The sequence below is a fragment of the Streptosporangiales bacterium genome (assembly GCA_009379825.1).
Classification (GTDB): domain Bacteria; phylum Actinomycetota; class Actinomycetes; order Streptosporangiales; family WHST01; genus WHST01.
In genome coordinates, this window is record WHTA01000015.1 from 1 (window position 1) to 57,671 (window position 57,671).

At 69.7% G+C, this 57,671-nt stretch carries 52 protein-coding genes and 3 pseudogenes (1 of these 55 running past the window's edge); 21 read left to right on the forward strand and 34 right to left on the reverse strand.

Annotated features, from left to right (window positions below; all coding sequences use genetic code 11):
* A partial coding sequence (locus GEV07_10150; GenBank protein ID MQA03060.1) for an IS982 family transposase occupies positions 1-118 on the forward strand: 118 nt, incomplete at its 5' end.
* A gap of 41 nt (positions 119-159) precedes the next feature.
* On the opposite strand, the gene GEV07_10155 is transcribed toward GEV07_10150, so the two are convergent.
* Together GEV07_10155 and GEV07_10160 are read right to left on the reverse strand one after the other, a co-directional pair.
* Complete coding sequence (locus GEV07_10155) at positions 160-597, reverse strand: hypothetical protein (GenBank protein MQA03061.1); 438 nt, start codon at positions 595-597, stop codon at positions 160-162.
* Positions 567-1,631, reverse strand: a complete 1,065-nt coding sequence (locus GEV07_10160; protein ID MQA03062.1) for an MFS transporter — start codon at positions 1,629-1,631, stop codon at positions 567-569. The genes GEV07_10155 and GEV07_10160 overlap by 31 nt, the downstream gene beginning before the upstream one ends.
* 24 nt (positions 1,632-1,655) lie before the next feature.
* Here GEV07_10160 and rpsA point away from each other — a divergent pair, with 24 nt between their 5' ends.
* Positions 1,656-3,197, forward strand: a complete 1,542-nt coding sequence (gene rpsA / locus GEV07_10165) for a 30S ribosomal protein S1 (GenBank protein MQA03063.1) — start codon at positions 1,656-1,658, stop codon at positions 3,195-3,197.
* 66 nt (positions 3,198-3,263) lie between these two features.
* Here the strand turns inward: rpsA and GEV07_10170 are convergent, their stop codons facing one another.
* The 9 genes from GEV07_10170 to GEV07_10210 form a co-directional block, all read right to left on the reverse strand.
* The gene (locus GEV07_10170; GenBank protein MQA03064.1) at positions 3,264-4,034 is read right to left on the reverse strand and encodes a DUF899 domain-containing protein; all 771 of its coding nucleotides are present in this window, start codon (positions 4,032-4,034) and stop codon (positions 3,264-3,266) included.
* Between the two features lie 81 nt (positions 4,035-4,115).
* Positions 4,116-5,336, reverse strand: a complete 1,221-nt coding sequence (locus GEV07_10175; protein ID MQA03065.1) for a sigma-70 family RNA polymerase sigma factor — start codon at positions 5,334-5,336, stop codon at positions 4,116-4,118.
* Positions 5,333-5,668: a transcription initiation protein gene (locus GEV07_10180; protein ID MQA03066.1), complete on the reverse strand. Its 336-nt coding sequence runs from the start codon at positions 5,666-5,668 to the stop codon at positions 5,333-5,335. The genes GEV07_10175 and GEV07_10180 overlap by 4 nt, the downstream gene beginning before the upstream one ends.
* 29 nt (positions 5,669-5,697) lie before the next feature.
* The gene (locus GEV07_10185) at positions 5,698-6,609 is read right to left on the reverse strand and encodes a dihydrodipicolinate synthase family protein (GenBank protein MQA03067.1); all 912 of its coding nucleotides are present in this window, start codon (positions 6,607-6,609) and stop codon (positions 5,698-5,700) included.
* Positions 6,606-7,379 carry an enoyl-CoA hydratase gene (locus tag GEV07_10190; GenBank protein ID MQA03068.1) on the reverse strand — a complete coding sequence of 258 codons (774 nt, stop codon included), beginning with the start codon at positions 7,377-7,379 and terminating at the stop codon, positions 6,606-6,608. The genes GEV07_10185 and GEV07_10190 overlap by 4 nt, the downstream gene beginning before the upstream one ends.
* A gap of 21 nt (positions 7,380-7,400) precedes the next feature.
* A complete protein-coding gene (locus tag GEV07_10195; GenBank protein MQA03069.1) occupies positions 7,401-8,936 on the reverse strand; it encodes a tripartite tricarboxylate transporter permease in 1,536 nt (511 codons plus the stop codon).
* A 1-nt stretch (position 8,937) separates the two neighbouring features.
* Complete coding sequence (locus tag GEV07_10200) at positions 8,938-9,477, reverse strand: hypothetical protein (protein MQA03070.1); 540 nt, start codon at positions 9,475-9,477, stop codon at positions 8,938-8,940.
* A 12-nt stretch (positions 9,478-9,489) separates the two neighbouring features.
* Entirely contained in the window at positions 9,490-10,488 is a 999-nt protein-coding gene (locus GEV07_10205; protein ID MQA03071.1) for a tripartite tricarboxylate transporter substrate binding protein, read from the reverse strand.
* Positions 10,489-10,614: 126 nt separating this feature from the next.
* A complete protein-coding gene (locus GEV07_10210; GenBank protein ID MQA03072.1) occupies positions 10,615-11,871 on the reverse strand; it encodes a CoA transferase in 1,257 nt (418 codons plus the stop codon).
* On the opposite strand from GEV07_10210, the gene GEV07_10215 reads away from it, so the two are divergent.
* Positions 11,870-12,712: a GntR family transcriptional regulator gene (locus GEV07_10215; protein MQA03073.1), complete on the forward strand. Its 843-nt coding sequence runs from the start codon at positions 11,870-11,872 to the stop codon at positions 12,710-12,712. The genes GEV07_10210 and GEV07_10215 overlap by 2 nt on opposite strands.
* Positions 12,713-12,717: 5 nt before the next feature.
* On the opposite strand, the gene GEV07_10220 is transcribed toward GEV07_10215, so the two are convergent.
* From GEV07_10220 to GEV07_10230, 3 genes are all read right to left on the reverse strand, one after another.
* A complete protein-coding gene (locus GEV07_10220) occupies positions 12,718-13,638 on the reverse strand; it encodes a TSUP family transporter (protein MQA03074.1) in 921 nt (306 codons plus the stop codon).
* A gap of 727 nt (positions 13,639-14,365) precedes the next feature.
* Positions 14,366-15,262, reverse strand: a complete 897-nt coding sequence (locus GEV07_10225) for an NUDIX domain-containing protein (protein MQA03075.1) — start codon at positions 15,260-15,262, stop codon at positions 14,366-14,368.
* 3 nt (positions 15,263-15,265) lie between these two features.
* Positions 15,266-16,189 (reverse strand): LysR family transcriptional regulator, encoded by a 924-nt coding sequence (locus GEV07_10230; protein MQA03076.1) that lies wholly within the window; start codon positions 16,187-16,189, stop codon positions 15,266-15,268.
* A 96-nt stretch (positions 16,190-16,285) separates the two neighbouring features.
* Here GEV07_10230 and GEV07_10235 point away from each other — a divergent pair, with 96 nt between their 5' ends.
* The 4 genes from GEV07_10235 (at position 16,286) to GEV07_10250 (ending at position 20,083) form a co-directional block, all read left to right on the forward strand.
* Complete coding sequence (locus GEV07_10235; GenBank protein MQA03077.1) at positions 16,286-17,410, forward strand: Re/Si-specific NAD(P)(+) transhydrogenase subunit alpha; 1,125 nt, start codon at positions 16,286-16,288, stop codon at positions 17,408-17,410.
* Positions 17,410-17,712: an NAD(P) transhydrogenase subunit alpha gene (locus tag GEV07_10240; protein ID MQA03078.1), complete on the forward strand. Its 303-nt coding sequence runs from the start codon at positions 17,410-17,412 to the stop codon at positions 17,710-17,712. The genes GEV07_10235 and GEV07_10240 overlap by 1 nt, the downstream gene beginning before the upstream one ends.
* On the forward strand, positions 17,709-19,082 hold the full coding sequence (locus GEV07_10245) for an NAD(P)(+) transhydrogenase (Re/Si-specific) subunit beta (GenBank protein MQA03079.1): 1,374 nt from the start codon (positions 17,709-17,711) through the stop codon (positions 19,080-19,082). Before GEV07_10240 ends, GEV07_10245 begins: the two co-directional genes overlap by 4 nt.
* 80 nt (positions 19,083-19,162) lie before the next feature.
* Positions 19,163-20,083: an EamA family transporter gene (locus GEV07_10250; protein MQA03080.1), complete on the forward strand. Its 921-nt coding sequence runs from the start codon at positions 19,163-19,165 to the stop codon at positions 20,081-20,083.
* A 4-nt stretch (positions 20,084-20,087) separates the two neighbouring features.
* Here the strand turns inward: GEV07_10250 and GEV07_10255 are convergent, their stop codons facing one another.
* From GEV07_10255 to GEV07_10305, 11 genes and pseudogenes are all read right to left on the reverse strand, one after another.
* Positions 20,088-21,578, reverse strand: coding sequence for a sugar kinase (locus GEV07_10255; GenBank protein MQA03081.1), 1,491 nt, complete (start codon positions 21,576-21,578; stop codon positions 20,088-20,090).
* Between the two features lie 117 nt (positions 21,579-21,695).
* Entirely contained in the window at positions 21,696-22,805 is a 1,110-nt protein-coding gene (locus tag GEV07_10260) for a substrate-binding domain-containing protein (protein ID MQA03082.1), read from the reverse strand.
* 27 nt (positions 22,806-22,832) lie between these two features.
* On the reverse strand, positions 22,833-23,963 hold the full coding sequence (locus tag GEV07_10265; protein ID MQA03083.1) for an ABC transporter permease: 1,131 nt from the start codon (positions 23,961-23,963) through the stop codon (positions 22,833-22,835).
* Positions 23,960-25,565, reverse strand: a pseudogene (locus GEV07_10270) (ATP-binding cassette domain-containing protein). Before GEV07_10270 ends, GEV07_10265 begins: the two are co-directional and overlap by 4 nt.
* Positions 25,566-25,871: a DUF2961 domain-containing protein gene (locus tag GEV07_10275; GenBank protein ID MQA03084.1), complete on the reverse strand. Its 306-nt coding sequence runs from the start codon at positions 25,869-25,871 to the stop codon at positions 25,566-25,568.
* Positions 25,872-26,525, reverse strand: coding sequence for a DUF2961 domain-containing protein (locus tag GEV07_10280; GenBank protein MQA03085.1), 654 nt, complete (start codon positions 26,523-26,525; stop codon positions 25,872-25,874).
* A 1,928-nt stretch (positions 26,526-28,453) separates the two neighbouring features.
* Entirely contained in the window at positions 28,454-29,341 is an 888-nt protein-coding gene (locus GEV07_10285) for a twin-arginine translocation signal domain-containing protein (GenBank protein ID MQA03086.1), read from the reverse strand.
* Complete coding sequence (locus GEV07_10290) at positions 29,338-30,435, reverse strand: DUF2961 domain-containing protein (protein ID MQA03087.1); 1,098 nt, start codon at positions 30,433-30,435, stop codon at positions 29,338-29,340. The genes GEV07_10285 and GEV07_10290 overlap by 4 nt, the downstream gene beginning before the upstream one ends.
* Positions 30,436-30,447: 12 nt before the next feature.
* Positions 30,448-31,179 (reverse strand): ABC transporter permease subunit, encoded by a 732-nt coding sequence (locus GEV07_10295; GenBank protein ID MQA03088.1) that lies wholly within the window; start codon positions 31,177-31,179, stop codon positions 30,448-30,450.
* A 106-nt stretch (positions 31,180-31,285) separates the two neighbouring features.
* Positions 31,286-31,657, reverse strand: a complete 372-nt coding sequence (locus GEV07_10300) for an ABC transporter permease subunit (protein MQA03089.1) — start codon at positions 31,655-31,657, stop codon at positions 31,286-31,288.
* A pseudogene (locus tag GEV07_10305) lies at positions 31,548-32,386 on the reverse strand (hypothetical protein). The gene GEV07_10300 and the pseudogene GEV07_10305 overlap by 110 nt, the downstream one beginning before the upstream one ends.
* A gap of 186 nt (positions 32,387-32,572) precedes the next feature.
* Between GEV07_10305 and GEV07_10310 the strand changes: the two are divergent.
* The 5 genes and pseudogenes from GEV07_10310 to GEV07_10330 all read left to right on the forward strand — a co-directional run bounded on the left by GEV07_10310 (position 32,573) and on the right by GEV07_10330 (position 38,682).
* A complete protein-coding gene (locus tag GEV07_10310; protein MQA03090.1) occupies positions 32,573-33,559 on the forward strand; it encodes a substrate-binding domain-containing protein in 987 nt (328 codons plus the stop codon).
* Positions 33,560-33,591: 32 nt separating this feature from the next.
* Positions 33,592-34,182, forward strand: coding sequence for a dephospho-CoA kinase (locus GEV07_10315; protein MQA03091.1), 591 nt, complete (start codon positions 33,592-33,594; stop codon positions 34,180-34,182).
* Positions 34,183-34,265: 83 nt separating this feature from the next.
* A complete protein-coding gene (gene uvrB / locus GEV07_10320; GenBank protein ID MQA03092.1) occupies positions 34,266-36,377 on the forward strand; it encodes an excinuclease ABC subunit UvrB in 2,112 nt (703 codons plus the stop codon).
* Positions 36,378-36,586: 209 nt separating this feature from the next.
* Positions 36,587-37,531, forward strand: a pseudogene (locus tag GEV07_10325) (TerC/Alx family metal homeostasis membrane protein).
* Between the two features lie 596 nt (positions 37,532-38,127).
* The gene (locus tag GEV07_10330) at positions 38,128-38,682 is read left to right on the forward strand and encodes a ferritin (protein ID MQA03093.1); all 555 of its coding nucleotides are present in this window, start codon (positions 38,128-38,130) and stop codon (positions 38,680-38,682) included.
* A 9-nt stretch (positions 38,683-38,691) separates the two neighbouring features.
* On the opposite strand, the gene GEV07_10335 is transcribed toward GEV07_10330, so the two are convergent.
* Entirely contained in the window at positions 38,692-39,141 is a 450-nt protein-coding gene (locus tag GEV07_10335) for a GNAT family N-acetyltransferase (GenBank protein MQA03094.1), read from the reverse strand.
* A gap of 113 nt (positions 39,142-39,254) precedes the next feature.
* Between GEV07_10335 and GEV07_10340 the strand changes: the two genes are divergently transcribed.
* Positions 39,255-40,562, forward strand: coding sequence for an acyltransferase family protein (locus GEV07_10340; GenBank protein MQA03095.1), 1,308 nt, complete (start codon positions 39,255-39,257; stop codon positions 40,560-40,562).
* 12 nt (positions 40,563-40,574) lie between these two features.
* Here GEV07_10340 and GEV07_10345 read toward each other — a convergent pair whose 3' ends face one another.
* The 6 genes from GEV07_10345 to GEV07_10370 form a co-directional block, all read right to left on the reverse strand.
* A complete protein-coding gene (locus GEV07_10345) occupies positions 40,575-41,756 on the reverse strand; it encodes an acyl-CoA dehydrogenase (GenBank protein MQA03096.1) in 1,182 nt (393 codons plus the stop codon).
* Between the two features lie 133 nt (positions 41,757-41,889).
* Complete coding sequence (locus GEV07_10350; GenBank protein ID MQA03097.1) at positions 41,890-42,675, reverse strand: ATP-binding cassette domain-containing protein; 786 nt, start codon at positions 42,673-42,675, stop codon at positions 41,890-41,892.
* Positions 42,672-43,496, reverse strand: coding sequence for an ABC transporter permease subunit (locus tag GEV07_10355; GenBank protein ID MQA03098.1), 825 nt, complete (start codon positions 43,494-43,496; stop codon positions 42,672-42,674). Before GEV07_10355 ends, GEV07_10350 begins: the two co-directional genes overlap by 4 nt.
* Before the next feature lie 17 nt (positions 43,497-43,513).
* A complete protein-coding gene (locus tag GEV07_10360; protein ID MQA03099.1) occupies positions 43,514-44,305 on the reverse strand; it encodes a transporter substrate-binding domain-containing protein in 792 nt (263 codons plus the stop codon).
* A gap of 226 nt (positions 44,306-44,531) precedes the next feature.
* Positions 44,532-45,197 carry an MBL fold metallo-hydrolase gene (locus GEV07_10365; GenBank protein MQA03100.1) on the reverse strand — a complete coding sequence of 222 codons (666 nt, stop codon included), beginning with the start codon at positions 45,195-45,197 and terminating at the stop codon, positions 44,532-44,534.
* 22 nt (positions 45,198-45,219) lie between these two features.
* Positions 45,220-45,924, reverse strand: coding sequence for a maleylpyruvate isomerase family mycothiol-dependent enzyme (locus GEV07_10370; GenBank protein MQA03101.1), 705 nt, complete (start codon positions 45,922-45,924; stop codon positions 45,220-45,222).
* Between the two features lie 49 nt (positions 45,925-45,973).
* On the opposite strand from GEV07_10370, the gene argS reads away from it, so the two are divergent.
* The 4 genes from argS to GEV07_10390 all read left to right on the forward strand — a co-directional run bounded on the left by argS (position 45,974) and on the right by GEV07_10390 (position 51,436).
* Positions 45,974-47,701, forward strand: coding sequence for an arginine--tRNA ligase (gene argS / locus GEV07_10375; protein ID MQA03102.1), 1,728 nt, complete (start codon positions 45,974-45,976; stop codon positions 47,699-47,701).
* 407 nt (positions 47,702-48,108) lie between these two features.
* The gene (gene ngcE / locus GEV07_10380) at positions 48,109-49,527 is read left to right on the forward strand and encodes a carbohydrate ABC transporter, N-acetylglucosamine/diacetylchitobiose-binding protein (protein MQA03103.1); all 1,419 of its coding nucleotides are present in this window, start codon (positions 48,109-48,111) and stop codon (positions 49,525-49,527) included.
* Positions 49,524-50,522: an ABC transporter permease subunit gene (locus GEV07_10385; protein ID MQA03104.1), complete on the forward strand. Its 999-nt coding sequence runs from the start codon at positions 49,524-49,526 to the stop codon at positions 50,520-50,522. The genes ngcE and GEV07_10385 overlap by 4 nt, the downstream gene beginning before the upstream one ends.
* Positions 50,519-51,436 carry an ABC transporter permease subunit gene (locus tag GEV07_10390; GenBank protein MQA03105.1) on the forward strand — a complete coding sequence of 306 codons (918 nt, stop codon included), beginning with the start codon at positions 50,519-50,521 and terminating at the stop codon, positions 51,434-51,436. Before GEV07_10385 ends, GEV07_10390 begins: the two co-directional genes overlap by 4 nt.
* 11 nt (positions 51,437-51,447) lie before the next feature.
* On the opposite strand, the gene ggt is transcribed toward GEV07_10390, so the two are convergent.
* Positions 51,448-53,046: a gamma-glutamyltransferase gene (ggt, locus tag GEV07_10395; GenBank protein MQA03106.1), complete on the reverse strand. Its 1,599-nt coding sequence runs from the start codon at positions 53,044-53,046 to the stop codon at positions 51,448-51,450.
* 100 nt (positions 53,047-53,146) lie between these two features.
* Positions 53,147-54,109 carry a hypothetical protein gene (locus GEV07_10400; GenBank protein MQA03107.1) on the reverse strand — a complete coding sequence of 321 codons (963 nt, stop codon included), beginning with the start codon at positions 54,107-54,109 and terminating at the stop codon, positions 53,147-53,149.
* Positions 54,110-54,142: 33 nt separating this feature from the next.
* Between GEV07_10400 and GEV07_10405 the strand changes: the two genes are divergently transcribed.
* The 4 genes in view from GEV07_10405 to GEV07_10420 are tightly spaced (each overlapping or abutting the next) and all read left to right on the forward strand, a layout consistent with a single transcriptional unit that may run on beyond the window.
* Entirely contained in the window at positions 54,143-54,829 is a 687-nt protein-coding gene (locus GEV07_10405) for an FCD domain-containing protein (protein ID MQA03108.1), read from the forward strand.
* Positions 54,762-55,709 carry a xanthine dehydrogenase family protein subunit M gene (locus GEV07_10410; GenBank protein ID MQA03109.1) on the forward strand — a complete coding sequence of 316 codons (948 nt, stop codon included), beginning with the start codon at positions 54,762-54,764 and terminating at the stop codon, positions 55,707-55,709. The genes GEV07_10405 and GEV07_10410 overlap by 68 nt, the downstream gene beginning before the upstream one ends.
* Positions 55,706-56,191 (forward strand): 2Fe-2S iron-sulfur cluster binding domain-containing protein, encoded by a 486-nt coding sequence (locus GEV07_10415; GenBank protein MQA03110.1) that lies wholly within the window; start codon positions 55,706-55,708, stop codon positions 56,189-56,191. Before GEV07_10410 ends, GEV07_10415 begins: the two co-directional genes overlap by 4 nt.
* A protein-coding gene (locus GEV07_10420; GenBank protein MQA03111.1) for a molybdopterin-dependent oxidoreductase crosses the window boundary here: on the forward strand, positions 56,188-57,671 show its 5' portion. It continues 925 nt past the right edge of the window; 1,484 of the gene's 2,409 nt are visible here — the first part of the coding sequence; it begins with the start codon at positions 56,188-56,190; its stop codon lies beyond the right edge, outside the window. Before GEV07_10415 ends, GEV07_10420 begins: the two co-directional genes overlap by 4 nt.

Below are 57,671 nucleotides of genomic sequence, written 5' to 3' on the forward strand. Positions count from 1 at the left end.
ACCCACCGGAGTCTTCACCCGCATCGCCCAGCGACTCCTCGCCCTCACCTCCGGCATCTGGACCAACTGGACCACCGGCGTCACCAGCAAACGATCACTAACCGCCTACGACCACTGACCAAGGAATCAACCATCTAGGCGAACAGGAACGGGCCGGGCTTACTTCCCGGCGACCTCGTCCTCCACGTAGCGGACTCGGCTGATTCCGATACCGAAAAGCAACAGAGCGACCGTGGAGGCGAGCAGCAGGGCCAGCGGCGGGTTCCAGCTACCGGTGCTCTCCCGCAGCACGCCGACGAGGAACGGGCCGCCGGCCGCGGCGAAGTAGCCCACGCCCTGCACGAACCCGGACAGCGCGCTGCTGCCCTGACCGGTGCGGCTGCGCAGGCCGATCATGATCAGCGCGATGGGGAACGCGCCACCGCCGGTACCGAGCAGCAGCGCCCACAGCCACGGCACGACCGCCGGCGTAAGTAACAATCCGATGTACCCGAGCATGTAGCAGGCACAGACGGTGAGGATGACCGGCAACAGCGTGTGCACGCGCGCGGTGATGGCGGCGAGCGTCACGGACACCACCATGCCCACGGCCGGCACCAGCGAGAGGTGAGGCCGGCGGTCGTCTCGTCCACGCCGGCGTCGCGCAGGATGGTCGGCAGCCAGCCCAGCTGGGCGTACCCGTTCGCCGACTGCACGGCGAAGAACCCGGTGAGCAGCCAGGCGGTCTTGTTCCTGACCAGCCGGCGGGCGGTCACCGCGCGGCCGGCCTGCCGCGACGGCGTGGTGTCGCCGAGCAGGCCGAGCCAGGGCAGGGCCGCGACCAGGCTCACCAGCGCCCACATGCCGAGGGCGGACTGCCAGCCGCCGTCGGTCTTCGCCAGCGGCGCCGATACCGCCGCCGCGACGGCGGTGGCCAGCTGCAGCAGCGTCGTGTAGACGCCGGTGACCAGCCCGATCTGCTGCGGGAAGTACACCTTCACCAGCGCAGGGATGAGCACGTTCGCGACACCGGCGCCGGCGAGTGCGATGCCGCTGGCCAGCACGAAGACCGTGGCACTCGGCACGAGCGCCCGGACGCCCAGCCCCGCGGTGATGACGAACATGCAGATCATGCACAGCCGCCTGATGCCCACCCGCGCGGCCAGCGGCGGCGCGGCCACACCGCACAGCCCGAAGCACAGCACCGGCAGGGTGGTGATCAGCCCGGCGAGCGCGCCGGAGAGGCCCAGGTCGTTCCGTACCTCGGTGAGTACGGGTCCGAGGCTGCTGGCCAGCGGGCGGAGGTTCAAGGCGACGAGCGCGATGCCCAGCCAGACCAACAGGCGCTGCCGACGTGACGGACCGTCTACGCCATACCGTGAGCCTGGAATGGGTACAGTGTAGTGGTAGGGGACAGGCACGGTCTGTGCTGCGTTTTGTGGTCCCGCGAGGTGGTTGGGGGACCCCTCGTTGACCCTTGATCGTGGCGGACCGTATTCTGACCTGTGCGCTTTGGGCCTGCGCGACCTCGGACGGAGCAGGCTGCGCTCGCTCACGTCGATCACCCGGGTACCGCGAACACCGGTTTTCCCGTTCACCTCGGCAGGAGAAGGGCCCGGGGCGCTGACAACAGGACACGCACGATCATCCAGTCCACACCGGAGTCAACCGAACACATGACGAGCAGCACTGACGCCGCCCCGTCGGCGCCGCAACAGGTAGCGGTCAACGACGTAGGGTCTGCAGAAGACTTTCTGGCGGCGGTCGACCAGACAATCAAGTACTTCAACGACGGCGACATCGTCGATGGCACCGTCGTCAAGGTCGACCGGGACGAGGTCCTGCTCGACATCGGATACAAGACCGAGGGTGTGATTCCGAGCCGAGAGCTCTCCATCAAGCACGACGTCGATCCGGCGGAGGTCGTGACCGTTGGTGACGGCGTCGAGGCACTCGTTCTCCAGAAGGAGGACAAGGAGGGTCGGCTGATCCTGTCCAAGAAGCGCGCGCAGTACGAGCGCGCCTGGGGCACGATCGAGAAGATCAAGGACGACGACGGCATCGTCACCGGCACGGTCATCGAGGTGGTCAAGGGTGGCCTGATCCTCGATATCGGGTTGCGTGGCTTCTTGCCCGCATCGCTGGTGGAGATGCGGCGGGTCCGTGACCTGCAGCCGTACGTCGGCAAGGAGCTCGAGGCCAAGATCATCGAGCTCGACAAGAACCGCAACAACGTAGTGCTGTCGCGCCGTGCGTGGCTGGAGCAGACGCAGTCCGAGGTCAGGCAGAACTTCCTGAACCAGCTGCAGAAGGGCCAGATCCGCAAGGGCGTCGTGTCCTCGATCGTCAACTTCGGTGCGTTCGTCGATCTCGGCGGCGTCGACGGTCTGGTGCACGTCTCCGAACTGTCCTGGAAGCACATCGACCATCCGAGTGAGGTGGTCGAGGTGGGCCAGGAGGTCACGGTCGAGGTGCTCGAGGTCGACCTCGACAGGGAGCGGGTCTCGCTGTCGCTCAAGGCGACGCAGGAAGACCCGTGGCAGCAGTTCGCCCGTACGCACCAGATCAGCCAGGTCGTGCCAGGCAAGGTCACGAAGCTGGTGCCGTTCGGCGCGTTCGTGCGGGTCGAGGAGGGCATCGAGGGCCTGGTGCACATCTCCGAGCTGGCCGAGCGCCACGTGGAGATCCCGGAGCAGGTCGTCCAGGTCGGCAAGCAGATCTTCGTGAAGATCATCGACATCGACCTCGAACGGCGCCGGATCAGCCTGTCGCTGAAGCAGGCCTCCGAGAGCGTGTTGGCGTCCGAGGAGTTCGACCCGACCCTCTACGGCATGGCCGCGGAGTACGACGAGCAGGGCAACTACAAGTACCCCGAGGGCTTCGAACCGGACAGCGGCGAGTGGCTCGAGGGCTTCGACAAGCAGCGCGAGGAGTGGGAGCGGCAGTACGCCGAGGCGCACTCCACCTGGGAGGCACACCGCAAGCAGGTCGAGGAGCTGCGCGCCGAGGAGGGTGCTCAGGCCGACGAGGCCGGCGCACCGAGCGGTGGCGGCGGTTCCTCGAGCAGCAGCAGTAGTAGTAGTAGCAGCAGCAGCAGCGGTGGCGGCGGCGGTGCCAGCCAGTACTCGTCCAACCAGGACGAGGCGGCGGGCGCGCTCGCTTCCGACGAGGCGCTGCAGGCTCTGCGGGACAAGCTCACCGGCGGCAGCCCGAGCTGACCCGCACCGCAACAGTCACCAGACGGCAGGGGCCGCGTCTTCGGACGCGGCCCCTCTGCCGTGCCGTCAGCAGCATGACGCCCTGGTCTCTCCGGTGCCGTGCGTGCTGCCGAGGTCGTCGGAGTGGCCGGCCTCGAGCCGCGGCCACTGGGCGATGGGACGCCCGGCGATGCGGAACGGCCCGCCGTCGGCGTCCCACTCCTGCGGCCAGCCGTCCGGCGAGTCCTCCCACGCCTCGCGCCGCCCGTACGCGGTCAGGTCAAGCAGCCCGTAGCTGGGTGCCATCGCCTCGACGCCGCGGCCCGTGGTCCAGTAGGTCTCGAACACGCGGTCGCCTTGCCGCAGGTAGCAGACGAGGTGGAACATGCCGACCGTGCGCCCGGTGAGCAGTGCGTCCGCGGACTCCTGCACCGAGTACCAGGGCATGTCCAGGCCGAGGAAGTCGCGGTAGCGGACGCTCTCCTCGTACGGGCCCTGGCAGAGGGTGGCGTAGGTGACGTCGCGGGAGTGCAGGTGCGACAGCTCGTGGACCTGCCCGTTGAAGAACGTGCAGCCCTCGCACTGGTCGGCGGCGGGCCGGCCGGTGTACCACATGTGGAAGTAGGCGACGAGCTGCTGGCGGCCCTCGAAGACGTCGAGCAGCCGGACGCGGCCGTCCTTGCCGACCAGCGGGACGGTGGCGTCCACCTCGACCATCGGCAGGCGGCGGCGGGCGGCCGCGATCGCGTCACCTTCGCGGGTGTGCGCCTTCTCCCTGGCGCGCAGCGCGTTCAGCTCGGCCTGAAAGCTGGCACGGTCGACGACGGCAGGTGCCGATGATGTCGCTTCTGTGTTCATCGGACTGTCCCCTTCATTCTCGTGGTGGTTCGACCCACCGACGAAGGACGCGCCCCGGGATCGACACCGGGCGCGGATTTTCTAGAGCTCTTCGAGCCGGCCGGCGAGATAACGGCGCTCGGCCTCGGTGGGCGCCAGTCGGATGGCTTCCTCGTACGCGGTCCTCGCCTCGGCGGCACGGCCGTCGCGGCGCAGCAGATCGGCCCGGGTCGCGGGCAGCAGGTGGTAGTCGCCGAGCCGGCCGGACGCCGCGATCTCGTCGACGAGGGCGAGGCCGGCCGGGATGCCGTCCGCCATGGCGACCGCCACCGCGCGGTTGAGGTCCACCACCGGGGACGGCGCCAGCCTGGTCAGTTCGGTGTACAGGATCGCGATCTGCGCCCAGTCCGTGCTCGCCGCGTCCGGCGCGGTGGCGTGGCAGGCGGCGATGGCCGCCTGCACCTGGTACGGCCCGGCACGCTTCATGGCGAGCGCCGCGTCCAGCGTCGCCACGCCCTCGGCGATGAGCGGCCGGTCCCACCGGGAGCGGTCCTGGTGCTCGAGCGTGACCAGTACCCCCTGGGCGTCGGTGCGCGTCGCGCGTCGTGCCCCGTGCAGCAGCATCAGCGCGAGCAGCCCGCGCGGCTCGGGTTCGTGCGGCAGCAACCGCACCAGCACGCGGCCGAGCCTGACGGCCTCGCCGGACAGGTCGCGGTGGCCGTCCTCGTCGTCGTAGCCCTGGTTGAAGATCAGGTAGAGCACCGCGAGCACGGCCGCCAGCCAGTCCGGCAGCAGCTCGGCGGGCGGCACCCGGTACGGGATGCCGGCCTCGGCGATCTTGCGCTTCGCCCGCACCAGCCGTTGCGCCATGGTGGCCTCGGCGGTCAGCAGGGCCCGCGCGATCTCCGCCGTGGTCAGGCCGGCCAGGGTGCGCAGGGTGAGCGCCACCCGGGCCTGGAACGGCAGCGCCGGGTGGCAGCAGGTGAAGATCAGCCGCAGCCGCTCGTCCGGGATGTCCTCCGCCTGTGGTTCTTCCCGGTCGCGGCTCAGCACGGCGAGCTGACGGAGCTTGGCGGCACCGGCCGCGTCCCTGCGCAGCCGATCGGTGGCGCGGTTGCGTGCGGTGGTGGTCAGCCAGGCGCCGGGGCGGCGCGGTACGCCGTCGCGCGGCCAGGTCGCCAGGGCGGCGGCGAACGCATCCTGCGCGCAGTCCTCGGCCAGGTCCCAGTCCGCGGTGAGCCCGATCAGCGTCGCGATCACCTGGCCCCACTCGTCCCGGTACGCCGCGTCGACCGCCGCCCGTACCGGGTCGTGTCCGGTCATTCCCAGACCGGGCGGATCTCGATGCCGCCCCAGCGCGCGTAGGGGTGGCCGGCGGCGATCGCGATCGCCTCGTCGAGGTTCGCGCAATCCACGACCACGAAGCCGCCGACGAAGTCCTTGGTCTCCGCGAACGGCCCGTCCGAGATCAGCGTCTCGCCGTCCCTGACCCGCACCGTGGTCGCGTCCACCACCGGGCGCAGCCGCATGCCGGTGAGCCTGGCGCCGCGCCGCTCCAGGTCCGCCAGCCACGCCTGGTGGGTGGGGTCCGCCCCGAGCTCCTCGTTCGTCGGCGAGGCGGTCTCGTCGTCACAGATCAGCAGCACGTACTTCATGCTCCGAATTGTGTCCCATCGGCGTGCGCTCAGGACCAGCGCAGCACCAGCGGGTCGTGCCTGCGGGCCAGCTCGACCAGGCCGGCGCGGGTGGCGGCGGGCAGCGGGCCGAACGGTGCGCGCGTCGCCTCGCTGGCGATGATGCCGCCTTCCTTCATCAGTACCTTGGTGGCGCGCAGGCCGCACTGCCTGTTCTCGTAGTGGATGAGCGGCAGGTGCTCCTCCCAGCGCGCGACGGCGGCGGCCACGTCACCGGCGAGGTAACCGCGCACTACGTCGCCGAGTACGTCGGGCACCATGCTGCTCGGCATGGTGCCGCGCGCGCCCGCCTGCAGGTCGGGGACGAGCGTGATCGACTCCTCGCCGTCGAACGGGCCGGGGAGCGCGTCGCCGGCGAGCTGGACGAGCTCCCGCAGCTTCGCCGCGGTGCCGGGCGACTCGACCTTCACATACTGGATCTGCGGCACCTCGACCGCGAGCCCGGCCAGCTCCGCGGCGGTGAGCTCGGTGCCGCTCATCGGCGCGTCCTGCACCATGATGGGGATGTCGACGGCTTCGGCTACGGTGGCGAAGTAGTCGGCCTGCTTCGCCGCCGGCACCCGCAGCGTGGCGCCGTGGTACGGCGGCATCAGCATGACCATCGCCGCGCCGTGCTCCTCGGCCTGTCGGCTGCGCATGGCCGCCACCCGCGCGCTGTAGTGGCTGGTGGTCACGATGACGGGAACCCTGCCGCCGACCCAGTGAAGCATCTTCGCGAGCAGCGTGTCGCGCTCGGCGTCGGTGAGCGAGAACTGCTCCGAGTAGTTCGCCAGCACGCAGATGCCGTCGACGCCGGCGTCGACGAGGAACTCCACGACGTTGCGCTGGCTGTCCAGGTCGAGCGTCTCGTCGTCGTGGAAGGTCGTCGGGGCGATGGGGAAGACCCCGCTGAGCGGGCTCACCTGCCGGTCCACTGTGGCTTCTGCTTGTCGAGGAACGACTTGACGCCGTGCGCGAAGTCGGCGCTGCCGAACACCAGCCGGACGATGTCGTCGCCGTCGGGGAGCGCGGCGACCCGCAACCGGTGCACGGCCTCCTTCGCCGCCCACATGGTCAACGGTGCGTGCTTCGCCAGCCGGTCGGTCACCTCGGCCGCGCACGCGTCCAGGCCGTCGTCGGTGCACACCTCCGCGACGAAGCCGGCAGCGTGTGCTTCCTCCGCGCTGAACAGGCGCGCGCGCAGCAACATGTCGAGCGTCCGCGCCGGGCCGAGATGGTTGACGAGGAGGGAGTAGGTGTTCATCGACAGGCAGTTGCCGACGGTACGGGCGATCGGCACGCCGAAGCGTGCGTTCGTGGTGGCCACCCGGATGTCGCACACCGACGCGAGCGCGAGCCCGCCGCCGACGCAGTAGCCACTCACCGCCGCGACGGTCGGCACCCGTACCCGTTCGAGTGCGCCGACCACCTCGCTGATCCGTGCCTCGTACGCGATGCCGTCGTTGCCGTCCTGGAACTCGGTGAAGTGCGAGATGTCGGTGCCGGCGATGAAGGCGTCGTCGCCTACGCCGCGCAGCACCATGGCCTTCACGGTGTCGTCGTCGTTGGCCTCGGCGCACGCGGCCGCGAGTCCGTCGTACATCTCCCAGGTCATCGCGTTGCGTTGCGCGGGCCGGTTGAAGAACACTCGCAGCACCGCGCCATCGCGTTCGGTCAACAGTTCCTCAGCCACCGTCGCCTCCCTCTCGCCGCATCATTTCCGGTCGCCTTCCATGGTCTCTTCGCTGGCCTCGGGCGCGGCGGGGCGCCGGACGAGTCCGCGTACGCCGCGCGCGAGCGGCCGGCCGAACACCACCGCGAGTGCGAGCACGAAGAGTACGAGTGCGATCGGCCGCTGGAAGAAGATGGTCAGGTCGCCGCCGCCCATGTCCGAGGTCTGCACCAGTGACTTCTCCATCAGGCCACCCAGGATGAGCCCGAGGATGACCGGCGCGGCGGGGTAGTCGTACTTCCGCATCAGGTAGCCGATCACGCCGAACGCGAGCGTCAGCCAGACGCCCCACATCCGGTTCTCGATGGCGTAGGCGCCGATGAACGACAGCAGCAGGATCAACGGGTAGAGCAGGCTGTAGCGCAGCCGCAGGATGGACGCGAAGAACGGCGCGAGCGGCAGGTTGAGCAGGATGAGGAACAGGTTGCCGATGTAGAACGACGCCATCAGGCCCCACGCCAGCTCCGGTTGCTCGCTGAGCAGCAGCGGGCCAGGCTGCACGCCGAAGATGAGGAACGCCCCGAGCAGCACGGCAGTGGTGCCAGAGCCGGGGATGCCGAGCGTCAGCGTGGGCACGAACGAGGCGTTGGTCGCCGCGTTGTTCGCCGCCTCGGGACCGGCCACGCCCTGCAGCATGCCCTTGCCGAACCGCTTCGACTGCTTGGAGACGCGGCGTTCCAGGTCGTACGAGAAGAACGACGCCAGCGTGGCACCGGCGCCCGGCAGGATCCCCACCAGGAAGCCGATGACGCCGCCGCGGCCGATCGACGGAGCGATCTGACGCAGCTCGCCGCGCGAGATGATCATCTCGCGCAGCCTGGCGCGGATCGGGTCGGCGCCGCCCTTGCCGACCTGGCCCATCACCTCGGAGATCGCGAACAGGCCGATGACGACGCCGAGGAAGCTGATCCCGCCGCTGAGCACGATCTGGTCGAAGGTGTACCGCGCGACCCCGGTCTGGGCGTCGATGCCGACGGTCGACAACACGATGCCGAACGCGGCCATCGCCAGGCCCTTCGCCTGCGACGTGCCACCGAAGCCGACGATGCTGGCCATGCCGACGAGCATCAGTGCGAACATCTCAGGTGGCCCGAAGTCCAGTGCGATGTTCGCGAACACCGGCGCCAGTGTCATGAGCGGGATGATGGTCAGCGTGCCGGACACGAACGACGCGATCGCGGCCGTGGCCAGTGCCTGACCCGCCTTGCCCTTCCTGGCGAGCGGGTAGCCGTCCAGCGTCACGACGGCGCTCGCGGAGTCGCCCGGGGTGGCGATGAGGATGGAGCTGATCGACGCGCCGTACTGGCAGCCGTAGTAGATCCCCGCGAGCATGATGAGTGCGGTGACCGGTTCGAGGGACAGTGTCAACGGCAGCAGCAGGGCGACACCGGTCGCCGAGCCGAGCCCGGGCAGCATGCCGATGACCGTGCCGAGGATGACGCCCGCCAGGCAGTAGACCAGGTTCTGTGCCGTGAACGCGGTGGTGAAGCCCAGCGCGATCTGCTCGAGGAGATCCATCTCATACCCTCCCGAGCAGGCCGATCATGCCGTCCGGCAGCGGGATCTGCAGCAGCTGCACGAACACCAGCCAGGCGGTGAGCACCGAGGTGACGCTGATCAGGATCGCCAGCCACGGCTTCTCCCGTTCCACGAACCACAGCAGCGCGAGGATGAGCACGCCGAACGAGGCGAGGAACCCGATGACCACACTGAGCAGGATCGCGCCCAGCATCATCGCGAACACCAGGGCAGCGCGCCGCTCGGTCGGCGCCGCACTGCCGGACGCGGGTGCCGCAGTGGCACCCTCGGCCACGTCGTCCGGCTGCGTCGGCGACGGCTGGCTGTCGGCAGCCGGCGTGCGCCTGATCTTCACCACCGTCTCGACGAGCGCCCAGGCGGCGAACCCGGCCAGTGCGACGCCCGCGAGCAGGGGAGTGAAGCCAGGTGCGATCCGGCCACCGGCACCGAAGATCCGGTAGCCGCCCGCGCTCACCGCCATGGCCACCCCCAAGGCGGTGAGCGCGGCCGCGAAGATCAGCTCTCCCGTGTGCTTGCGCATCGGAGCCGACCGTCAGCCCTTCTCCACGATCGGCTCGAGCTCCTTCTGGTACGCCCTCAGGAACTTCTCGAACTCCTTGCCCTTGCGCTGCTGTGGATCCAAGTGGTTGGACTCGACGTACTTCTCGTAGTGCGCCGACTTCGTCCACTTGACGATCGTGCTCTCCCAGTACGCGCGCTGCTCCTCGGTGATGTCACCGGTGGCGAAGACACCGCGATACTGCGTGAAGGCGGCGTCCACGCCTTGCTCCTTGGCGGTGGGGATCTCGTCGAGCGGTGCCCTCTCGTACCGCTCGTCCGCGAACGCCGCGAGCGCGCGCACCTTGCCGGCCTTCAGCTGTCCGATGATCTCACTCGGGTTGAGGATGCCGATGTCGATGTCGCCGCCGAGCAGACTTGCGGACATCTCGCCGCCCGAGTCGAAGACCACCCGGTTGAACTTCACGTCCTGGTCACGTTCGATCAGGCTGGTGTTGACGCCGTCCGGGCTCGTGGTGCCGGCGATCCCGACCCGCAGCTTCTCCTTCTTCGCGGCGGCGATGGCCGAGTCCAGGTCCTTGTACGGCGAGTCCTTCGGCACGAAGAGCAGGCTGACGTCCTGCGCGATCTGCATGATGGGAGTGAAGTCGGTCCACTTCCACGGGGTCTTCGTGACCAGCGGCAGAGCGACGCCTGTGGTCTCCGACGGGAGCAGGTAGTGCGGGTCACCGCGCTTGGAGAGGAAGTACGAGTAGCCGACGGCGCCGCTGCCGCCGTCCCTGTTCTCCACCTGCACGTTGACGTCGGGCTCGACCTTCTCGATGCCGCCCTGCACTGCCCGCCCGAAGATGTCGCTGCCGCCGCCGGGGGCGAACGGCACGACCATGGTGACGTCCTGGGTGGGTGCCCAGTCGCCGCCACCGCCACCGTCGCCGGAGCCGCCGCTGCATCCGCTGAGCGTGGTGACGGCGACCGCCGCCGCGAGCGCGCCCACCCGGCGCGCGAAGAATCGTCTGCTGTTGTCTTGGCGCATTGCTGTTCCTCCAGGGTTCGTCGGAACTGCTGAACAACGCTGTTCGGTGTGCGCCCCCGTTCGTCCAACAGCCCGCTACGGGCGGTCAACGGAGTGGTCGGGCAACTTCTGGCATGCGCGGCCTCCCTAGTCCGGGTCGGGTAGTACGGCCTCAGCTGCCGGTGGTGCGCTCTCCCGCACGCCGACGACGCCGGCGCGGGCGAGCTCGTCGATCTCACCGGGTGGCAGGCCGAACTCGGTCAGCACGGCGACGGTGTCGCCGCCGAGCACCGGCCCGGCCGCCCGGCGCACCGGGGGCGTGTCGGACAGCCGCAGCGGCGAGCCGAGCTGCCTGACCGGGTCGAGCTGTGGGTGTGGCGCATCCCAGAAGTAGTCCCGCGCCGTGAGGTGGTCGTCGGTGAACACCTGGTCGGTGGTCGCGATCGGAGCGCACGGTACGCCGACCTCGTCGAGGATGCGTACCAGCTCGGTGGCCGTCCGCGTCGTGGTGACGGCCTCGATCGCCGGGATGAGCGTGTCGCGGTTCGCCTGCCGGTCGAAGGCGTTGGCGTACCTGGCGTCGTCCTGCAGGTCGTCCAGCTGCAGTGCGCCGCAGAACGCGGCCCAGGTCTTGTCGGTGACCGCGCCGACCGTGATCCAGCCGTCGCTGGTTCGCACCGCCTGGTAAGGGGCCGTGGACTGGTGCGCCGAGCCGAGCCGGGCGCCAGGCTCGCCGGTCGCGAAGTACTTGCCGGCCTCCCAGATGGCGAACGACACGCCGGCCTCGAACAGCGAGACGTCGACGTGCTGGCCCTCGTCGGTCCGCGCCCGCGCCTGCAGCGCGGAGATGGCGCCGAGCGCGCCGTAGAGGCCGCACACCAGGTCGCAGATCGGCACGCCTACCTTGACCGGCCCGCCGTCTGGCTCGCCGGTGACGCTCATCAGGCCGGACCGCGCCTGCGCCATGATGTCCAGGCCGGGCAGCTGGGCGAGCGGGCCGTCCTGCCCCCAGCCGGAGACGGAGACGTAGACGAGGCGCGGGTTCAGCTCGCGGACGGCGTCGTAGCCGAAACCCAGCCTGGCCAGCGTGCCCGGCCGGAGGTTCTGGATCAGCACGTCGGTCTCGCGGAGCAGGGTCCGCAGGACGTCCTTGCCGGCGTCGGCCTTGAGGTCGAGCGCCATCGAGCGCTTGTTCCTGTTGAGCCGGACGAACGGGGAGCTGTGCCCGTCGAGGAACGGCCCGGTGGCGCGGACCGGGTCACCGCCTTCGACGTTCTCGATCTTTATGACGTCGGCACCTAGGTCGGCGAGCTGCATCGCGGCGAACGGTGCGGCCATGAAGGCGCCGATCTCGACGACGCGGACGCCGTCGAGTGCCGGCACCGCGGTTGACGACTCTGTCATGCGCGCTCCTGCGTCGACTGTTAGCCTATTGTCTACAGCAGACAAGCGTTACGGACAAGACCTCGTCGCGGAGAGGACTCCAGCTGTGAGCGACTCCGGGGTTTCTGGGGCAAGTGCCCGGGCGCCGCGGATCACCAACCCGCCGAGCCTCGTCGAGCTCGCGCTCGAGACGCTGCGCCGGATGATCCTGCGCGGCGACCTGGCGCCGGGTGCCCGGGTGGTGGAGAACCAGCTCACCCACGAGCTCGGCATCAGCCGGCCGCCGCTGCGGGAGGCGCTACGCCTGCTGGAGCAGGAGGGCCTGATCGTCTCGCAGCCCCGGCGCGGTGCGATCGTCATGCCGCTGACGCTGCACGACGTCTACGAGATCTTCACCATGCGCAGGGAGCTGGAGCGGCTCGCCGTCCGGCTCGGCATCCCCGTACGCGACCCGGCCCGGCTGGAGCGCAGCCGTGCGGCCCTCGCGGCGATGGTCGAGGCCGCGGAGGCGGACGACGCGGCAATGCTCGCCGAGCGTGCCTTCGAGTTCCACGTCTCCGTGATCGGCCTCGCCGGGCACCGCAGGCTCGAGGACGCGTACCGGCGGATGCAGATGCAGATGTTGCTGTGCATCGCGCTGAACCGGCGTGCGCGGCACGACATGGAGAACCTGTTCGAGGACGTCGCGCGGCACCGCCGGCTGCTGAAGAAGATCGAGGCCGGCGACCCTGCCGTCGTGCTCGAGGAGCTGCGCAACCACGGGGACCGTACGTTCCTCGTGGGCATCGAGGAACGCCTCGACGGGCACAGCGACGTCGCGCTCGAGTGGCTCGCCGCCGTGCGCGCCGGCCGCGACGTCTGAGCCGGCTACACGTGCTCGTCGGCGTGCGCCGTGGCGAGCTCGACCTCGGCGATGAGCTCCCGCTTCTCCCTGCGGTACGCGTCGATCGACCATGCGATGGCGATCGCCCAGAGCAGCAGGATGACGAGGTACGCGCCGGTGCGGATGCCGACCGGCGCGGCGATGTAGCTCGAGTTCAGGATCGTGTGGGTGTTGGTCAGGATGATCATGCCGCCGACGAGTGAGCCGAGCACCCGGCCGGGGATGTGCCGGACGAGCCAGGCGGCGATCGGTGCGGCCACCAGGCCACCGAGGAACAGCGCGAGTACGGGGATCACGGAGATCCCCTCGTGGCCCAAGCCGATCAGGAACCCAGCGCTCGCCGCCAGGGCGACGATGAACTCGCTGGTGTCGACCGACCCGATGACCTTCCGCGGCTCCATCCGCCCGGTGGCGAGCAGTGCGGGTGTGGAGACGGGCCCCCAGCCGCCACCGCCGGTAGAGTCGACGAACCCGCCGAACAGCCCGAGCGGGGCGAGGAACCAGGCACGCACCGGCTTGCCCAGCTGGCCCTTGCGGGTGCCCCAGGCGGTGAACCGGACCAGGATGTAGATCCCGAGCACGAGCAGGATGGCCGACATGACCGGCTCGGCTGTCGCGGTGTCCAGGCTGCTGAGGAACGTCGCGCCGGCGAACGCCCCGATCGCACCTGGCAGCGCGATCTTCGCGACGACCTTCCAGTCCACGTTGCCGAACTTCCAGTGCGAGGCGCCGGAGACCAGCGTGGTACCGATCTCAGCGAGATGCACAGTCGCCGACGCAGCTGCCGGCGCGACGCCGCTGGCAAGCAACAGCGTCGTGGATGTAACCCCGTAGGCCATACCGAGACTGCCGTCGACGAGCTGGGCACCGAGCCCCACGAGCGCAAGGAGCAAGAGCTTCCGCACTTCTCTATTCCTCCGACATTACCGACTGATCCGATTGGAAAAACCTACAGAAGAGACCCCAGTGTTGTCACCCAGGCCCGACGCCAAGGCCGGCGAGCGCAGTCACAGCGCGTGTTCCCAGCCGCCCCGGAGCGCCGCGCGCGGCGGCAGGCGGCCGGGCCACGGTCGGCGCGCGCCGCCATAGTTCGGCCGGCAGTCTGTCGCTCGGACGACCGCGGTGACATGTGCGCATCGCCGTGGTTCCGGGGTCGGGCACGTTCTTGCCCGGGCGATCGCGGCCACGGGCCCCGTACTGGTCGGGGGCCGGGCACGTTGTCGCCCACACGATTACGGCGACAGGCACGCGCCGCCGTGGTTTGGGGCCAGGCATTTCTGCCGCCTGGGCGATCGCGGCAACAGGCGTGCGCCGTGGTGGTCAGGGGCCGGGCAGGTTGCGCTTGGGCGATCGCGGCGCCGGGCGGGGTGTCGTGGTTGGGGCAGGGCGCGCTGCCGCCTGGGCGATCGCGGCAACAGGCGTGCGCCGTGGTGGTCAGGGGCCGGGCAGGTTGCGCTTGGGCGATCGCGGCGCCGGGCGGGGCGTCGTGGTTGGGGCAGGGCGCGCTGTCGCCTCGGGCGACCGCGGTGGCAGGCGTGCGTCGGCACGGGGCGGGCCAGGCATGCTGTCGCCCCTGGCGATCGCGGCGGCAGGTGCGCGCCGGCGCCAGCGCCCGGTCCTGGCGTGCCGGGGTTACAGGGTGTCGAGGATGCCGTGTAGCCAGCTGGGGCCGACGAGGACGGCGTGGGTGTCCGCGTTTGCGCACCTGGTGCGGAGCGCCCGGTCGGCCGTGACGACGACCGTGGGGCGGTCGGGGAGGCGGGCGTGTTCGGCGACTAGCGTGACGATCTGGTCGTCGCCGGAGCGGGGGGCGGCGACGGTGCGTACGCCTGGTAGCGGTTCGTTCGCGAGTGGGGTGGCGGCGCCCTCGACGACCATGTCGACGTCGGCGAACCAGTTGCCCGGGTGGCCGGGGGACAGGCCGGCGGACGCGAGCTGGTCCGCGGACAGGCCGCGTGCCGCGAGCTGGCCCAGGCCGTCGCGCAGCCGCCTGGCCGCGCCGAGCCGGTCCCGCCACCAGCCGTCGGGACGGCTGCCGACGACGTTGGCGGCGTCGACCACCACGCGCGGAGCCCCCGGTACGGTACACAGCGTCGGCCAGGTGACGGCGAAACCAGGATGCAGGTCGAGTGCCGTGACCTCGCACTCAGGCACCCAGCGCAGCTCCTCCGTCTCGGCGTTGCCCGGACGCACCGTGAACGCGCTCGGCGCGTCGGCGACGACGGTGGAGTAACTCCAGCCGTCGTGGTCGTCCACGTAGGCCGCGACCACGTCGAGCTCGCCGGGGTCGATGTCGCCTTCCTCCGCCGCCTCCCGCAGTGCCGTGTCGACCGCGGACTCGTGGCTGTCGCGCGCGCCGCCGAGCAACCCCCAGGTGCCGCCGTGATGACTCCACGACACGCGCAGCTGCATGAGCACCACACGATGCGGTCGGTCGGCGCTGCGCAGGAGGAGTCCGGCCGCGCCGTGCCTGCCCCAGTGTGGGTGGCCGAGTCCGCAGGTCACCCAACCGTCGCCGTCACCGCGCACCCGTCACCTCCGTGTCGTACGTCCGGTGCGCACCGCACGGGTGGTGCCGTCTGCGGTCGCCCCCTGCAGTCGTTCGATCAGCTCCTCAGTCAGCGGCGACGTGCGGCGGCCGGCCGGCAGGAGCGCGCCGATGTACCGTACCGGCGCCGGCCGCACCGCGCGGATCTCCACCTGGTCGAGCACGATACCGAGCGCGACGTCCGGGATGAGGGCGACGCCGATACCCGCGGCGACCATGGTCTGGATGAAGAAGTAGTCGCTGCCGCGGCAGGCGACCTTCGGTTCGTAGCCCGCGGCCTGCTCCATCGCCTCGCCGCACTCGCCCCAGCCGTGCACCCACCACTCGTCCGTCAGGTCGGCGAGCCGGATCTCGTCGCGCTCGGTCAGCGGGTGGTGCGCGGGCAGCACCGCCCGCACGTGGTCCTCCACCAGGGGTACGTAGCGCAGGTCGCGCCACTTGCGCGGCGGCGTCTTCGTGCGGAAGTGGTAGACGAGCGCGACGTCCGCCTCACCCGAGCGCAGCAGCTCGACGGTAGGCGCCGGCTCGGCCTCGATGGCCCGGATATCCACGTCCTGCCTGGCGGCCATCGGCAGCAGCGCAGGTGGCAGGAAACCCTGGCCGGCGCTGGAGAAGGTGGCGATGGCGAGCCGGCCGGCGTGCCCGTCGATGAGCTGGGAGAGCCGCCGCTCGGTCTCGGAGAGCTCGCCGGCCACCGTGTCCGCCGTCTCGACGAGCAGCTGACCGGCGGCGGTGAGCCGGACGCCGCGGGTGCTGCGTTCGATCACCGTCGTGCCCACCGAGCGCTCCAGCGCCGCCACGTGTTGCGACACGGCGGACGGCGTGAGGTGCAGGGTACGCGCCGCGCCGGCCAGGCTGCCGTGCTTGGAGACCTCGCGCAGCACACCGAGTCGGTGCACGTCGATCATCAGTCCAGCTTAACGCCGTCGTGTACGGTCGTGAGCGTTGCTGCAGCGCCATCGAAGGGTTGGCCGGCCAGGCCACCGCAGTTATGGTGTCGAGCTGTGACGATCGCGGTGCCGCGGGAGACGACGCCAGGCGAGCGACGCGTCGCCCTCGTGCCAGGTGCGATCGAGCGCCTGGTCGACGCCGGGCTGACCGTCGCCGTCGAACCAGGCGCGGGCAGCGCGGCCGGCTATCCCGATGCGGCCTACGAGGCGGCCGGTGCGCGGGTCACCGAAGGCGCCGTCGACGGTGCCCGGGTGCTCGTCGGCGTACGGGCGCCGACCGTCGAGCAGGTGGGCCGGCTCGACGCCGGTGCGGTGACCGTGTCGTTCCTGCCGACCCGCAGCGAGCTCGAGCTGGTCAAGACGCTGCGCGACAAGGGGCACACGGCGTTCGCCATGGAGTTGGTGCCGCGGATCTCGCGCGCCCAGTCGATGGACGCGCTGTCGTCGCAGGCGTTGGTGGCGGGCTACCGCGCCGCGATCGTGGCGGCGGAGAAGCTGCCCAGGTTCTACCCGCTGTTCATGACGGCCGCCGGCAGCATCCCGCCCGCCCGGGTGCTGGTGCTCGGCGCCGGCGTGGCCGGCCTGCAGGCGATCGCCACGGCCAGGCGGCTCGGCGCCGTGGTGCAGGCGTACGACGTGCGTACCGCGGCGGCCGAGGAGGTGCGCAGCCTGGGCGCGGAGTTCGTCGAGCTGGAGCTGCCGGTGCTCGAGGGCGCCGGCGGGTACGCCAGGGAGATGACCGAGGAGCGGTCGCGCAAGCAGCAGGAGCTGCTCGCGCCGTACGTCGCGAACGCGGATGTCGTCATCGCGACGGCGGCGGTGCCCGGACGGACGGCGCCGCTGCTGGTGACCAGGGAGATGGTCGAGGCGATGAAGCCGGGCACCGTGGTGGTCGACCTGGCCGCCGAGCAGGGCGGCAACATCGCCGGCTCGGTCGCGGGCGAAGAGGTCACCATCGGCAACGCCTTGGTGTGGGGGGCCATGGACGTGCCGAGCGCGCTGCCCGGCCAGGCGAGCCAGCTGTACGCCACCAACGTGAGCAGCATGCTGCTGCTGATGACCACCGAAGGTGTGGTACAGCCGGACCTCGACGACGAGGTGCTCGCCGGGTGCTGTGTGACGGCCGACGGCGAGATCAGGCACGAACCCACCCGGTCGCTGCTCGAAGAGGAGAGCTGATGGACGGCGTAGCGCTGTTGACCGTGTTCGTCCTGGCCGCGTTCACCGGGTACGAGGTCATCTCGAAGGTGTCGTCGACGCTGCACACGCCGCTGATGTCCGGGTCCAACGCGATCAGCGGCATCGTTCTCGTCGGTACGGTGGCGATCGCCGCGCGGGTCGAGTCCACCGTCGGGTTCGTGTTCGCGTTGCTCGCGGTGACGCTGGCGACGGTGAACCTGGTCGGCGGTTTCGTGGTGACCGACCGGATGCTGCACATGTTCCGCGGCAGCCGCGGCGACCGGAAGCAGCCGCCGGCATGAATGCCACGGGATCCTCGCTGGCGTACCTCCTCGCCGCGGTCTGTTTCATCGTCGCGCTCAAGGGTCTTTCTTCGCCGAAGCGGGCCCGACTTGGCAACGTGATCGGTGCGGCCGGGGCCCTGGTGTCGCTGGTCGTCGTCTTCCTCGTCGAACGGCCGGAGCGGCTGGCGCCGATCCTCGCCGCGATCGTCGTCGGTGCGGCGATCGGTCTGGTCGCCGCCCGGCGGGTCGCGATGACCGGCATGCCGCAGATGGTGGCGATCTTCAACGGTGTCGGCGGCGCCGCGGGTGCGCTCATCGCGGTGCTGGAGATCTCGGAGGCGAGCGCGGCCGCCGCGGTGTCGCAACAGGTGGTGGCCGCGTTCACCGTGTTCATCGGCGCGGTCACGTTCGCCGGGTCGGTGCTCACGTTCGCCAAGCTGCAGGAGCTGATGACCGGCCGGCCGGTCATCTTCCCCGGCGGCCGCTGGGTGTTCGGCACGCTGCTCGTCCTCGCGGTGGCCGGCGCGGTGTGGGTACCGCTCGGCGGTGCGCTGCCGGCCGCGCTGCCGCTGTTCGTGGTGAGCCTGGCGCTCGGCCTGATGCTCGTACTCCCGGTCGGCGGTGCGGACGTCCCCATCGTCATCTCGCTGCTGAACGCCTGCAGCGGCATCACCGTCGCGGCGAGTGGGTACGTCCTCGGCAACACCCTGCTCATCGTCGCCGGCACGCTGGTCGGGGCGTCCGGCAGCCTGCTGACACAGATGATGGCGAAGGCGATGGGCCGGTCGCTGGCGAACATCCTGTTCGGCGCGTTCGCCGGCGGCTCCACGCTCGGCGACACCACCATGTCCGACCGGCCGGTGCGCTCTGCCGGCCCCGAGGACATCGCGATCCTGCTCGGCTACGCACGCAAGGTGATCGTCGCGCCCGGCTACGGGCTGGCCGTCGCGCAGGCGCAGCACGCGCTGAGCGACCTGGCGGACGAGCTGGAGGGGCGCGGCATCGAGGTGAGCTACGCGATCCACCCGGTGGCCGGCCGGATGCCCGGGCACATGAACGTGCTGCTCGCGGAGGCCGACGTGCCGTACGAGAAGCTCAAGGAGATGGACGTCATCAACCCCGAGTTCAAGACGGCGGACGTCGTCTTGGTGGTCGGTGCGAACGACGTGGTGAACCCGGCGGCACGTTCGGTGGAGGGCTCGCCGATCTACGGCATGCCGATCCTCTCCGCCGACGAGGCGAGGTCGATCGTGTTCCTGAAGCGGTCGATGCGGCCCGGCTTCGCCGGGGTGGAGAACGAGCTGCTGCACGACGAGAAGACGACGCTGTTGTTCGGTGACGCGAAGGAGACGATCACGAAGCTCGTCGCCGCCGTCCGGGCCCTCTGATGCACGGGGACACGTCGACAGTCTCGCTTACGGCCCATGTAGCAAGCGGGCACTTCCGCTGTTGACCGACGCAGGTGAGGATGGCAACCATGAGTGTACGTTCCTGGCTGCTGCTCGGCCTGCTCGCGGGGATCTGGGGTTCGTCGTACCTGCTGATCGCGCTCGGCCTCACCGGCTTCGAGCCGGCGTTCGTGGCGTTCCTGCGGGTGTTCCTCGCCGCCGCCGTCGTCGTGCCGTTCGGCCTACGGCACTGGCGGACGCTGAGCGGCCATTGGCGGTCGCTGCCGCTGCTCGCGGCCACGCAGGTCGCGGTGCCGTTCGTCCTGATCAGTACGGCGGAGCAGCAGCTGGCGTCCGGTCTGGCCGGCGTGCTGGTGGCGAGCCAGCCGCTGTGGTTGGTCGTGCTGATGCCGCTGCTGCGGCAGGGCTGGCCGGCGCTGACCTCGATCGCGGGGACGGTCACCGGGTTCGTCGGTGTGGCCCTCGTGGTCGGCCCGAGCGGGTCGGGCGACGTCGACCCGGCGGCCGTGGCCATGATGCTCGGCGCCGCGCTGTGCTACGCGTTCGGCGCGTGGTGGGCGAAGCGGACGATGACCGGTGTGCAGCCGCTCGCCCAGACGGGCGCCACGCTGACCACGGCCACGGTGTTGATCGCGCCGGTGGCAGCGTTCCAGGTGCCGCACGAGCTGCACCTGGGGGCGTCCGCGGCCGTGGTGGTGCTCGCAGTGGTGGGCACCGGCGGCGCGTTCGTGATCTACAACCGGCTGATCAAGGACGCCGGCCCGGCCAGGGCGAGCCTGGTGTCGTACCTCGCACCCGCCGTCGCGCTCGGCTACGGCGCGACCATCCTGCACGAGCCGCTCGGCTGGAACAGCGTGCTCGGCCTCGCACTCATCCTGTCCGGCTCGTGGGTGTCCAGCCGTGCGCCCCTGCGCCGCCGGCGCGCGGCGGCCGAGGTGCCGGTGAAGGAGACCGCCGTCGCCGGCTGCACCGACCGGTGACCGGTCAGCCGACGCCCTCGCGCTGGATCGCTGCAAGCGTGTGCGTGATGTCCTTGGTCGCCGGGTACAGGTCGCGGTACTGCTGGTAGAGCCGGTCGTACGCCTCCGCGTGCGCCGGGTTCGGCTCCACGACGTGCTCCACCGGGTTCCAGCGCTCGGTCTCCGGCTCGGTGACCGCGCGGCTGCCGAACGCGGCGAGGACCGCGTTGCCGTACGCCGCACCGACCGTGCTGCGCGGCAGCTGCTGCGGCTGCCCGATCACGTCGGACACGATCTGCGTCCACAGCCCGCCCTTCGTGCCGCCGCCGACGGCGACCAGCCGGCGCGCCTCGCCGCCAGCGTCGCCCATCGCCTCCAGGTTGTGGCGGACGCCGAACGCGGTCGCCTCGAGCGCGGCCCGGTAGAGGTGCTCCCTGCCGTGCCGCAGGGTGAGCCCGGCGACGACGCCGCGGGCGTCGGCGTCGAACAGGGGAGTGCGCTCGCCGGAGAAGTACGGCAGCATGACCAGCCCCTCGGCGCCGGGGCCGACGGCGCGCGCCTCCTCGACCAGGTCCTCGAACGGGCTGCCGGTGATGCGCCGCAGCCAGTCCGTCACGGCGCCCGAGGTGGCCATGCCCGCGGCCAGGTTGTACGTGTCGCGGAACGCGCCGCAGGTGCCCCACAGCGTCGGCCAGGTGAGCAGCGAGTCGGTGAGCTCGATGAGGAACATGGTGGTGCCGTACATGAGCATCACGTCGCCGCGGTGCTTCACGCCGACGCTCACCGACTCCGACCACGCGTCGATGGTGCCGGCGACGACCGGCACGCCGGCCGGCAGACCGGTCGTCTCTGCGGCCTCGGCGGTGACGGTGCCGACGACGTCGCTCGGCCAGGCCAGCTCGGGCAGGGCCAGGTTGCCGGCCACGTCGGCGACCCACTCCGGGATCCACGCCTGGGCCGTCGGGTCGTACAGCGGCGTGAACTGGCTGGCCGACGGGTGGTCGAGCACGTACGCGCCGGTCAGCCGCTGGGTGAGGAACGAGTTCGACATGTGGACGTACGCGGTGCGCGCCCACACGTCCGGCTCGCGGTCGCGCACCCACCGCAGCTTCGGCCCGGCGGCCTGGGACGTCGGTACGGCGCCGCAGCGCGCGCGGATGGTGTCGGCACCGTACTTCGCGGTGAGCTGGTCGATCTCCTCGCTGGCCCGGGTGTCGACGCCGTAGAGGATCGCCGGGCGCAGCGGGTCGCCGTCCGCGTCGCAGGGCAGCAGGCACGGGCCGATGCCGCTGACGCCGACGGCCACGACCTGGTGACCGTGTTGCATCAGCTCGCGGGTGATCTCGACGCAGTCGCCCCACCAGATGCGCTCTGCGTCGTGCTCGGCCCAGCCGGGTCGCGGCGTCGACATCTCGTGCTCGCGCACCGCGGTCGCCAGCACCTGACCGTCGAGGCCGACCAGTAGTCCCTTCGAGCTCAAGGTGCCGATATCCACACCGAGCACGACCTCAGTCATGACCCGTACCTACCCATCAACGCGTTGGCAACGGTCGCCGCACCCGCCGCGCGAGTGTCGTGCAGACGTGTGTATCACGGCACCATCACGCGGCGCATGCATGCGGCAGACCAGTAACTATCCCTCGTCGCTGAAGTCGTACTTCTTGTACAGGCCCGCGGCGTTGTCCTGCGTCACCGTGGGGATGCCGAGCACCTGCTCCTTCTGCACCTTCTTGCCCTGCGCCAGCGCGTTGGCGGTCTTCGCCGCCTCTTCGGCGCCGGTGGGGTAGATGAACGTGCCGACCAGCTTGCCCTGCTGCACGGCGCGGATGCCGCCGTCGGGGATGGCCAGCCCGTCGGTGCCGATGAACTCGATGTCCTTCTCCATGCCCTTGCCGGCGGCCGCCTGGTAGGCGCCGAGCGCCATCGGGTCGTTCTCCGCGTAGACCAGGTCGATGTCGAGGTCCTGGGCGAGCCACTGGTTCATGATCCGGGTCGCGTCCGGCTTGAGCCACTTGGCTTCGCGCTTCTTGATGACCTTGATCTTCGAGTTCGACTCGATGCCCTCTTCGAACCCCTTCAGCCGGTCGATCTGCGGCTGGTTCGACAGGATGCCCTGCAGTACCACGACGTTGCCGCCGTCCGGCAGTTCCTTCGCGGCCAGCTCCCCGGCCTTGCGGCCCGCCTCGACGTTGCCGCCGTCCGGCAGTTCCTTCGCGGCCAGCTCCCCGGCCTTGCGGCCCGCCTCGACGTTGCCGCCGTCCGGCAGTTCCTTCGCGGCCAGCTCCCCGGCCTTGCGGCCCGCCTCGACGTTGTCGCCGCCGATGAACGACGAGTAGCAGTCGGTGTTGACCGTGCGGTCCAGGATGATGACGGGGATGTCCTTCTGGCACGCCTTCTCCACCGGCGGCGTCAGCGGTGCCGACTCGTTGGGGGAGACGATCAGCACGTCCACGTTATTGGTGATGAAGTTCTGCACCTGCGACACCTGCTTGCCGCTGTCCTGCTGCGCGTCGGTGATGGGCAGCAGCTTCAGCTTCGGGTAGCGCTTCATGTAGTGCTGCAGCTGGATGTTGAGCTGGGCGCGGTACGGCTCGGCGTTGTTCGACTGGCTGTACCCGACGACGAGCTCGTCGGCGTTGGTGTCCTTGGCCACCGGTTCGTCGGTGGACGCACACCCGGTGACGGCCAGACCGGCGGCCAGGGCCAGGAAGGCGCCGGCGAGGCGCCTGCGGTTGGCAAACATCGTTGTTCTGCCTCCTTGCTGGGGTTCCTATGACGCTCTGGGACGGAACAGCCGCCGGACGGTCGCGGTGGCCGACGAGATCAGGTCCGGGCGTTGCAGCACGACCGCGAGCACCACGATGCAGCCCTTGATGATGAGCTGCATGTTGTCGCTGACCGCGTTCAGGCCGAGGACGTTGTCGAGCAGGGTGAGGATCAGCGCACCGACGAACGTGCCGATCATGCTGCCGCGGCCGCCCTTGAGCGCGGCGCCGCCGATCACGGCCGCGGCGATGGCGTCGAGCTCGTACATCTGGCCGGCCTGCGGGTCGGCCTGCGAGCTGTACGCGGCGTCGATCGGGCCGGCGAAGTCGGCGAGCATGCCGCACAAGGTGAACACGGCGATGCGGACGGCCGCGACGTTGACGCCGGAGAGCCTGGCCGCGGTCTCGTTGCCGCCCACGGCGTAGATGTGCCGGCCGAACTTGGTCTTCGTCAGGATGACGTGGAACACCGCCGCGGTGACGACGAACGCGAGCACCGGGTAGTACACACCGGCGCCGAGCACGCCTTCGAAGAGGTTCCTGCCCGGAGTGCCGAACAGCTGGAACTGCTCGGAGTGCGGCGTCAGCTCACCGTTGTCCTGCACGATCTCCGTGCCCACGCTGACGTTGTTGCTCATCTGCCTGTCGATGCCGCGGAAGATGGACAGCGTGGCGAGGGTCATCACGAACGGCTGGATGCGCAGCCAGGTGGTGCCCGCACCGTTGACGAACCCCATCGCCGCACCGACCAGCATGCACAGCGGCAGGATCAGCAGCGGGGACATGTCGGCCTCGGCGAGCAGCATGGCCGAGGTCATCGACGCGAGCGCGAGCATCGAGCCGACCGAGAGGTCGATGCCGGCGGCGAGGATCACCAGTGTCTCGCCGATCGCGAGGATGCCGCGGGACGCGAACGCGCCGACCGCGTTGGTCAGGTTGCCCTGGGAGAGGAACACGGTGCCCTTGGTGGCGATGCCCACCGCGAGCACGAGGATCAAACCGATGTAGCCCTGCACCGAGCCGAGTGCCGTGAGGACGCGTAGCCAGCGCTCTCTCGGCGGTTGCTCGACCAGGCTGGGGAGGTCGTCGCCGCCAGTGGGCGGCGCGTGCTGACCTTCGGTGGGTCCGGATATCACTCCTCGGTTTCCTTCGTGGTCGGTGGGCCGGCATCGGTCAGCACGACCTCGCGGGCCATCGCGGCTTCCAGGAGCTTCTCCTGGGTGGCCCTCGGTGTGGTGGAACTCGCCGGTCAGCCGTCCGTCACACAGCACGAGGATCCGGTCGCACATGTTGAGCAGCTCGGGCAGCTCGGACGACACCATGAGGATGCCGGTGCCGGCGGCCGCCAGCCGCCGGATGAGCGCGTAGATCTCCGCCTTGGCGCCGACGTCGATGCCCCGGGTCGGCTCGTCCAGCAGCAGCATGGTGGGTTCGGTCAGCAGACACTTCGCCAGCACCACCTTCTGCTGGTTGCCGCCGGACAGCGTGGCGACCGGGCTGTTGGTGCTGCGGGTCTTCACCCGCAGCTCCTCGACCATGGCGTCGACGCGCGTCCGCTCGCGGCGGTTGCTGACCCAGGGACCCACCCCGAACGACCGCAGCGCGGCGAGGCTCGCGTTGAACCGTACGGACGCGTCGAGTACCAGGCTCTGCGACTTGCGGTCCTCCGCGACGAGCGCGAGCCCGCGCCTGATGGCGCGCCGCGGACTCGTCGGGCGGTACGGTCGCCCGTCGACGGCGAACGCCCCGTCGACCGCGGTGCCGGGGTGCCCGCCGTACACCGCTTCGAGCACCTCCGTGCGCCCGGCGCCCATCAGGCCGGCGAGGCCGACGATTTCGCCGGCGCCGACGTGGAAGCTCACGTCCCTGACCGGCATCCTGCCCACCCGCGGGTCGGGCGAGACGTGCAGGTGCTCGACGGTGAGCGCGGGTGCCTGCCCGCTGCCGGTGCGTTCGCCGCGCGGGAACAGCTCGCCGAGTGGGCGCCCGACCATCATCCGGATGAGCTCCGGCCTGGTGGTGTCCGCCATCGCCCTGGTGGCGATGTACTCGCCGTCGCGCATCACCGTGACGACGTCCGCGATCTCGTAGAGCTCCTCCAGCCGGTGCGAGATGTAGACGACGGCGGCGCCGCGTGCGGTGAGGGTGCGGATCACCGTGAAGAGCGCCCGTACCTCGGCGTCGGCGAGCGCCGACGTCGGCTCGTCCATCACGAGCACCCGCACGTTCAGCGACAGTGCCTTCGCCACCTCGACGAGCTGCTGCTCGGCCACCTTCAACTGTCGCACCGGGCGCCGCGGCGGGATGTCCAGGCCGAGCTCGGTGAGCAGCTCGCGGGTGCGGGCGTCCATCAGCCGGCGGTCCAGCGTGCCGCGCGCGGTGCGCAGCTCGCGGCCGAGGAAGATGTTGTCCGCGATGGACAGCTCGGGCACCAGGTTGAGCTCCTGGTGGATCATCGCGATGCCGAGATCCTGGGCGTCCTTCGGTTGCCGGATCGCGGCGAGCTGGCCGTCGACCTCGATGACTCCGCCGTAGTCGGCGAAAACGCCGGCGAGCACGTTCATCAACGTGGACTTGCCGGCACCGTTCTCACCGAGGATGGCGTGGACCTCACCTGCCCGTACGGTGAGGTCCACGGCCTGCAGCGCGTGCACGCCGGGGAACGACTTGGTGATCCCCGACATCGCCAGGGTCACCGCCGCGTCGTCGCGCACTGCGCTCCCGCCGGTCTCGGGCATCTATCCGCCGTACCAGTACGCCGTCGACGAGTAGTCCGCCGGGATGTTGCTCGTCGGGCCGTGTTCGATGGTGAACCGCAGGCTCTCCGCGAACGACGGCGCGTCCGAGAGCGTCAGCCGGTAGGCACCTGTGCAGTCGTACGTGCAGCCGAAGGTGCCGGGCTCGTTCGACGGGTTGCCGTTGGTCGGTGCGTTGAACGGGCCACGGTTGAAGTACCAGCCACCTTGGTAGAAGTCCTCGGTACCCGTGCCGTGCCACTGCGGCTGCTCGGCTCCGTCGGTGTAGACGCGCTCGTCTCCTTCCAGTTACTCGCGCTGGTTGCCGGAGGCGACGTGCCCGCGCATGGTGTGCGTGACGCCGACGAACTTCCCGCGCCCGGTGGCGTTCAGGAACGTGTAGTCCACCCCGTTGTTCTTCACCGTCTGCGCGCGCGACGTGGTGCGGAAGTGGCCTGCGGTGCCGCTGTCGCCGAGCGCTTGTGCCCACCTGCTGTCGGCTGCCGTCGTGACGGACGCGGAGCCACCCTTGATCGCGACGTCGGAGTCGTTGTGCAGCTCGACCTTGAGCCGGTTCGAGTACGGCATCGGCCACCACGAGGAGAGCGTCTTCGTGTCCGGGTCGACGCCGTACATGAGCGACCTGACCTCGTACAGGCCGAGACCGGTGCCGAAGAACTCACCGAGCGGCGAGTCGACGAGCCGCCTGCCGTCGAAGCTGACGGTGATGCGCGCCTCGGCGAGCAGCTCGTCGCTCGGCCGTACGGCTGCCTGCTCCTCGTCCGTCGGCGGGTAGGTGAAGGTGCGGGTGCCGGCCCAGGTCGGCTTCTCGATCCGGTAGTCGTGCTGCGCCTCGGACGGGTTGCCTTCGCCGACGTCCACGGTGTCGGTGCGGGTGTACTCGCCGCCGACCTTGCTCGCCGCGTCGTAGCGGAACTCGTTGTAGTCGAGGTCGGACGACACGAAGACGTTGCGGATGGTGACGCTGGACTTGCCTGCGGTCACCCGTGCCGGCAGGTCGACCGTCTGGTCGGCCCAGGCCCCGCTCGAGGTCTGGTCGAGCGGGGCCCACTCGCCGACGCGCTCCCCGTCGACGAGCACGTCGGCCCGCTGGTTGCCGATGGCCGAGTCGAGCCTGCGGGTCAGCCGCACGCCGTCGTTGGCCGGGTCGATGGCGACGGTGAACTCGCTGTACCCGTCGGTGCCGAACGCGCGGCCGTCGTCGGTGATGCGTTCCTGGTCGGCGCCGACGAGCTGCGGCATCCGCAGCTGCAGCGCGGTGAGCACGCCGGCAACGCTTTGCTTGCCGAGTACGGCCTTGCCGCCCGCAGGGACGTCGAGGTCCGTGGTCTTCGTGGTCGCGCCCGGCTGCGGTGGCTTCGGGTCGGCCGTTCCCGCCGCCTCGAGCTTCGCGACGACGTCCGTCGCCTTGTCGGTGGGGTCGAAGGTCTCCACCCCCTGCGCGCCGGGGAAGGTGCGGTGCGAGACGTGGTAGAAGAGCGGGTTGTGCTCCGTGCTGACCTTCATCGACTCGCGGTACGGCATCGGCACCTTCAGGTACACGCCACCTGAGCTCTCGTCGGCGTTGGCGACGAGCGGGTACACGAACGGCGCGCCCAGGTCGCCGTTCACGACGTCCTGCAGCGGCGCGTCGAGCACGGTCTCGCCGTCCAGCTCGATCCGGATGTCGCCGGTCCTTGTGACGTCCCCCTCGTCGCGGGTGAACCAGATCGAGGCGATCTCGCCCGCGCCTTCGTCGTCGGCGAGGACGCACCGGCCCTCCTCCTGGCGCAGGCACGAGTACGTGCCCTCGAACCCGTCGTCGTTGCCGCCGGTGCGGTCGTAGCTGGAGAACTGGTGCGCCTGGGTGCCGGTGCCGAGCTCGGGCAGGCGGTCGAGCTGCCGGTAGGTCTCCCAGCCGATGGGGCCGAAGTCGGGCGCGGCGGACGCCTGGGCGGGGAACAACACGAGGGCGAGCGCGAGTGCTGCGCCGGTTGCGACTATCCGGGACGACAAACGTTGGACTGACGACATTGTGCGGTCCTAACCGGTTCTGTTCAGTTGTGGTGACGATCCCCCGGACGTGCGGTAGTAGACCTCGAGCTCGGCGATGGAGGTGAAGTGCGCGCCGCCGCCTGGCCGGCCGACCACTCGCACACCGTCACCAAAGGTGTCCGCGAACCTGAACGTGTAGGTCTTGAACGGGCCCGCGGACGCGTCGTACGGGTACCGCGGCGCGACGCGCGCGTCCGGTACGTCGACCCAGCGGAAGTTCTGCCGCACCTGCACCCGCAGGTCGGCGCCGAACCATCCGCCGTCGTCGAAGACCTTGCCCGTCGTGTAGACGACCTCGTTCATCCGGTACGGCTTCGCCCAGGTGAAGCCCCAGTGGTCCAGGGTCTTGTTCTCCTGGTCGAAGCTGTCCTCGCTCCTGGTGCGGTCGCCGTCGTTGTAGTACTCGCCGTGGCCGTAGTGCGCGCTCTTCTCGATGGGCGTCACGCCCGCACCCGAGCGGGCGAGGTTGTCGTGCTGGTCCGGTTCGTTCCCCGGCAGTTGCGGCGTGAACGGCTGCATGGTCAGCTTCCGCAGGTTGAAGGCGTACGTGGCGTCGCCGCACTCCCTGCCGACCCACCAGTTCGACTGCACCCACATCGTCGTGCCGTCGGCGGAGATGAACTTCGACGGGATGACCGTGCCGTAGCCGCCGTTCTTCGGGCCCGGGCAGTCGGCGCCGCGGCCGTACCACGGGTAGCCGCCGAAGTCCTTGGTGAGGAACAGTTTCCACGGTCCCCACGGGGTCGGCGCCTCGTAGAACTCGAACGTGTACTCGGTCCAGGAGGTGTAGAGGTACCGGTCGAGTGCCTTGACGTAGACGACGCCCGCCTGCGAGATCACCGAGAGGTTGTGCAGGTACTGGTCGGCGTTCCGCAGCGTCTTGTACTGCCGCCGTGCGTCGTGCAGCACCGGCCGCTTGGCCCCGATGTCCCTGCGCCACACCGGTGCGCCACCGCTGAGGCCGGCGAAGAACTCCCAGCGGTTCCTGTTCTCCACCGCACCCTTCGGCGCGCGGGCGAGGTAGACGTCGACGGGGTCCGGCACCGTGTCGCTGAACGAGTCGCGCCAGTTGCCGTCCAGGCCGTACGCGTAGACGTAGCGCGCCGCGTCCGCGCCCAGGGCCGCCTCGGCGTCGCGGGAGTCGCGGCCGAAGTCGAGGAAGAAGATCGTGGTGAAGACGTGGTCGGTGAACATCGGTTCCCGCGTCTTGTGCCAGGTGCGCCCGTGGTCGTCGGACCAGGAGACGCTCGCGTTCGGGGCGTCGTTGAACGCGACATCGCCCGGAGGGGTGCGGAGGTCCTGGATCGCGAGGTAGAGGCGACCATCGGCGCAGACGATGCCGGTGGGCTTCCTGTTGTACTTGTCTGGGTCGCCCCAGACGGTGCCGACCTCGTCGGCCGCGGCGAGCCGTTCGCCGTCGATACCAGACTCCGGGTCACCGGTGATCCGGTTGACCACGATGTCCTGCCACTGCTCGTCGCTGAAGCCGCGCCCGTCACCGTTGGCCGAATACAGGGCGTCGTCGTCGGCCCAGCAGGTCGGCACAGGTCGCCGTCGCTGTTGCTGTCCACCGACACCGCGTACTCCACGTCGGCGGTGGCGAAGAAGGTGCTCCTCGCCACGGGAGCCGCCGCGGCGGCTCCGGGGACCCAGAGGCCGGCTGCGGCGGCGCCCGCGACTGCGGCACTGCCGGCCAGGAACCTTCGACGACTGACGTCGCTCATCGCCGTCCTCCTCGCTCGGCGCGGGGGAGTCGGTCCGCGACCGCGGGGATGCCGAACGGCTGGTGCGGTTCGTTCTGGTACCAGTACGCGACGGACGAGTAGTCGTCACTGCGCTTGTTGGCGTGCCCGTGCTCGATGGTGACCCTGATCGACCGCTCGAACGTGATCGGGTCCTCGATGTGGAAGCGGTACATGGAGATGTCGCCGGACCAGTTGGGGCCGCCGGGCAGCGTGATGCCGTGGTACGGCGCGGCGTACGCCTGGTCCGGGCACCAGGCCGTGTTGAAGTAGTCCTCGGTACCGGTGCCGTGCAGCGTCGGCGGCCAGGTGTCACCGTCGATGAAGATCATGTCGTCGCCCTCGCCGTACCAGTTCCACACGTCGGTCTCGCGCAGGTTCCTTATGCTGAGCACGCAGCCGACGTAGTGCCCCCGTCCGGCCGCGTCGAGGATCACGTAGTTGTCCTTGCCGGTGTCGTTCACGCCGCCGAACTGCAGCTCCTCGTTGCTCTCGGCGGGCTCGCCGGAACCGGGGCACGGGTTTGCCCTGCGCCACTGCGCGTGGAACCGGCCGAGCCCGTCGTCGAGCTCGTCGAACTGCTCGTAGTCCACGTAGTAGTAGAGGTAGACGGCCTCCTCGGCCAGCTCGCTCACCACCTCCACCCGTGCCTCGCTGGCGAACGGCATGTGGAAGAAACAGTTGAACGCCTTGCCGTCCTGCGGGCTCATCTGGATGGGTGCCGCGGCGAAGTTGGCGGTGCGGCCGTGACCAACGCCGAAGAAGTCGCCGACCGGCACCAGGACGCTCGGCTCCTCCTCGCCGTCCCAGTAGATCCGCAGCAGGAGGCGGCGCAGGAAGTCCGGCTCGCGTGTACCTGGCGTGATGGCCATGGTCTCGTTGGCGATCGTCATCCAGATATGGTTGATCGAGCCTGCGCCCTGCAGATCGGCCAGCGTCGAGGTCGCTCCCGGCCGCAGCGTGACCCTGTCGTCGTTGCCGCCCGAGGTGTCCCAACTGGATGCCCTGCCACGGCGTGACGTCCGCAGCCGCGGCAGATCGCGCAGGCTGCTGCCGAACTGGCCGTAACCATTCACCACTGCGTCCCCCTAGTGCATTCCGGAGACCTTGATGGTCTCGATCATCTTTCGCTGGAAGACGAAGAACAGCGCCAGCGTCGGTAGGGCCGCCACCGTCGAAGCGGCCATGACGTAGTTCCACGAGGCGGCGTACTGGCTCTGGAAGCTCACCATCCCCACCTGGATCATCCAGAGCTCGGGGCGCTCCGTGATGGTGAGCGGCCACAGGAAGGCGTTCCAGTTGGCCAGGAAGAAGAACACGGCGAGCGCGCCGAGCAGCGGGCGGCTGAGCGGCAGCACGACGTGGCGGTAGATGCCCCAGTAGCCGAGTCCTTCGACGGCGGCGGCATCCTCCAGCTCGCGCGGCAGCGATAGGTAGAACTGGCGGAGGAAGAAGATGCCGAACGCGTTGAAGATCGCCGGCAGGATGAGGCCGGCGTATGAGTCCAGCAGGTTCAGCGTCTTAGCCACGAAGAACAGCGGTACGAGGATCACCGGCACCGAGACGAGCAGGGTGGCGAAGATGCCGGTGAAGATGACGTCGCGCCCGGGGAAGCGCAGCCGCGCGAGCGCGTACGCCGCCATCGAGTGGAACAGCAGTGCGATGAGCGTGACCATCGCCGCGACGAAGGCGCTGTTGAGGATGTAGCGCACCAGTGGCGCCCGCGTGAACACGTAGCGGAAGTTGTCGAAGGTCGGGTCTGTGGGGATGGGGGAGAGGCTGTAGATCTCGTCCGCCGGCTTGAACGCGCCCGACGCCATCCAGACCAGCGGTGCCACGGTGAGCAGTGCGAGGAACGCGATGGCGAGCCAGAGCGCGAGCCGACCGATGCGCTGGGAGCTGCGCCCCGGTCCGTCGGCCGCGTGCCTATTCGAGCTCAAAGCGGCCGCCTCTCGTCAGGGCGAACATCGTGAGCATCCCGGCGAACAAGATGAACGCGACGAACGACGCCATCGCTGCTGCGTACCCGAAGTCGCTGTACTGGAACGCCTGTTGGTAGATGTAGAAGATCGCCAGCGACGTGGAGTTCGCCGGCCCGCCTTTGGTCATGACGTAGACCAGGTCGAACGCCTGGAGTCCGCCGACGCCGGTGATGATGGTCATGAGGAGCACGAACAGGCTGGTGGGCTTAAGCATCGGCCAGGTGACGTACCTGAAGCTCTGCAGCGGACCGGCGCCGTCGATCCGCGCCGCGTCGTAATAGTGGCGTGGGATGTCCTGTAGGCCGGCGAGGAAGATCGCGCATCACGTAGTACGTGCGCACCTGCCGCTCGAGCAGCTCGGGGGTGAGCTGCTTGCCGTCGTAGTGCACGCCGGCGGCGTGCCGTTCCAGCCAGCTCACCGCCTGCTTCACCCTGGACGCCTCGGCGCTCTCCGCTCGCCGTACCAGTTCCCACTGGTCGATCTCCTCGACGTCCATGCCGAACTTGGAGATCCACTGGTCGGCGTTCGCGACCGCCGTGTACATGCCCATCGGCCGCCCGCCGATCCGGCCGAAGGTGGAGCCGCGCAGCCCTCGGACGGCGGTGGCCGCGCGCACCTGGACGAGGATGCCGTCGAGCACCTCGGCGGAGCGGATGTCGCCCCAGGCGCGGTGTGGACATGGCCGATCTGGTCGAGTGCGCCGCCACCGGCGAGCATGCCGACCATGCCCGGCTGCACCGGGTCGATGCTGCCGTAGAGCAGCAGCGGTCCCGTGGTCTCGGCCGCCGCGAGCATGGTGAAGTGCGGGAACGCCCACACCGGGTAGTGGAAGATCGTCAGGTCGGGCCTGGCATCGGCGATCCGGCGGGCTTCTGCGGTGGCGAGCTCGTTGGTCCATACCGGCTCGTGCGCACGGACGACCTCGTGGCCGGCGCCTTCGAGCGCGGCGGCGAGCGCCCTCTCGGCGTCGGTGCAGAACGTGGTGAGGTCGCCGGCGACGAAGTCGCGGCCGTCCGACATGGTGAGTAGTCCGATACGTGCCACGGGCCAGCTCCTTCCGCAGACCGCTGTGTCCAGGAGGTACGGTAAATCGATTTCTAAATCGATTTCTGGAGAGGACTGTAGGTGGGTGTCGTGAGGGTGTCAATGGGGCGTCTGGCCCTACGGTGAATCGTTCACACCGTGACGACGCGGGTAGCTGCGCTTCGGTAACAGGAGGGGATGGGCATGGTGACCACGATCCGCGACGTCGCTGGCGCGGCAGGGGTGTCACCGGCGACGGTGTCGCGCGTACTCAACCAACGGGTCGAGGTGGCCGCGGACCTCAGAGACCGGGTGAACGCGGCGGTGCAGGAGCTCGGCTACCGGCCGAACGGGCCGGCGCGCAGCTTGCGTAAACGCGCGACGACCGTACTCGGCATCATCATCCCCGACGTGCAGAACCCGTTCTTCACGGCGATGGTGCGCGGCATCGAGGACACGGCGCAGCGCGCCGGGTACTCCGTGGTGCTCGCGAACACCGACGAGGACCAGGACAAGCAGCAGCGCTACCTGGAGGTGGCCGCGGCGGAGCAGCTGGCCGGCGTCGTGCTCGCCCCGGCGCGGCAGAGCAACCGCGGGCTTGAGGTGCTCGTCGGCCAGGGCATCCCGGTCGTCACCGTCGACCGGCGGTTGCGCGACGGCCCGGTGGACAGCGTGGTGGTCAACAACCACAAGGCGGCCAAGGACGCCACGAAGCACCTGATCGACCGCGGCCGGCGGCGGATCGGGATCGTCGCCGGCCTGCTGAGCACCACGACCGGTGCCCGGCGGTTGGCCGGCTACAAGGCCGCGCTGAAGCAGGCGGGGATCGAGCTGGACGAGGAGCTCGTCGCGAAGGCGGACTTCCGGCTGGAGGGCGGGTACCAGGCGGCGAAGCAGCTGCTCGACCGCGGCCGGCCGGACGCCGTGTTCGCGTCCAACAACCTGATGACCATCGGCACCCTGCAGGCGCTGGCCGAGGCCGGGGTGGCCATCCCGGACGACGTCGCCGTGGTCGGCTTCGACGACATCAGCTGGGCGACGGCGCTGCGGCCGCCGCTGACGGCCGTAAGGCAGCCCACGTACGAGATTGGAGCGCGGGCGGCCGAGCTGCTGCTCGGCCGGGTGGCCGGCGACGCGGCCGAGCCGCGCCACGTCGTGCTGTCCGCAGAACTGGTCGTGCGCGGCAGCAGCTAGCCGCCGGCCGCTAGGCTCGGGGCGTGCTGCACGTGGGACTCACCGGTGGGATCGGTTCGGGCAAGAGCGAGGTGACCAAGCGCCTGGCCGCGCTCGGCGCCGTGGTGACCGACGCCGACGTGCTCTCCCGCGAGGTGGTTGCCCCTGGCACGCCGGGTCTGGCGGAGATCGTCGAGGCGTTCGGGCCGGAGATGCTCGCGGCGGACGGTTCGCTCGACCGGCCGCGGCTCGGGCAAGTGGTGTTCGCCGACGACACGGCCAGGCAGCGCCTGGAGGCGATCGTCCACCCGAAGGTGCGGGCCAGGCGCAACGAGCTGGTCGCCGCGGCACCGGCGGACGCGATCGTGGTCGATGACGTGCCGCTGCTGGTCGAGGCCGACCTGGCCGGCGGCTACGACGTGGTCGTGGTCGTGGACGCCCCGGACGAGGTGCGGCTGCAGCGGCTGGTCGGCCACCGCGGCATGACCGAGGCGGACGCCAGGGCGCGGCTGGACGCGCAGGCCCCCAGGGAGGAGCGGCTCGCGGTCGCCGACCTGGTCGTCACCAACGACACCGACCTGGACACCCTGGACGAGCGCGTCCGCCGGCTGTGGGCCGAGCTCACCGCCCGTGCCCAGGCATGACGGTCGCGACGGCGGTTGTCGGTGGCGCGACGTACGGTGGTCTAGGTCCGGTGACGAGGGCCCGGTAACGAGGGGAGGGTGCCGTGCGTCCGGTGACTGACCTGACCAGGAAGGTCGCGCCGTTCCAGGTGGTCAGCGAGTTGCAGCCTGCCGGTGACCAGCCCGCGGCGATCGCCGCCTTGCAGAAGCGGATCGAGGCCGGCGAGCAAGACTCTGTGCTGCTCGGCGCCACCGGTACGGGGAAGACGGCGTCGGTGGCCTGGTTGGTCGAACAGCTGCAGCGGCCCGCCCTGATCATGCAGCCCAACAAGACGCTCGCCGCCCAGTTCGCCAACGAGCTGCGCGAGATGCTGCCGAACAACGCGGTCGAGTACTTCGTCTCGTACTACGACTACTACCAGCCAGAGGCGTACATCCCGCAGTCCGACACGTACATCGAGAAGGACTCGTCGATCAACGAGGAGGTGGAGAAGCTCCGCCACCGGGCCACCGCCTCGCTGCTGACCAGGCGCGACGTGGTGGTGGTGTCCACCGTCTCCTGCATCTACGGCCTGGGTACGCCGCAGGAGTACGTCGACCGGATGATCTGGCTGAAGACCGGGCAGGAGTTCGACCGCGACGCGCTGCTGCGCCGGCTGGTGCAGGTGCAGTACACCCGCAACGACCTGGCGTTCACCCGCGGCACGTTCCGGGTGCGCGGCGACACCATCGAGGTGTTCCCCGTCTACGAGGAGCACATCGTCAGGATCGAGATGTTCGGCGACGAGATCGAGCGGCTGCAGACCCTCCACCCGGTCACCGGTGAGGTGATCCTCGAGGAGGACGAGATGTACGTCTTCCCGGCCACCCACTACGTCGCCGGCCCGGAGCGGATGGAGCGGGCGGCCGGCGCGATCGAGGAGGAGCTGGCGGAGCGGCTGGCCGAGCTCGAGGGGCAGGGGAAGCTGCTCGAGGCGCAGCGGCTGCGCATGCGCACCACGTACGACCTGGAGATGATGCGCCAGGTGGGCAGCTGCTCGGGCATCGAGAACTACTCCAGGCACATCGACGGCCGCGAGCCCGGCAGCGCCCCGAACTGCCTGCTCGACTTCTTCCCCGAGGACTTCCTGCTCGTCGTCGACGAGTCGCACTACACCGTCCCGCAGATCGGCGGCATGTACGAGGGCGACATGTCGCGCAAGCGCACGCTGGTCGACCACGGGTTCCGGCTGCCCAGCGCCGTGGACAACCGGCCGCTGCGGTGGGAGGAGTTCCTGGAGCGGATCGGGCAGACGCTGTACCTGTCCGCGACCCCAGGGCCGTACGAGCTGGATCGCACCGGCGGCGACGTCGTCGAACAGGTGATCCGGCCGACCGGCCTGGTCGACCCGCAGGTCGAGGTACGGCCGACGAAGGGCCAGATCGACGACCTGATCGAGGAGATCAGGGCGCGGGCGGAGCGCGACGAGCGGATCCTCGTCACCACGCTGACCAAGAAGATGGCCGAGGACCTCACCGACTACCTGCTCGAGATGGGCATCAGGGTGCGGTACCTGCACAGCGAGGTCGACACGCTGCGCCGGGTGCAGCTGCTGCGCGAGCTGCGGGTCGGCGAGTTCGACGTGCTCGTCGGCATCAACCTGCTGCGTGAGGGCCTGGACCTCCCCGAGGTGTCGCTGGTCGCGATCTTGGACGCCGACAAGGAGGGCTTCCTGCGCAGCGGGACGTCCCTGATCCAGACCATCGGCCGGGCGGCGAGGAACGTCTCCGGCCGGGTGGTGATGTACGCCGACCAGGTGACCGACTCGATGACGCACGCCCTCGACGAGACCGACCGGCGGCGGGACAAGCAGCTCGCGTACAACGCGGAGAACGGCATCGACCCGCAGCCGCTGCGGAAGAAGATCGCGGACATCCTCGACACCATCGCGACCGAGGACGCCGACACCGAGCAGCTGGTCGGCGGCGCCGGCCGGCAGCGCAGCCGCGGGAAGGCACCGGTGCCCGAGCTCGCGTCCCGGGCCAGCACCGGTGACCGCTCCGCCGGGCTCGCCGAGCTGCCGGCGACCGACCTGGAGGACCTTATCGGTCAGCTCACCGAGCAGATGCACTCGGCGGCCGCCGAGCTGCAGTTCGAGCTCGCCGCGAGGCTGCGCGACGAGGTGGGTGAGCTGAAGCGGGAACTGCGCGGCATGCGGGAGGCAGGAGTGCGCTGACCTGGGAAGTTGACGCGATGTGACACGCCGCACCCTCCCGGTATCCGGGGTGGTTCGTAGGTTAGGGTTGCCTCGGACAAGTTCACGGGAGGGGAGTATCCCCCGCGGCTGCATCGTCATCACGGTGACTTCACCCGGTGCCGCCGGCTCGCTTACGCGGCGGGCGGGAGAGACCTCCGGCAATTCGATCGAAGTGCCGGAGGGCATTCTTGGACGTTCACCTGTATGCGTGGCTGGCCACGATCGCCGGCTTGGCGATCGTGCTGATCGGTGGTTTGATCCTCGACCACCGCAACCCGCACGAAGTCACCATGAAGCAGGCCACGCGAGGCATCGTGATCTACGTCAGCCTCGCGATCCTGTTCGGCCTCGGGGTGTTGTTCTTCGGCGGGCCGCAGTACGCGATCGAGTACTACACCGGCTACGTGCTCGAGTACAGCCTGAGCGTCGACAACCTCTTCGTGTTCGTCGTGATCATGTCGCAGTTCGCGGTGCCGAAGCGCAGCCAGCACGAGGTGCTGCTCGTCGGGATCCTGCTGGCGCTGATCCTGCGCGGCCTGTTCATCGCGGTCGGCGCGACGGTGATCGCGCACTTCTCCTGGGTCTTCTACATCTTCGGCGCGTTCCTCATCTACACCGCGATCCAGATGGCGCGGCACCGGAACGACGATGACGAGGAGGTCAAGGAGAACATCGTCCTCCGGATCGTGAAGAAGCGGCTGCCGGCCACCGACCAGTACGACGGGGTGAAGCTCACCACGTACATCGACGGCAAGCGGCTGTTCACCCCGATGCTGATCGTGATGATCGCCATCGGCAGCACCGACCTGATGTTCGCGCTGGACTCGATCCCGGCGATCTTCGGGGTGACCAAGGAGCCGTACCTGGTCTTCACCGCGAACATGTTCGCGCTGATGGGCCTGCGGCAGCTGTTCTTCCTGATCGGTGGGCTGCTCGACCGGCTGGTGTACCTGTCCGTGGGCCTCGCCGTGGTGCTCGGCTTCGTCGGGGTGAAGCTCATCCTCGAGGCGTTGCACAGCAGCGGCCTGCACTGGGCGCCGGAGATCCACCCGGCGGTGTCGCTCGGCGTCATCATCGTGGTCCTGACCGTCACGACCATCGCCAGCCTGATGAAGAAGAAGGACGAGCCGGAGCACACCGAGCCCCCGACCGTCGACGACGGCCCGCGTCCCGAGCCGCACGGCGCGGTGGGCAGCCACCACCTGGCGCCGCAGCCGATGGGCCTGGCCTACGGCAGCCCGGCGACAGCGCAGCCGACCGCGGCCAACGACGCCGCCGACCACGAGGCCGGCACCCCCGCAGACGGCGCGTCCGCGGACGGCGAGGCGGACCCGGCCGACCGCCAGACCGACGGTGCCGCCCACTCGACGGACCGCCAGACCGACGGCGCCGCACCCGCGGACGGTGGCGACCGGCGGGACGCCGCATCCACGGACGGCGCTGCGAACTCGACCGACCAGCAGGCCGCCGCGCCCCAGGACGGCACCGCCGACCCGACCAACGGCCGAGACGCCGCATCCGCGGACGGCGCGGACGACGTGCAGCAGCCGTGGGAACACCACCGCCGTTCCTGACCACCGTCCGGCAATTGTCTCGGCCGCGGGTGAGGTTAGGCTGCACTTGCTTTTTCGGTGCCCGGCCGAATTTTTCGCGTATAGCGAGTTTTCTGCGCGGTATTCGGCCGGGTTAGGCTCGGCTACCCCCGGGGCCGGTCGCTAGAGTCGAAGACATGCGTGGAAACAAGAAGACCGGGGGGCAGTCGAAGTTCATCGAGCTGCTCCACGAACAGATCAGACATGAGTTCAGCGCCCACCAGCAGTACATCGCGGTGGCCGTCTGGTACGACGGGCAGAGCCTGCCGCGGTTGGCCAGTCACTTCTACCGGCAGGCACTGGAAGAACGCAACCACGCGATGATGATCGTGCGGTACTTGCTCGATCAGGGAATTGACGTCCACATTCCCGGTGTCGACGAGGTGCGTAATGACTTCGGCAGTGCGCGGGATCCGGTGGAACTCGCGCTCGCCCAGGAAAAGGAAGTCACCGACCAGTTCGTCGAGTTAGCGAAGACCGCCCGCGACGAAGGCGACTACTTGGGCGAGCAGTTCCTCCAGTGGTTCCTCCACGAGCAGGTCGAGGAAGTCGCACAGATGGGCTCGTTGCTCACCATCGTGGACCGCGCCGGCGACAACCTCTTCCACGTCGAGGAGTTCCTCGCCAGGGAGCAGGTCGGCGGCGGCGGCTCGGAGCTGCATCAGCCGGTCGCTGCCGGCGGCGCCGTCTGACGACCGGCGTCACAGCTCGAGCTTGTAGCCGACGTGAGTGGCGGTGAAGCCGAGCCGTTCGTAGAAGTCGTGCGCCCGTGTGCGCGAGTTGTCCGAGGTGAGTTGCACCAGCCGGCAGCCGCGCGCACGGGCCTCGTCGATCGCCCACCGCATGAGCACCGACCCGACGCCCGCGCCGCGCCCGCCGCTGCGCACCCGCACGCCCTCGATCTGGCCGCGGCTCGCCGCGGTCCTCGCGAGCCCGGGGACGACGGTCAGCTGCAGCGTGCCGACGATGCCCGTCTCGTCCTCGGCGACCAGTACGTACTGGCGCGGGTCGTCGGCGAGCGCACGGAACGCCTCCTGGTAGGGCCTGAGGTCGTCCGGCGTCTCACGGGTGGCGCCGAGCGGGTCGTCCGCCAACAGTCCGACGAGTGCGGCGATGTCGTCCGTCGTCGCCTGCCGGACCGTCGTAGGCACCTGTGACCTCCGCTCTTTCCGATGCCCGCACGGGGGTGCCCGCCGCCGTACGTCTCCCGATACGGTATCCCGGTTACCACGTTACGTAGAGGGACGTTCCACGGTAGGTGCAGGTGACGGACCAGTTGACGGATCGCCCGCAGGTGGAGACGAAGGACCGAGCGGCGACCGAAGAGGCGGATGCCATCGACCTCGACCAGGGGATGGCGACCGCCGACGAAGTCGACGCCACCGCGACCCTGGACCAACCGGTCGCCCGGGACGTACCGGACACCCAGCCGCCGGAACCGGCGGACGAAGCGGCGCAGCCGGCGGAGTCGGCACCGAAGCGGCGCAGCGAGCCGGCCGACGCAGCGGTGGCCGACGGCGCCGTGGCGCCGTCCGAGGCCGCCCTGCCCGCCCTGGTCGAGCGGTCGACCGGCAGGGACGCACACCTGGACAACGTCAAGTTCGTGGCGATCGCGCTGGTCGTCGTCGGACACCTCTGGGGGCCGATGCTGGCGTGGAGCCAGACGCTGTTGGCCGCCTACCTGCTCCTCTACACCGTGCACATGCCGATCTTCGTGCTGCTGTCCGGGTACTTCTCGCGGCACTTCACCGCGAGCCCGCGGCAGGCCAGGAGCCTGGTGCGGTCGGTCGTCGCCCCGTACCTCATCGTCGAGACGGGGTTCTGCCTGTTCAGGTACTTCGGCGACGACCAGCAGCTGGAGTTCGCGCTGCAGGACCCGTGGTGGGTTACCTGGTTCCTCGTGACGCTGTTCTTCTGGCGGCTGTCCGCGCCGTTGTGGCGGGTCGTGCGGTTCCCGATCGTGCTCGCCGTCGCGATCAGCCTGGCCGCGGGCTCGCAGCAGCTGACGGAGACGTTCGAGCTCGGACGGTTGCTGCAGTACCTGCCGTTCTTCGTGCTCGGCATGTCGCTGCGCCGGGAGCACTTCGAGTGGCTCCGCACCAGGTGGGCGCGGATCGCGGCGGTGCCGGTGCTCGCCGGCGCGTTCTACCTGGCCTACGTGTTCGCGCCGATGGTGAGCGTGGAGTGGGTGTACTGGCGGCTGGGCAACGACGAGCTGGACGTGACGTACCCGGTGTTCGCCGGCGTGAAGCTGCTGCAGCTGGCCGCCACCGTGCTGGTGATCGCGGCGGTCATCGCCCTGGTGCCGACGCGCCGGCTGCCGATCCTGACCGCGTTCGGCGCGGTGAGCATGTTCGCGTACCTGCTGCACGGCTTCGTCGCAAAGGGCGCGGAGTGGTGGGGCTTCTACGACCACCCGTTCATCCACACCCACCTCGGCATCGCCGTGGTGACGCTCGGCTCGGTGGCACTGACCTTCGTGCTGTGTTCGCCGCCGGTGCAGGTGCTGTTCTCCTGGGCGGTGCAGCCGAAGCTCGACGGCTGGATGCGCGGCGGCGCGGCGGACCGCTGAGCCGCGCGCCGGTCAGCGGAAGGCCGACTCGCCGGTCAGGGCCTGGCCGATCACCAGCTGGTGCACCTCGCTCGTGCCCTCGTAGGTGAGCACCGACTCGAGGTTGTTCGCGTGCCTGATCACCGGGTACTCGAGCGTGACGCCGTTCGCGCCCAGGATGGTTCGGCACTCCCTGGCGATCGCGATCGCCTCGCGGACGTTGTTGAGCTTGCCCAGGCTCACCTGCTGCGGCCGGAGCGTGCCGGCGTCCTTCAGCCGGCCGAGGTGCAACGCGAGCAGCATGCCCTTGCCGAGCTCCAGGGTCATGTCGGCGAGCTTGGTCTGGGTGATCTGGTAGCCGCTCAGCGGCCGGTCGAACACCTCGCGGTCGGCGGCGTACGCGATCGCGGTCTGCAGACAGTCACGGGCGGCGCCGATCGCGCCGAAGATGATGCCGAAGCGGGCTTCGCTGAGGCAGCCGAGCGGGCCGGCGAGCCCGCGGGCGTTCGGGAGCATCGCGTCCTCGGGCAGCCGGACGTCGTCGAGGACCAGCTCGGAGGTCACGGACGCGCGCAGCGACATCTTCTTCGTGATCTCCGGTGCGGAGAACCCGGCGGTGTCGGTCGGCACCAGGAAGCCGCGGACGCCGTCGTCGGTACGTGCCCACACCACCGCGACGTCGGCGACGGATCCGTTGGTGATCCACATCTTCGTGCCGTTGAGCACCCAGTCGGAGCCGTCGCGCTTGGCGTGCGTGCGCATGCCGCCGGGGTTGGAGCCGAAGTCCGGCTCGGTGAGGCCGAAGCAGCCGATCAGCTCGCCGGCGGCCATGCCGGGCAGCCAGCGCTGCTTCTGCTCCTCGCTGCCGTACGCGTGGATCGCGTACATCGCAAGCGACCCCTGTACGGAGACCAGGCTGCGGATGCCGGAGTCCGCGGCCTCCAGTTCGAGGCAGGTGATGCCGTACGCGGTCGCGCTCGCGCCGGCGCAGCCGTACCCGCTGAGGTGCATGCCGAGCACACCGAGCTGGCCGAGCTCACGGGCGAGCTCCCTGGCCGGGACGTGGCCCGCCTCGAACCAGTCGGCCAGGTGCGGCCGGATCCGGTCGCCGCAGAACGCGGCCATCGTCTCGCGCATGGCCCGTTCCTCGTCGGAGAGCAGCCCGTCGATGTCGAACAGCTCCAGGGGAGTGGCGGCACGGTCGGTCGACGGCATAGCGGCTCCTCAAACGCTCAGCACCTTACATCGGATCCAATGTACAACCCGCGGCCGCTCATCCGCAGCCCAGGTGTCGCACGTCACCTACCCCACGATGGACCATCGTGGCGGCGTCGACCGGAGGAACGGATCAGCTGGCCTCGGGGGCCTGCTGGTGGGCCGGGTTGAGTACGCGGGCGAGGAACGCCTGGGTGCGGGGCTCCTGCGGGTCGCCGATCACCTGGGCCGGCTCGCCCCGTTCGACGATGAGGCCGTCGTCCATGAAGAGGACGGTGTCGGCGACCTCGCGGGCGAACTGCATCTCGTGGGTGACGACGAGCATGGTCATGCCTTCGACGGCGAGGGTCTTCATCACGCCGAGTACGTCGCCGACCAGCTCGGGGTCGAGTGCGGACGTGGGCTCGTCGAAGAGCATCAGCTCGGGGTCCATGGACAGCGCCCGGGCGATCGCCACCCGCTGCTGCTGGCCGCCGGAGAGCTGGCTCGGCATCGCCGTCTCGCGGCCGGTGAGGCCGACCTTCGCCAGGTTCTCCTGCGCGACGCCCGCCGCCTCCGCCTGGCTGCGCCGCAACACCTTGCGCTGGGCGACGGTCAGGTTGTTCTGCACCGTCAGGTGCCGGAACAGGTTGAACGACTGGAACACCATGCCGATCCGCTTGCGGGAGGCGTCGATGTCGGCGTCCGGGTCGGTGAGCTCCACGCCGGCCACCTCGACGGTGCCGCCGGTCGGCTGCTCCAGCATGTTCACGCACCGCAGCAGCGTCGACTTGCCGGAACCGGACGGGCCGATGACGCACACCACCTGCCCGCGCTCCACCTCCAGGTCGATGCCGCGTAACACCTCGACATCGCCGAACGACTTGTGCAGGTCAGTGACCCGGACGACGGGCTCGTTCTGGATGACTGTCTCGCTCATGCCTGCACCTGCACTCCGGTGGCCTCCGGTGAGCCGACGGTCTTGCCGCCCGTCTGCCGCTCGAGCCTGCGGGACAGGTACGACAGCGGGATGGTGATGATCAGGTAGCACAGCCCGGTGAACAGCAGCGGCGTCAGCGACAGGCTGGTGTTGAGCGCTTCGCGGCCGAACTTGGTGAGCTCGTACTGGTCCCTGGCCAGGCCGAGCAGGTAGATCAGCGACGAGTCCTTGGTCAGCAGGATCAGTTCGTTGGTCAGCGGCGGCAGCACGATGCGGAACGCCTGCGGGATCACCACGGTGATCATCGTGCGCCCCTGCGACATGCCGAGCGACCGCGCGGCCTCGACCTGCCCGGTGTCGACCGCCTGGATGCCCGCCCGGATGGTCTCGGCCATGTACGCGGCGCCGACCAGGCCGAGCGACAACATCACCGTGGAGTAGATGTCGAAGCGCAGCTGGAACGCCAGCGGCACGCCGAAGCCGAACGTCACGAAGACGAGCAGGGCGGGCACCCCGCGGAAGAACTCGATGTACGTGGTGGCGATCCACCGGTAGGGCGGCACCGACGACAGCTTCATCAGCGCCAGCGGCAACGCGAGCAGCAGCCCGAAGCCGAACCCGAGCAGCGAGTAGATCAGCGTGTTCACCAGCGCCGTGGTGAAGATCGCAGGTATCTGCTCGGCGGCGACCGGGAGGTTGAAGAACGCGCGGACGATCTCGCCCCAGTCCGCGACGAGCGCCAACACCCCGATCGCCGCGACGAGCACGACGTACTGCACAGCGCGGGTTACCTGGCCGCGCTTCCGCTTGGACATTGCCATCGTCGGTGCCGTCCGCCTTACTTCGCGGGCTCCGTACCGAACCACTTCTTGTAGAGCCGGTCGTAGGTGCCGTCCTTCTTGGCCTTGTCGAGGGTGTCGTTCACGAGTTTCAGCATGACCTTGTCCTTCTTCTGGACCATCATGCCGAGCTGCTCGCCGGTCTCGTACGAGGCGCCGATCTCGGTGTCCTTGTTCTGCGTGATGTAGTACTCGAGGATGCCGCTGTCCGCGATCGACGCATCCACCTGGCCGGTGCGGACGGCGGTGGTGAGCAGGCCGTAGTCCTCGAACTCGACGATCTCGTAGCCGTACTTCTTCTCGTTCTTGCTCGCGTAGATCTTTCCGGTGGTGTCCTGCTGGGCGCCGAGCTTCTTGCCCTTCAGCTTCTCCAGCCCGTCGATGCCGGACTCCTTCTTCACCAGCAGCGACTGCTTGACGTCCATGAACGGCTTGGAGAAGTCGACGACCTTCTCCCGCTCCGGGGTGATGGTCGCACCGCCGTAGGCGACGTCGCACTTGCTGGTCTTGAAGTCTTCACCGGAGACGATGCCACCCCAGGGGGTGTCGACGATCTCCTGCTCGACGTCAAGCTCCTTGGCCATCAGGTCGACGAGGTCGACCTCGAAGCCGACGGTCTCGCCGCCCTCGGTGAACTCGAACGGCTCGTAAGGGAGCGAGGTGCACGCGGTGAGCTTGCCCTCGGTCACCAACGAAATGTCTTTCTTGCCCGAGCCGCCACCTTCCGGCTCGGTCGACTCTGCGCAGCCCGCCAGGCCGACGGCGAGTGCCGCGGCCGCGAGCGCGGCGATCAACGGTCGCTTGATGATCACGGCATGTCTCCTTAGGCGAGAACGATGAGCCCATCGTGCCACCGGGGCTGGTCACTGGCCCGGTATTGGCGTGTCGGGGCCGCACTCGATGCGGCTTCGGTTCAGGACCGGAACAATATAGTGACCGCCCCCGGTGCTGTCGACGAATCCGCCAACAACGCGGCTGCGCAGGTAGTCGAGTGCCTACGGTGACGAGCCGGGGGAGCTACCAGCCCCTGGCGCGCCACTCGGCCAGCTGGGGGCGCTCCGCGCCGAGCGTGGTGTCGTCGCCGTGGCCCGGGTATACCCAGGTGTCGTCGGACAGCTCGCCGAACACCTTCCCCTCCAGGTCGTCCATCAGCGAGCTGAAGTCGGTCGGGTTGGTGGTGCGGCCAGGGCCGCCGGGGAACAGGCTGTCCCCGGTGAACAGGTGGCCGTGGCCCTGCGGGTCCTCGTAGAGCAGCGCGACGCTGCCCGGCGTGTGGCCGACCAGGTGGATCGCCCGCAGCTGGACGCCGCCGAAGGTGACCGTGTCGCCGTCGGCGAGCTGCTGGTCAGGCGCGACCGGGAGCGCGGCGGCGTCGTCGCGGCCGGCGGCCGTCCACGGGGTCGTCGCCGCGACGACGGCGGCCAGGGCCCGGTGGTGGTCCCAGTGCTGGTGCGTGGTGACGATGCCGTCGAGGCGGCCGTCGGGGGAGCCCTCGTGTACGTACCCGAGCAGCCGGTCGGCGTTGTCTGCGGCGTCGATGAGCAGCTGCGCGCCCGTGCCACGGTCGGTGAGCAGGTACGTGTTGTTGTCCATCGAACCGACGCTGGTCTTCCTGATCACCAGGCCGGGCAGCTCACGGACGTCCGCCGGGCCCTCGGGGGTGACCTCGCCGGTGTAGCTCATTCGCTGATCCCTTCTGCTTTCGTCAGATCCACGCGGGCAGGTGTGGGAGCTCGCCGGACGGTACGACGGTCAGGTCGTCGCCCGAGGTGCGGCCGCTGAGCCAGCCGGCCAGGCCGGCCGCGGAGCCCGTGACCACCGGTCGCGGCTGGTCCGCGGGCGGCTCGGGGTCGCCCTTGCGGTGCACGGTGAACGCGCCCTCCACCCGCTGCGGCAGCCCCTGGATGAGCTGGTCGAGCAGGCCGGCGCTGAACCCGTCCGGCCAGTCCTCGCAGCTGTAGCCGGCGCCGAGGTCGACGTGGTGCACCTCGACCTCGACCAGGCGCTTCCACGGGATCTCGTGCAGCGGCTGCAGCTTGCCGCCGCGCCACTCCACGACGGTGTCCCAGGCGTCGGCCGGCACCGTCTGCAGCGCGGCGGTGTAGCGGTCGGCGGAGGCGCGCAGGTCGGCCAGCTGCTCGTCGGCCGGCCGCCCGGCGCCGGCCTCGATGTCGCGCTCCCTGGCGTCGCCGCGGCCGTACATCGGTTCCCGGCTGCCGTGCGCCCAGCCGAGCAGGTTCACCAGCGCATCCGCGTTGCGCGCGATGTGCGTCAGCACGTGGCCGCGGGTCCAGCCGGGGAGGATGGACGGCGCGCGCACGTCGTCGTCGGTCAGTGAGGCGGCGGTGTCGAGCAGCCGGCTGGTGGCGGCGTCGACGTCCCTGGTCAGGTCATCCGATGGCACTCCCATACGATGACGGTATCTGGTTTGGCAACACGGCCTGGAAGAGATGCCATCGATGACGGACTTGGTCAGCCTGTTGGAGAGCCGCCTCGGCGCGGCGTTCGCGGCGGTCGCCGGCGAGCAGGTGGATCCCGTCGTCCGACGCTCCGACCGGGCGGACTTCCAGGCCGACGGCGCGCTGCGGCTGGCGAAACCGCTGCGCCGCAACCCGCGCGACATCGCCGCGGACATCGTGGCGAAGGCTGAGCTCGGCGACCTGTGCGAGCAGGTCGAGGTCGCCGGGCCGGGGTTCATCAACCTCACCCTCGCCGACGGGGCGATGTCCGGGCTGGTGTCCGGGCTGGCCGGCGACGACCGGCTCGGCGTCCCCGTCGACGAGCGGTTGGAGACCGCGGTGATCGACTACTCCTCGCCGAACGTGGCCAAGGAGATGCACGTCGGGCACCTGCGGTCGACGATCATCGGCGACGCGGCGGCGCGCGCGCTCGAGTGGCTCGGCCACACGGTGATCAGGCAGAACCACGTCGGCGACTGGGGTACGCCGTTCGGCATGCTCATCGAGCACCTGCTCGACGTCGGCGAGGACGAGGCCGCGCGGGAGCTGACCCTCGGTGAGATGGCCGACTTCTACCAGGCGGCCAGGGCGAAGTTCGACGCCGACGCCGCGTTCCAGGAGCGGTCGCGGCGGCGGGTGGTGCTGCTGCAGAGCGGCGACGAGGAGACGCTGCGGCTGTGGCAGGTGCTCTTCGACGACTCGGCGCGGTACTTCCAGCAGGTGTACGACCGGCTCGACATCACGCTCACGCCTGCCGACCTGGCGGGGGAGAGCAGCTTCAACGACCAGCTGGCCGACGTGGCGGCCGAGCTCGACCGGCTCGGCCTGCTGCGCGACAGCGAAGGCGCGCGCTGCGTGTTCCCTGCGGGCTTCCTCGGCCGGGAGGGCGAGCCGCAGCCGGTGATCGTGGTGAAGAGCGACGGCGGCTACGGGTACAGCACCACCGACCTGGCCGCGCTGCGGCACTGGGTCAGGGATCTCGGCGCCACCAGGCTGCTCTACGTCGTCGGCAGCCCGCAGGCGCAGCACTTCGCCATGCTGTTCCAGGTGGCCAGGGAGGCCGGCTGGCTGACCGACACCGTGCACGCGGAGCACGTCGCGTTCGGGTCGATCCTCGGCACCGACCACAAGATGCTGCGCACCCGGGCCGGCAGCAGCGTCAAGCTGAGCGCGCTGGTCGACGAGGCGGTGAGCCGCGCCAAGGCCGCCGTCGAGGAGAAGAACCCTGAGCTCGACGAGCAGACGAAGCGCGACGTCTCCGAGGCGGTCGGCATCGGTGCGCTGAAGTACGCGGACCTGTCGAACGACAAGGTCAAGGACTACGTGTTCGACTGGGACCGGATGCTGTCGTTCGACGGCAACACCGCGCCGTACCTGCAGTACGCGCACGCGCGGATCCGGTCGATCTTCCGCCGCGGCGAGGCCGACCCGGCCGCGTACCGGGACGTGGCGATCGACGTCGAGCACCCGGCTGAGCACGCGCTCGCACTCCACCTGCTCGGCTTCAACGCGGCTCTGCACCGTGCGGTGGAGAACGTCGAGTTCCACCGGCTGTGCGGTTACCTGTACGAGCTGGCCAGCGAGTTCACCAGGTTCTACGAGCAGTGCCCGGTGCTGAGGGCCGACGCCGAGCGCAGGGCCAGCAGACTCGCGTTGTGTGACCTGACCGCGCGGGTGCTGGCCAGGGGGCTCGGCCTGCTCGGCATCACCGCCCCCGACCGGATGTAGCGGACGCCGGCTGCCGGGACCGGGACGAACAGCCACCACCACGGGACCGGTCGCGGTCCCAGCTCCGACCAGACTGGGACGACACGGGCTGCCCAGGTGATCGTGCGGTCAGCTGCGGGCTACGGGCGGAGTGCGCACGGCGGGTAGCGAGCCGGCTGAGCACGCGTTGAACACCAGGACGAGGACGAGCGCCCAGGCGGCCATGTCGGTAGCCACCTGGACCGGCCATGATCGTCGTGGCGCGGCGTCGGCAACGGCCATCGTTACCCATTCGAGATGCGTGCGCCATCGTTCTGCACACACCTCTTGACAATTGTTTTCTAATCGGTCTCCCTATGGTGAGACCAATTTTCCCGGGCGCGCCACCAGCAACGAGCCACCCATCAATACGGAAGGTCGACCACACCATGGACATGAACAACAGGTCACTGACTCGGCGGCGGCTGTTGCAGGGAACGGCCGCCGCGGCTGCCCTCGCGCCTTTCGGCGGGGTGCTGACGTCCTGCGCGACGGGTGGCGGTGACGACTCGGACGGCGGGGGCGGGGGCGGGGGCGAGAAGTCGGCGGGTAACCCGTTCGGCGTGGCGAAGAACTCCGCGATCGAGGCGGTCATCTTCAACGGCGGTTACGGGTTCGACTACGTCGAGTTCGCTGCCGACCAGGTGAAGAAGAAGTTCTCCGTCAAGCCGGAGATCACGCCGTCGACGAAGATCGCCCAGCAGCTGCAGCCGCGCTTCGCCGGCGGGAACCCGCCGGACCTCGTCGACAACTCCGGCGCCGACTCGATCGGCTTCAACACGATCGCCAAGGGCCTCGAGGAGCTTGACGAGCTGTTCGAGGCGAAGAACTACGAGGGCAAGAAGATCGCCGACACCTTGTATCCGAACGTCAGGATGCCCGGCACCTTCGGTGGCCGGTTCGTCGCGATGAACTACGTCATGACCGTCTACGCGATGTGGTACTCGGCGTCGCTGTTCGACGAGAACGGCTGGGAGCCCCCGAAGACCTGGGACGAGGCCATCGACCTCGGTGCCAAGGCGAAGGCCAAGGGCAAGTACCTGTTCGTCTGGGGCAAGGAGGCCGCGACCTACTACCAGACGATGGCCATGAACTCCGCGATCAAGGAGGGCGGTCCGGAGGTCCGACTGGGCCTGGAGAACCTGAAGCCCAAGTGCTGGTCGCACCCCGCGCTGCAGCAGGTGTTCAAGGCGCTCGAAACCTGTGTGAAGAAGGGGTACTTCGTGCCCGGCGGTGCGGGTACCCAGTTCACGGCGGCTCAGGCACGGTGGAGCAAGGACCAGCAGGCGATCCTGTACCCGTCGGGTGGCTGGATCGAGAACGAGATGAAGAAGGCGACGAAGGACGACTTCCAGATGACCGGCTTCCCCGAGATGACGGTCAGCGACAGCCCGGAGTCTCCGTACGAGACGCTGCGCGGTACGGCGGGCGAGCCGTTCATCGTGCCGAGCAAGGGCAAGAACCCGGCCGGCGGCAAGGAGATCCTGCGGGCGATGCTGTCGGAGGACGCGGCGACGAACTTCAGCAAGTCCAAGCTGGCCCCGACCATCGTGAAGGGCCTGGTGCCCGAGGACGGCTTCGGCTCGAGTGCGCTGGTGTCGCAGACGGAGATGCTCGACGCCGCGGGAACCAATCTGTTCAACTACCAGTTCGTCGACTACTACGGCATGAACGAGGACCAGCTGACGGTGTGGAACTCGTTCCTGGCCGGCAAGATGGACGCGGCAGGCCTGACCGAGGGCCTGCAGGACATCACCGACGAGATCGCCAACGACAACTCGGTCGACAAGATCAAGGTCACTGAGTGACGACGCAGACGTCGCCTACCTCGACCAGCAGGCCGGCACGGCCGGCTGGTCGAGGCCGGAGGAAGCCGCTCACCTTCGACCGGGTGAGCTTCTTCGCGGTGTGTCTGGGCGTCCCTCTGCTCGTCTTCCTGGTGTTCGTGATCTCCCCGTTCGCACAGGCGATCTACTACTCGCTGACGGACTGGAACGGGTTCAGCGAGTCGATGGAGTTCGTCGGCTTCGGCAACTACGTCCGGCTCTTCCAGGACGACGAGTTCGTCATCTCGATCCGCAACAGCATCCTGCTCGGCCTGATCGTGCCGTTCGTCACGATCGTGCTTGCACTGATCATGGCCACCATGGTCACGGTGGGCGGCAGCGGCACCGGCGCGGTCAGGGGCCTGAAGCGGTCGAGCCTCTACCGGGTCATCTCGTTCTTCCCCTACACGATCCCCGGCATCGTGATCGGCATCATCTGGGCACAGATCTACGACCCGGGGCGCGGCGTGTTGAACGCGCTGCTCGGCCAGGTGGGCCTCGGCCAGTTCGCCGACTACCCGTGGCTGGGGGACTCGAGGACCGCCATGGCGGCGTCGATCTTCGTGATCGTCTGGGGGTTCGTCGGGTTCTACATGGTGCTGTTCATCGCGGCGATCCGGGGCATCGACCCGGACCTGTTCGAGGCGGCTCGGATCGACGGTGCGGGTCGTGTTCGGATCGCGGTGTCGGTCACCATTCCGTTGATCAGGGACAGCGTCCAGACCGCCTATATCTACCTCGGCATCGCCGCGCTCGACTCGTTCGTGTACATGTCGGCGCTGAACCCGACGGGCGGGCCGGACAACTCGACGCTGGTGATGTCGCAGGAGCTGTTCACCACCGCGTTTAACAAGGGGCAGTTCGGCTACGCGACGGCGATGGGCGTGATGCTCGCCGTCGTCACCTTGGTGTTCGCCGCGCTCGTGTTCACGGTGAACTTCACCACCGGCGGCCGGGTCAGGGAGGCGCGGCGATGAGTGAGAGTACCCGCACCGTGCCGACGGAACCGAAGGAGTCGGCTCCGCCGCGGGGCGCTTCCCGCGACGCGCGTCGGCCGGAGCTCGACCGCTCCAAGGCCTTCGACGTGGTCGCCCACGCCCTGCTGATCCTGTGGGCGCTGCTCGTGGTCCTGCCGCTGCTCTGGGTCCTCCTGTCGTCGTTCAAGACGACCGACGAGGTGCTCGGCGACCCGCTGACCTGGCCGAGCCAGCTCGAGTGGCAGAACTACGTCACCGCATGGACCGACTCTGGTGTCGGCCAGTACTTCCTCAACACGGTGATCGTCGTCGGCAGCGCGCTGGTCATCGTCATGGTGCTCGGCGCGATGTGCGCGTACGTGCTAGCCAGGTTCAAGTTCTTCGGTAACCGGTTCATCTACTACTTGATGCTGGCCGGGCTGACCTTCCCCGTCTTCCTGGCGATCGTCCCGCTGTTCTTCATCCTGCAGAACCTCGGCCTGCTGAACACGCTGCCAGGACTGATCATCACCTACGTCGCGTTCGCGCTGCCCTTCACGGTGTTCTTCCTGCACGCGTTCTTCAAGACGCTGCCCGGCGACCTCTACGACGCGGCGTTGGTGGACGGCGCGGGGGAGTGGCGCGCGTTCTTCCAGGTGATGCTGCCGATGGCTCGACCGGGCATGGCATCGGTGGCGATCTTCAACTTCCTCGGCCTGTGGAACCAGTTCCTGCTGCCCACCGCGCTGAACACGAAGACCAGCAGGTACGTGCTAACCCAGGGGATGGCATCGTTCCAGTCCCAGGCCGGGTACGCGGTCGACTTCGGCGCGCTGTTCGCCGCCGTCGTCATCACCGTGGCGCCGGTGCTCGTCGTGTACATCATCTTCCAGCGGCAGCTACAGAGCTCCGCGGTCGCCGGCGCGCTGAAGTAGCCGCGGCGCCGTCAGACGGCCATGACGGCGCCGTCGCCGGCCGGGTCGGCGCCGCCGTCCAGCCCGTCGGGGTGGATGCGGATCGCGAGCACCCTGGCGAAGTCGAACGTGACGGGGCTGCGCACGACCGAGTGTCCCGCCGCGCGCAGGTCGCGTTCCGTGCAGCGGGGTATCCGGTTGGAGACGTCGATGGCGCTGCTCGTCGCGGAGAACCTCGGCGCGCTGACCGCCTCCACCATGGTCATGTCGAAGTCGATCGCGTTGAGCAGCGTCTGCAGGATCCCCATGACGATCTGCGTGCCGCCTGGCGCGCCGACGACCAGGTGCGGTCGGTCGCCGTCGAGGACCATCGACGGTGCCATGGCACTGAACCTGGCCTTGCCGGGGGCCACGCTGCCGGTGCGTCCAGGCCGCGGGTCGAACACCGCCATGCAGCCGTTGTACATGAAGCCGAGGCCGTCGGTGATCACACCGGACGGGCTGCCGAGCGAGTGCGTCATGGTCACGCAGTTGCCGTCCGCGTCCACGATGGACAGGTGCGTGGTGTCCGGGCTCGGCGCCGGGTCGGTGTCGAGCCTTGGCACCTCCGCGCGTTCGCCGGCGCGGATCCGCTCGGCGAGCTCGGCTGCGTACGCCGCGGCGGTCAGCCGGTCGAGCGGCACGTCGACGAACGCCGGGTCGCCGACGTAGCGGTCCTTGTCGATGGTGGCCAGCTTCATCGCCTCGGCGACGGTCTGGATGTACTCCGGCGAGTTGTGCTCGAGCGCCTTCAGGTCGAAGCGCTCGAGCACGTGCAGCATCTGGAGCAGCATGACGCCGCCGCCCGGCGGCTGGTTCGTCGCCACCCGGTAGCCGCGGTACGCACCCCACAGCGGCGCCCTGCGGGTGGGGCGCCAGCGCTGCAGGTCCGCCGCGGTGAGCAGGCCGCCGTGCCGGCCGATGTCGTCGGTCATCGCGTGCGCGATCTCGCCCTCGTAGAACACCGACACCCCGTGCTCGGCGATCGCCCGCAACGTCGCGCCGAGGTCGCGGTTGACGACCTCGTCGCCGAGCTGTTTCGGCGTACCGTCCTGGCGGCAGTACAACGCGCGGCCGGCCGCGGAGTACCTGAGCTTGTGGTCGTTCGCGAGCCGTCCCATCGGGTCGTGCCTGGCCCAGAACGACGCCACCTGCGGTCGTACGGTCCAGCCCTCCTCGGCGAAGGAGATCGCCGGCTCGACCACCTGTTGCCACGGCAGCCGGCCGTACGCGTGGTGGATGTCCCAGTACGCACGCAACGCCGCCGGCGTGCAGATCGACTGGTAGCCGAGCTCGTTGACCGAGTCGCGCAGGAGGAAGCCGAAGCCGTCGCGGGTCTCACCCTCGATCAGGTGCTCCCACATGTCGGGCCGGCTCGCCAGCGGCGCGGGCGCGTGGAAGTCGACGTACTCGTGCACGCCGGCGCCGGGGAGCAGCATGCCGCAGCTGCCGAAGCCGGCGATGCCGCACATCAGCGGGTCGATCACACCCTGGGCGAACGCGCATGCGACGGCCGCGTCGACGGCGTTCCCGCCCGCCCGCAGGATCTCCACCGCCGTCTCCGTGGCCTCCGGCTGCGCGGCGACGACCATCCCTGGCTTCCTGCTCCGCACGCGCGCTCCTCTCGGTCACGGCCCGTCCCGAGCACCCAACCACGTTCGGCGGGCGTGAGCTACGGGAATGCGGCGCGCGTCACACCGGCGTGCGGAGCTCGCGGCCGCCCGCGTGGTGCGGGGTTCCCTCGGTCGTCGCGAGGAACGCGGCACCGTGCAGGCCGCCACCGGCGGGCTGGTAGACGGCCAGTGCCGGGCAGTCGGTGGCGAGCCTGGCCAGCAACGGCAGGCGGACGGTGTCGGTCGTGGTGAGGATGCTGCCGGTCCAGGTGAACGGCACGGTCGCTGCGGCGGCAGCCGGGTGGGCGCGCCGTACGGTCGCGGTGACCGTGGCGGCGAGCTCCGCGACGGCCCGCTCGCAGATGCCGCGGGCCACCTCGTCACCGGACTCGGCGGCCTCGACCACCTGCCGGGCGAACGCGGCGATGTCGCTGACCATGGTCGGCGACGCGAGCACCCGGTGGACGAACGCACGCAGCTCGCCGCACTCGGTCACGGCGCGGTCGGTCAGCTCGGTCGCCTGGTGCCGGCCGTCGAGCCCGGCGAGCGCTGCGCGCAGTCCCTCCCGGCCCAGCCACGAGCCGCCGCCGGCATCGCCGAGCAGGTAGCCCCAGGCGTCGACGCGCAGCAGCCCGCCGTCGGCGTCGACCGAGGTGCAGACGACACCTGTGCCGGCGTTGAGCACCACGCCCGGCCGGCCGCCGAGCGCACCCGCGTGCGTGGTGACGTCGTCGCCGGCGGCGACGACCCGCGTGGCGCCGGTCTCCTCCGCCAGGCCCTGCAGCAGCGGGGTGACGTGCGGACCGGTCAGGTTCAGGCCGGACAGCCCGCAGGCGAGCGTCCGCACCGGTCCAGGTCTGCCCAACGCGTGCCAGGCCCGGCTGACCGCCTCGCGCTGGGCGGCCCCCGGGTCGGCGCCGCTCGTCCAGGCGAACCCGGGGACGTCCACCGTGGCGCCGAGCACCGGGCCGGCGTCCGTGCTGGTGACGGTGGCCATCCGCAACCCGCTCTGGCCGCCGTCTGCGGCGAGGTCGACATGCACGGGCAGAGGGTAGCGCGCTGACCGAACGTTGAGATGTCGATGAAATCGTTGACGATTTCGTCGAAGTGCTGTCAAGCTGCGGCCATGCTCGAACCCACCGCCGGGGAGATCGCGTGCCAGCGACTGCGCGAGGCGCTGCGCAGCGGCAGGTACGTGCCGCAGCAGCGGTTGATCGAGCCGGACGTGATGGCGGAGCTGGACGTCACCCGGCTGGCGCTGCGCGAGGCGTTCGCCCGGCTCGAGCACGAGGGGCTGGTGCAGCGCCAGGCGAACCGCGGCGCGACGGTGCGGCTGCTGTCGCTGGACGAGGCGACCGAGGTGCTGGAGATCCGCTCGGTCGTCGAGGGGCTGGGCGCCAGGCACGCCGCCGCACTGGCCACCGACGACGACATCGCTGCCCTGTGGCAGAGCATCGAGCGGTTCGAGAGCGCCCTCGCCGAGCCGGACATCGCGGCGTGCAACACCGCGCAGGCCGCGCTGCACAACCTGGTCACCGACATCTCGGCCCGGCCGACCGTGGCCAGGCTCACCGACATGCTCAGCGCCCAGAGCGCGCAGACCCGGATGACCACGGCGCGGGTCAGCGGCCGGCTGCGGCAGTCGCTCGAGGAGCACCGGGCGATCGTCGAGGCGATCGCCGGCCGCGACCAGGATGCCGCCGAGGCGGAGATGCGGCGCCACATCAACGGCGTCATCGAGGCGGCTACCGAATCCATGTGACCGAAGCACCGGGGTCGAAGGAGCAGCGGTGATACCAGCACCCTTCAGGTACGTGCGGCCGAGCACGCTGGCACAGGCGCTCGAGCTGCTGAACGCGGAGGCAGCCGCGTGCGTGCTGGCCGGCGGGCAGAGCCTGCTCACCCAGCTGAAGAGCCGCGCGGTGACCCCGGACCTGGTGGTCGACCTCGGTGCGCTCGACGAGCTGCGGGAGATACGCAGTCGCCCGGGGACGGTGACCATCGGCGCGATGGTCACCTTCGCCCGGTTGGCGAAGAACCCCGTCGTGCGCGAGAGCGTGCCGGTGCTCGCGCAGACGGTCGCGCACGTCGCGGACGTGCAGGTGCGCAACCGCGGCACGCTGGGTGGCTCGCTGTCGTACGCCGACCCGTCGGGCGACCTGGCGGGCGCGGTGATCGCCGCCGGTGGCACCGTACGGCTGGTCTCCGCGGACGGCGAGCGGGAGCTGCCCGCCGAGCAGCTGTACGCCGGGCCGTTCCGTACGGTGCTGGCGCCCGGCGAGCTGCTCGTCGACGTGACCATGCCGCGGCACGACACCGCGCACACCGCGTACTACGCGGTGGCCAGGCGCCCGGCCGACCCGACGCTCGCCGGGGTGGCCCTGGTCGCCACCGTCGACGCGGACCGGATCACCGACATCGGCGTCGGCCTGGTGGGCCTCGGCGACCGACCGCTCGCGGCGGCGGCGACGGCCCGCGCACTGCGCGGTCAGCCACTGGGTGGCGCCGAGGCGGGCACCGCCCTCGCCGACGAGATCGCGCCACTTCCCAGCACCGCCGGCCAGGCCGAGTATCGCCGCGCCGTCGCCCTGACGGCGCTCGAGCGGGCGCTGCGCCAGCTGACCCAGGAGGCCGCCTCATGACCGATTACGACGAACAGGTCGAGCTCGACGTGAACGGCGAACGGGTCGCCGCCACCGTGCCGGCCCGCATGCTGCTCGTGCACTACCTCCGCGAGGTGGCCGGGTGCACGGGGGTGCACGTCGGCTGCGACACCGGTAACTGTGGCGCGTGCACCGTGCTGCTCGACGGGCAACCGGTGAAGTCGTGCATGCTGCTCGCGGCCCAGGGGAGCGGGCAGCAGGTGACCACCGTGGAGGGGCTGGACGCGCCGTGCGTACCGGCGCTGCGGCAGGCGTTCACCGCGCACGGCGCCATCCAGTGCGGGTACTGCACGCCCGGCATGCTGACCAACGCGACCGCCCTGCTGTGCGAGCAACCGGACGCCGACGAGGAGAGCATCCGCAACGCCCTGCGCGGCAACCTCTGCATGTGCACCGGGTACCAGCAGATCGTGGACGCGATCTCCGCGGTGGCACAGCAGGGAGAGGCGGCGCAGCGATGACCATCTACGCACCCGAGAGCACGCTCGCCACCGACAACTGGGTGGGCAAACCGGCGCCGCGCAAGGAGGACGGGCGGCACCTCACCGGCAAAGCGCGGTTCCTGGACGACCTGCCGTTCGCCGGCGGCGCGATGGCCGTACTGCGCAGCCCGCACCCGCACGCGCGCATCGTCTCCGTCGACACGTCGCGGGCGCTCGCCGACCCGAACGTCCTCGCGGTGGTGACTGGTGCGGACGTCCGCAACGAGACCACACCGGTGGCGTCGCGGTCGATCACCGCGCCGGTGACGCAGTATGTGATGGCCGTAGACAAGGTGCGCTGGGTGGGCGAGCCGGTCGCCGCCGTCGCCGCGACCGACGTGTACGCGGCACGCGACGCGCTCGACCTGATCGACGTCGAGTACGAGGTGCTGCCCTCGGTCGCCGAGATCGGCGACGCCCTCGCCGACGGTGCGCCGCTGCTATACGAGGACATCGACAGCAACATCCTCGTGCACGACGAGCTCCTGCACGGCCCCATGGAGCAGGCGTTCGACGACGCGGCGTTCGTCGTGCGGGAGACCTACCGGGTGGGCAGGTTCAGCTCGACGCCGTTGGAGCCGTACGCGCTCTCGGTGTCGTACGACCCGCGCGACGAGCAGTTCGACATCGTGGCGAACGACCAGCAGCCGGCCCGGTCGATCGGCAACATCACGAAGGCGCTCGGCGTGCACACGTCGGACGTACGGCTGCACGTGCCGGAGAGCGGCGGCTCGTTCGGCATCAAGCTTGCGATCTGGCCGTACGCGCTCATCGGCTGCCTGTTGGCCAAGCGGGTCGACCGACCGCTGAAGTGGATCCAGACCCGCACCGAGCACCTGCTCGGCGGCACCCACACGCCCGACGTCGAGATGGACATGGAGCTGCCGGTCGACGCCGATGGCAAGATCCTCGCCATGCGCCTGCACAGCAGGGAGAACGACGGCGCGTTCATCCACACGGCCGGCATCTACGGGCTGATCAAGTTCGCTACGGCCGTCGGGCCGTACACCATCGGCGCGGCGAGCATCGACCTGATGAGCGTGGTGACCAACCGCGGGCCCGTGGTGCAGAACCGCGGGGTGGGCAAGCCCGCCATGACGTTCGCGCTCGAGCGCTCCGTGGACCGCGCGGCCCGGCAGCTGGGCATCGACCCGGCGGAGTTCCGGCTGCGCAACCTGGTGCCCGCGGAGGCGATGCCGTACACCACGCCGGCGGGGGAGATCTACGAGAGCGGCGACTACCCGGCGACGCTGCGCAAGGCGCTGAAGCTCGGCCGGTACGAGGAGTTCCGTGCGCGGCAGGTGGACGCGCGCGCCGAGGGCAGGTTGCTCGGCATCGGGCTCAGCGCGGGGATCGAGCCAGGCACGTCGAACATCGGCTACTACTCGCTGCTCAAGGGCACCACCGAGTACAACGGCAGCGCGGAGGGCGCAGTCGTCGGCATCGAGGTGGACGGCAG

What these genes read in the sequence shown, in the direction of transcription:
- rpsA (MQA03063.1), top strand. Translation starts at nt 1,656, where the DNA reads ATGACGAGCAGCACTGACGCCGCCCCGTCGGCGCCGCAACAGGTAGCG.
- GEV07_10170 (MQA03064.1), bottom strand. Translation starts at nt 4,034, where the DNA reads ATGAACACAGAAGCGACATCATCGGCACCTGCCGTCGTCGACCGTGCC.
- GEV07_10175 (MQA03065.1), bottom strand. Translation starts at nt 5,336, where the DNA reads ATGACCGGACACGACCCGGTACGGGCGGCGGTCGACGCGGCGTACCGG.
- GEV07_10180 (MQA03066.1), bottom strand. Translation starts at nt 5,668, where the DNA reads ATGAAGTACGTGCTGCTGATCTGTGACGACGAGACCGCCTCGCCGACG.
- GEV07_10195 (MQA03069.1), bottom strand. Translation starts at nt 8,936, where the DNA reads ATGGATCTCCTCGAGCAGATCGCGCTGGGCTTCACCACCGCGTTCACG.
- GEV07_10200 (MQA03070.1), bottom strand. Translation starts at nt 9,477, where the DNA reads ATGCGCAAGCACACGGGAGAGCTGATCTTCGCGGCCGCGCTCACCGCC.
- GEV07_10205 (MQA03071.1), bottom strand. Translation starts at nt 10,488, where the DNA reads ATGCGCCAAGACAACAGCAGACGATTCTTCGCGCGCCGGGTGGGCGCG.
- GEV07_10215 (MQA03073.1), top strand. Translation starts at nt 11,870, where the DNA reads ATGCGCGCTCCTGCGTCGACTGTTAGCCTATTGTCTACAGCAGACAAG.
- GEV07_10210 (MQA03072.1), bottom strand. Translation starts at nt 11,871, where the DNA reads ATGACAGAGTCGTCAACCGCGGTGCCGGCACTCGACGGCGTCCGCGTC.
- GEV07_10230 (MQA03076.1), bottom strand. Translation starts at nt 16,189, where the DNA reads ATGATCGACGTGCACCGACTCGGTGTGCTGCGCGAGGTCTCCAAGCAC.
- GEV07_10240 (MQA03078.1), top strand. Translation starts at nt 17,410, where the DNA reads ATGGACGGCGTAGCGCTGTTGACCGTGTTCGTCCTGGCCGCGTTCACC.
- GEV07_10245 (MQA03079.1), top strand. Translation starts at nt 17,709, where the DNA reads ATGAATGCCACGGGATCCTCGCTGGCGTACCTCCTCGCCGCGGTCTGT.
- GEV07_10250 (MQA03080.1), top strand. Translation starts at nt 19,163, where the DNA reads ATGGCAACCATGAGTGTACGTTCCTGGCTGCTGCTCGGCCTGCTCGCG.
- GEV07_10255 (MQA03081.1), bottom strand. Translation starts at nt 21,578, where the DNA reads ATGACTGAGGTCGTGCTCGGTGTGGATATCGGCACCTTGAGCTCGAAG.
- GEV07_10260 (MQA03082.1), bottom strand. Translation starts at nt 22,805, where the DNA reads ATGTTTGCCAACCGCAGGCGCCTCGCCGGCGCCTTCCTGGCCCTGGCC.
- GEV07_10285 (MQA03086.1), bottom strand. Translation starts at nt 29,341, where the DNA reads ATGAGCGACGTCAGTCGTCGAAGGTTCCTGGCCGGCAGTGCCGCAGTC.
- GEV07_10295 (MQA03088.1), bottom strand. Translation starts at nt 31,179, where the DNA reads ATGGCGTCGGGCGCGTTCAAGCCGGCGGACGAGATCTACAGCCTCTCC.
- GEV07_10330 (MQA03093.1), top strand. Translation starts at nt 38,128, where the DNA reads ATGCGTGGAAACAAGAAGACCGGGGGGCAGTCGAAGTTCATCGAGCTG.
- GEV07_10345 (MQA03096.1), bottom strand. Translation starts at nt 41,756, where the DNA reads ATGCCGTCGACCGACCGTGCCGCCACTCCCCTGGAGCTGTTCGACATC.
- GEV07_10350 (MQA03097.1), bottom strand. Translation starts at nt 42,675, where the DNA reads ATGAGCGAGACAGTCATCCAGAACGAGCCCGTCGTCCGGGTCACTGAC.
- GEV07_10355 (MQA03098.1), bottom strand. Translation starts at nt 43,496, where the DNA reads ATGGCAATGTCCAAGCGGAAGCGCGGCCAGGTAACCCGCGCTGTGCAG.
- GEV07_10365 (MQA03100.1), bottom strand. Translation starts at nt 45,197, where the DNA reads ATGAGCTACACCGGCGAGGTCACCCCCGAGGGCCCGGCGGACGTCCGT.
- GEV07_10370 (MQA03101.1), bottom strand. Translation starts at nt 45,924, where the DNA reads ATGGGAGTGCCATCGGATGACCTGACCAGGGACGTCGACGCCGCCACC.
- argS (MQA03102.1), top strand. Translation starts at nt 45,974, where the DNA reads ATGACGGACTTGGTCAGCCTGTTGGAGAGCCGCCTCGGCGCGGCGTTC.
- ngcE (MQA03103.1), top strand. Translation starts at nt 48,109, where the DNA reads ATGGACATGAACAACAGGTCACTGACTCGGCGGCGGCTGTTGCAGGGA.
- GEV07_10390 (MQA03105.1), top strand. Translation starts at nt 50,519, where the DNA reads ATGAGTGAGAGTACCCGCACCGTGCCGACGGAACCGAAGGAGTCGGCT.
- ggt (MQA03106.1), bottom strand. Translation starts at nt 53,046, where the DNA reads ATGGTCGTCGCCGCGCAGCCGGAGGCCACGGAGACGGCGGTGGAGATC.
- GEV07_10405 (MQA03108.1), top strand. Translation starts at nt 54,143, where the DNA reads ATGTCGATGAAATCGTTGACGATTTCGTCGAAGTGCTGTCAAGCTGCG.
- GEV07_10410 (MQA03109.1), top strand. Translation starts at nt 54,762, where the DNA reads ATGCCGCCGAGGCGGAGATGCGGCGCCACATCAACGGCGTCATCGAGG.
- GEV07_10415 (MQA03110.1), top strand. Translation starts at nt 55,706, where the DNA reads ATGACCGATTACGACGAACAGGTCGAGCTCGACGTGAACGGCGAACGG.